This is a genomic window from Arthrobacter sp. M2012083 (assembly GCF_000281065.1).
Classification (GTDB): Bacteria; Actinomycetota; Actinomycetes; order Actinomycetales; family Micrococcaceae; genus Arthrobacter.
In genome coordinates this window covers 1-49,848 of record NZ_AKKK01000065.1, presented here as the reverse complement: position 1 = coordinate 49,848, position 49,848 = coordinate 1, and the positions used below count along the sequence as shown (strand labels likewise).

The window sequence follows — 49,848 nt, the reverse complement described above, 5'->3', positions numbered from 1 at the left end:
TTTCGATGAAACGCCGCAGCCTCGTCGGGAAGAGCCGGGCTTTGGAGTCCATGCCCAGAAGCTCGCCACTGGCCGGCGCGGTATAGCGCCGGCGGAGCCAGACAGTGAGCTCCTGGTCCGGGGCGGCTTGCCCTAGGGTTGCTACTTGCCCCAGGGTTAGAAGTTCCCTTCCCCATTCGGCGGGGACGATTCCGTAACCCTTGAGCCGGGCCGGTTCGCTGTCGCCTTGGAACAGGGTGCGGTCGGTCATCACGAGGTCCAGGTTGATCCCTGAAATCCCGCCAGGTGTACCGGTAACGCGCTCGACCACAGTGTCGGCCATGACCTGACCACGGGTACCGGTGCCACCGCTGCAACGGGCCGCATCAGCCGCCCGGCACAGGGCAGCATAAACCGCGACCCCTTGGGCGACCGGCAGCAGCGCGGTCAGGTACGTCATGGTGTCCGGCGCCGGACGCAGGCTCACCGTCCGCTCGGCGGCGGCACGGCTCGCACGCCCGGCCACCGACCGCGGATCCCGCCGATACGCGGCAGCCTTCACCGCCGCAACAATCGCCCGATCGCCCTTCCCGTCAAAAGTCCCGGTATCTGCGGCGAGCTCCTCATCCACCGCGCACCGGTCCTCAACAGACAAACACGCCGTTTCCTTCACCAGCAGCGTGGCCCGCCACTCATTCAACTGCCCCGACTTCAGGGCCGCCAACGTCCGCGGCATCTCCATCACAAGGGCTTTCGCCAAACCCAGCAACCGGGACCCACGATTCGGTGACTCCCGCCGGGCCAACGCCACCTGAGCACCCACCCCCTGACCACGCTCCAAGACAGGAACACCAGCTGCTTCCTGTTCCCGGCGCTGGGCGAGGTCGAAGCCAACGGCCGCCCGGGCCTGCAGCGCCACAATCGCAGACTTCAGGTCTTCCAATCCGCGGATTTGCTCGATCAGCCCGGCGCTATCAGTGCCCACGCGGACGGCACCCAGGAGCGAGAGGAGATCGGAAACCCGGGGCCCGCCCGGGGAGCTTCCAACCCCCGGAGCGCGAAGAAGCGCCACTGCATCAATCGCCTCGCCCTCCCGCATTTGCTCCATACCCCCACTCTTCCAGCGAGCATGAAGCACCATAAGGCGGCAATCCTCCTATGTGGAAAACCAGCCAACCCCGAATCCAGCCACCCCGAACAAAAGACGGGACCTGCCAGCGCCAGCGAACATGCTCTAGCGCCCTGCCAGCACCGCCCGGGTCCGCACTGTGATTGCAGCACCGAGGACGAGGGCAGCAGCAACAGCCGCCGCGATCGCCGTCGGGAATGACTCGGGTGCGTCGGCGCTGCGGCCCACCGTAATCCACACGAGACCCCACGCGATGGCGGCCGCCAAAGCGAGGCGCCCGTGGCCCTTGATCGCCAAGGCAATGCCCACTACGGCGACCACCACCAGAACGGCGACGGACCAGACTTCGGGACGCAGTCCAAAGCCCCCGAAGCCTGACGCTTTCAAAGCAGCAGCGATGTTGGCACACACGGCCACGCTGGTCCATCCCAAGTACAAGCCCAGGGTCCCATCAACAACAACAGCTTCAACCCAGGACCCTGTATGGCTCTGGCTGTAGCGTAGGAACGCCAGCACAAGGGTCACCAGCAACGCAAGGATCACCAGGACGCTAAGCAAGAGCCAGCCGGCCTGAACGGTCAAGATCCACGCCGCATTAAGGATCATGGACACGGCGACGATCCAACCAAGCGACCGCTGCCGGATGCTGGAACGCTGGGACGGCAGCCATTGCCATACCGTGAAAGCGGCAAGCCCGGTGTAAACCACAGACCAGATGGAGAAAGCCGGAGTCGCGGGAGCCAGAAGGGTTGAATCGGCGGCCAAAGCACCGCCGGCCGCCTGCGCAATTGGCGTCCCGCCGAAGACGCCAACGCCGATCATCGAACCAACGATGCAGACCACCAGGCTCACGGTGACCGTGATCTGCCGCAAAAGATCTGAGCTTTGGGATGCCATGTGCCGAGCCTCTTTCCGTGTGGGATGTGCGGTGTCATGCATTCACGAGGTACGTGACCTAGTATCAAAATGCTAGTGAAACGAGCTTTACGCTTATCGAAGGAATACGGGATGGACTCGGAAGGCCACGCAAAGGGCTACTGGTACGGGAAAGACCCAGGTCAGAAGGCCATTGCCATTGATGTCCTGAACGCCTTGCGGGATTACCGCGCCTCTGAGCAAGCGATGCGCCGCAGGACCCGCTCGTCCATGGGAATGGGCGAGAAGGATTTGCTGGCCCTGCGGTATCTCTTCGAAGCCGAGGCCGCGGGCAAAGTGATGAAGCCGAAGGACTTGGGCGACAAACTGGGCATAACCTCGGCGTCCATGACCACGCTGATCGACCGTTTGGTGGAGTCCGGCCACATACGCCGCGAACCCCACCCCACTGATCGTCGGGCACTGATCCTGAAGGCCACTCCGGGCTCGGACCAGGAAGTGCGGCACACTTTGGGCGGAATGCACCGCCGAATGCTTGACGCAGCGTGCGCCTTGAGCCCTGAAGAGTCGCAAGTCGTGGTGAACTTCCTGCAGCACATGCGCGAAGCACTGGACACGATCGATGAAGATCCTGCGAAACCTGAGGCCCCCGAACAAACGCCGCCTTCATGACGTGAAGCTCCACTGCAGGATAAAAATGAGCGTTACCAGGAATCCTGAGCCGTAGTTGAGCCAGATGAACCGCCGCCATGCCACATTGGTGCGTGCCGCCGTCGTATCCGTGACGTTCCAATACGGTGCGCAGTTGACGATGTACGGGATGGCGATGATCGCTGCCAGCGGCCCGGGCCATGGCGTGGCGAGCATCGCGAGACCGGCAACAAGCCAGAGCCCGACGGCGAGCCTCACCGTCCGGCGGGCACCGATAACGGTCGCTATGGAGCCAATGCCGGCTTGCCGGTCGGGTTCGATGTCCTGGACGGCGCCGAAGGCGTGTGCGGCCATTCCCCACAGGAAAAACGCGGCCAGCAGGATCAGCAACCCTGGAGTCACGCTAGCGCCGGCCAGCGCCAACCCGACGACGGCGGGACTCACGAAGTGCGTGCTCGACGTCAGCGAGTCCAAGACGGGGCGTTCCTTGAAGCGAAGTCCGGCGACCGAGTAGGCCACCACTGCGAATGCGCTAACGGCCAGGCTCATCCATAAGGCGGGCCCACCTGCGAACGCCAATACCACCAGGAACGGAACGTTGGTGATCGCCGCGAGCCACAGCATGGGCCGGTGAAGGTGCGGCTGGAGGAGCGCGCCTTCGATGCCGCCCTTGCGTGGATTCTTGAGGTCCGACTCATAATCAAAGACGTCATTGATCCCGTACATGGCCAGGTTGTACGGGATCAGGAAGTAAAACGTGCCAACGACCAGAACCCAGTCGATCTCGCGGGTGGTCAGGAGCATGGCCGCGGCGAAGGGGTAGGCGGTGTTGATCCAGCTGACGGGTCGGGACGCGAGCAGCGCCTGGGGGACGAGGCCTTTGAGGGTGGATGAACTGGAACGGGAACCGGACCCTTCACGCTTCCCCGTCAGCCACATCCACAAGCCAGGCAACGCCACAACGCCCGCCAGGGGGTACGCAAAATCCTCGATGGGGGCCAGGCCAATTTTTACCCCGAGGATGTGCGAAGCGTCGTAATGGAAGAGTTCCATGCCGATCATGACGGAATCGAAAACAGCTGTGAGGACGGCCAGTGCCGTGAACGCGAGTCCTACGGCTTTCCAGTGCTTACCAGCCTCTCCACGCCGGACGCCGTGACGAGCGAAGAGCGCGCCGGCAATAGCTGCCGCGGCGATGAAGGCGAGCGCGAGCCACAGATACGTCATACGTTCTCACGCTCCCGCTGTTTCTCACTGCGAGTGGCCGGTATCCGATCAAGCAGCCGCCGCGCGCCGGTATACAGGACCATCGTGCACAGCACCAGGAAAATCAGGAACACGGGTTCTTCAATGGGCAGCTCCGGCGCGAGCAGCAACCCGGTGGCGATGGTGCCTTCCCCGCGCAGGAAGATCCCCAATCCGATTCCGGCCAGGTCCCAAGCAAGCAGGAAAATGACCCCGACGGCGGTCACGATTGCCGCTGCTTTTGCGTCCCGCCAGAAGAACAGGCGGAAACGGTGGTCGAGCAGGAGCATGCAGGTGATGCCCAGGAGCAACGAGACCAAGTAGAGAGCGCCCATCAGCCAATCCTGCTAGCTACAGGCCTCACAGTGGTAGGGCCGGTGCTGTGATCGCCGCGGATTCGCTTCAACACCAGCTCGGCGCTGATGAGGCACATGGGCACACCGACACCCGGTGCAGTGGTGGCGCCGGCGTAGTAGAGACCACGGACGCGTTTGGAGGCGTTCTGGGCCCGGAACATCGCGCTTTGCCGGAGCGTGTGGGCGGGGCCAAGCATGCCGCCGCGCCATGAGTTGTAGTCTCGCGCGAAGTCGGCCGGGCCGATGGTGTGCCGGACCACCACACGTTCGCGGAGATCCGGAATATTGGCCCACTGGGCGATCTGGTCGATAGCGGCGTCAGCAGTCCTTTCGATCAGCACATCGCCGTTGCCATCAGGTCCACCCGCTCCCAACGATGGGTCGGCAGGGATGGGAACCAGGACAAAAAGGTTCTCGTGGTCCTGCGGTGCTACACCGGCATCCGTTGCGCTGGGTTTGCAGACGTAAATGGATGCAGGATCCGGAATGCTCGGTTCGTCTCCGAAAATCGAGGCGAAGTTTGCCTCCCAATCCCGGGTGAAGAACAAGGAGTGGTGGGGAAGAGCCGGCAGCGAACCCTTCACCCCCAACATCACCAGCACTGCCCCGGGCCCACTGGTGCGGCTCTGCCAGTACTTTTTGTTGTAGCTCCGATCCCTGACGCCCAGGAGCTGGGTTTCGGTGTGGTGCAGATCAGCGCCGGAGACCACTTGGTCGGCAACGCTGTAGTGCTCTGCTCCGGAGTTATCGCGCCACTTGACCCCGGTGACTTCCCGGCTGTCCTTGCCGGTGAGGCCAGCAGGAAGGTTAAGGCCGTCATAGCGCCCCAGCTTCTTGGTGTGGGTGGCTTCGCGGGTGGTGATCTTGAGTGCTTCCGCCCCCGTGTGGATCCTGACTCCGGCGTCGACTGCCAGTGCTTCCAGGCGTTCAACGAGCGCCCGGAACCCACCCATCGGATATTGCACGCCGTCGCCTAAGTCCAAGGCGCTCATCAAGTGATACATCGCTGGAGCCGAGGAAGGGCTGGTACCCAGGAAAACAGCCGGGTAGCCAAGAACCTGGCGGAGCACTGGATGCTGGAACCGCTGGGACACGTATTTGTCGAGGGGCGTCAGGAGCAGCTGCGCGAGCTTGGGAAGGCTGCGCACAACCTGTGGTTGAAGCAGCGCCTGGAGCTTGGTGAACGGGTTGTAGAGGAAGAACCTTTCGGCCATTTCCGTCGTGTGCCGCGCCGAAGCGAGGTAGGACTTGAGCTGTTGCGAACTCCCGGGCTCCACGCGTTCGAAGGTCTCCAAAACGTTCTCGCTGCCTAGCGGGACGGTCAGCGGGTCGGGCCGCACGCCGTCGTGGTTTGGTTCGCTGAAGATGCGGTAGGCAGGGCTGAGCGTGCGGAGGTCCAACTGTTCGGCGGCGCTGGTGCCGAGCAGATTGAAGAAGTGGTCAAAGACGCCGGGCATCAGATACCAGGAGGGGCCGGTGTCCCACCGGAAGCCGTCCCGCTCGAGGCTGCCGGCACGGCCGCCCACCTGATCGCGCTGTTCGAGGAGCTGGACCTCGTGTCCTTCGTGGGCGAGGAGTGCGGCAGTGGCAAGCCCAGCGATGCCACCGCCGATCACTACTGTCCGGGTCATCGGTGCAACTCCATCCAGGTTGAGGCAACGGCGCGGGCGGCGAGCCCGGCTTTCACGGGATCCGGTACACGGACCCGGGAGCGGTAGAGTTCGTCCACCGTGGTCTGTTCGATCCTGTCGGTGAGCGCTTGGAACAGTGCAAGCGCGCTCCGGACAGCGGCCCTGGCGTCGCGCGGCAGCATGGGAATGACGGCGTTGGCGTCGGCCAGCTGTGCCCTAATGGTGCTGACCCAGCCCATGCGGTCGCGGTCCTCGAGATGGTCCGAGGTGCCAAGGTAGCTGCGCCCCAGCCGGGTGGTGTCGTCCGCGAGATCCCGGAGGAAGTTGATGTTCTGGAAAGCAGCGCCCAACCTGCTGGCGCCGTGCTCCAAAGCCGCAGCGTCGCCGTCGTCGATGATCTCATCCCGCATGAAGACGCGCAGGCACATCAGCCCCACCACCTCGGCGGAACCGTGGACGTAGCCGTCGTGGGCATCGGCGTCGAAACGAAGGGGTGTCGGCTGTTCGGTGGCCGAGGCGGTGCGCTCAAGTAAGTCAGTGCGCTCGCCGAGGTCCATGCGCATGGAGTCAAAGAACGGGTCGATGAGCGAGTGGTCGATTCCGGCGGTTCGCGCTGTCTGGGCGAATGCGTGGATGATGAGGTCGCTGCTGTAGCCGAGTTTGACCGCCCGGTGCGTCTCATCGATGAAGTGGGTGAGGGCGTCGCACTGCTCCCGGTAGCTCAGGCCGGCCTCGGCCGTCACACCGTCAACGAGTTCGTCGGCCACCCGCACCAGGGCGTAGATGTTGCGGACGTGCTGGCGGTGCCTGGATCCCAGTAGCCTGCACGCCAAGCCGAACGAGGTGGAGTACGCGGAGATGACCTGGTTGGCGGCGCGCTCCGCCGTCCGGGTGAAATGCGTCAACGAGGCATCCGTGGCGACGCTCATGATTGCCGCCCTTCAAGCTGTCCCGCGAGGTCAAGCAGGACGTTGCGTACGCTTGCCGGGATGGTGGTGGTCAGCTGACTGTTGAATGCATGCATTTGTTCCTCGATGAGACCTTGGACGAATGCCTCGGCGCCGCAATCGCTGAGGTGCCGGCGAACGTGCTCGCCTTCGCCGACGCTGAGTTCGGGCATGCCGAAGAAGGGCTCGATGTCCGGCCATGCGTGCGTGGTCCGTGCATGGGCGATGATGGCGGTTTCCTTGCCCTCGCGGAGGTCCGAAAAGGGATCCTTGCCGTGGCGGCGAGGATCCCCGAAAGTTGACAGGAGGTCGTCCTGGAGTTGGAAGGCGAGCCCAAGATGCCTGCCGGCTGTTGCGAGCGAATTTTCGACGGCGAAGTCGGCGCCGGCCAGCGTGGCGGCGGCGCGCAGCGGGAGCTCGAAGGTGTAGGTGGCCGTTTTGTAGCCGCACATCACCAGGATGGTCTGGAGGTCCGGGGCTATGACGCCGTCACCGAGGCCCACATCCAGCTGTTCGCCGGCTACCGTCTCGTTGATGGTGTGTTCCAGGAGGTCCAGGAGCCGCAGGCGAAGCTGATGCGGTAGATCCGCGCGGGCGAAGGACTGGTGAGTAGCCGCGAGGAGCATGTCGCCCATGAGTATCCCGCCGGTTTGGGCCCAGTGGAGGCTGCTCCCGGAGCGGGTTCCACGGACACCGTCAGTGCCGTCAGCGCTGACTCGTCCGTCCGTGCGTACGGTTGCCGAGGCTTCCGCGAGGAGGGAACCGATCAGGTTGGGATGCCCGCGTCGGACGAGGTCGCCGTCGATCACGTCATCATGCAGCAGGAAGGCGTAGTGCAGGAGTTCAATGGCGGCGGCGATACTTATAGCGGTCTCGCGCTGACGTGAGTCTGCAGAGTCGTACTGTTGATGACGCTGGGAGAGTGCGTCGTACGTTTCCATGAGCAACAAGGGCCGGACGAACTTGCCGCCCAAGACGTTCCGGCCAGCGAGCGCCCACAGTCTGGCGAAGTCCGGGCCATAGGCGGTAGCCGCGCTGGCCCGCTTGCCGATGAGTCCGCTCAGCTCGTTTTCGATCGCGGTGCAGAGATCGGTGCGCCCACGCACGCCACTCGAGGTGATGGTCATGCTTCAGCTCCAGCTTGCAGTGACAACACGTTCGCTTTGAGGAGCTCCGGAAATTGAAGCCCGAGCCAGGGGCTGAAAGCGGACGGCGTGTGTTCCAAAGCATCGGCCAGGAGCGCGGGTGAGATCCAGGCCCAGTCTGCAACCTCGGCGGGATTCGGCTTCAACACCCCGTTGATGCGGGCTATGTAGACAGGGCAAATTTCGTTTTCCACTATGCCCGTTGGATCTACTGCCCTATATCGGAAGTGGGGGAGGACCAGTTCGATCCTGGTGGCGTCCACCCCGAGTTCGAACCGGGCGCGCCTCAGGACAGCGTCCTCGAACTCTTCACCAGGTCCGGGGTGCCCGCAGAAGCTGTTGGTCCACACTCCGGGCCACGTTTTCTTCTCGGGTGAACGGCGGGTGAGGAGGACCTCCCCTGCGTCATTGAGCAGGTAGCAGGAAAAGGCGAGGTGGAGGGGCGTATCCAGTGTGTGAACTCCTGCCTTGGGAGCCTCGCCAATAGGCGCCCCGGCGTCGTCAAGGAGGACCACCATCTCTGTCGCGTTCATGTTGCGCCTTCCTCCACACCCTGTTTCTGCCGAAACCTGAATATTGCTAGACAAGCTAGAAGAAAGGCTACCATGTAGGAAGTTAGGTGTAACATACCAAACATGTCCAGTCCTGAAGAGATACCTGAAGAAGCCGGGACCCCGGTTTCCGCTGGCATCTATGATTTGGACGCCAACGATCCTCATCAGGAACTGGTGGATCGCTCCGACCTCTCCGAAGCGGATGTCCAGCAAATCAGCGACGTTATGGCAGCGCTTGGAAGATTGCGCGACGCCGAACAACGGCTCTCCGACGCCTCGCTTCGCTACATGAAACTCAACCAATCCGACATGCGCGCACTGCACTACCTGATCGTCTGTGCCAACCATGGCGTGATAGCCACACCAGGTGCAATAGCCTCCCGGCTCAATATCTCGACGGCGTCAACCACCAAGCTGCTGGACCGGCTGGAACGCGCCGGCCACGTCACGCGACGCGCGCACCCTTCCGACCGCCGCGCCCTCGCCATCGCCATCACACCTGAAACGCACGAGGCCGCCATGAGGACCGTTGGGCGGCAGCAGGCCAAACGGTTCCACGCGGCGGCCAGGCTGAGCCCTCCCGAGCGGGAATCGGTGATCCGATTCCTTGATGACATGGCGCAGGAGATCGAAGTTTCAGACGAAGCGTGGGCAGGTTCGGGGACGTAGGCCTGGCATACCGGCCCGGAAAGCCGGACTAGTACAGGAAGATCGGCAGCCAGTCACGGTTGTGCGCATGCACCAGCGCGAGGAACAGCACAAAGTCGAAGAGCAGGTGCACCGACACCACATACGTGAATGACTTGGTGAGCTTGAATGTGTAGCCCTGCAGCAATGCGAACGGGAATGTCAGGAGTGGACCCCACGACTGGTAGCCGATCTCCCACAGGAATGACGAGAAAACCACTGCTTGCAGGAGGTTGGCCAGCCAGTCCGGAAAATGTTGCCGCAGCAGGGTGAAGGTGGTGCAAATGAAGAACAGTTCATCCCAGATGCCCACGGCGTTGACGCCCAGGAACAGCCGCCAGAAGATCTCGGGGTCGGAAGCATCCGGCCAGTTTTGGTAAACACCGGTCCTGATCAGGTACACCGGCAGGATGAAGTATCCGAGCGCCACCACGCCTATCAGGTACAGCTTCGCTGCCAACGGCCACTTACGGCCGGTGTTCACGGGAAACTTGATGATGTCCTCGCGGTAGGCGAACCGGGACACCACCCATGGCACCAGCACCGCCAATGCAAGGGCGCCGCCCATGAGGGCCATGTGCTCTGTGCTGAGGTCGGCGTTGAGCGGTACCAAGCTGAAGATGGTCATACCGGCCGCGATCAACGCGAGGTGTCGCATCAGCCGGTGGTCGATGAAAGCCGCGGTGGCCACGCTCGCCCCCAGCAGGCCATAGCCAAGCAGCTCGTTGCCCATGGCAAAGAGCGGCACGCCGGACAAGGAAAGCAACGCCGCCGGCAACAGCTTCCAACTGAGTGCGGTGCGGGGTGATTCCGTTGAAATGGATGTCACCCCTCCAGCATGTCAGGGCTTGCCGTCCAATAACACGTTTTCCCTCGTCAGGAGTCTCCTCGGTGTCTCAGATGCTCTGATTCCTCTGTAAGATTCGTGACAAGGCCCACATATTTATTGGTGGACCAAGTCATGGCTGGCTTAGCCAGTGGGGGACACACAAAGGAATAATTAATGGCTCAAGACGCGGGCTCTTTTAAACCGGAAAGCGGCAGCTCACCGAAGGATGACGCTGCTGCGGCCGATGACGCTGTTAAGGCGCCGGCAAGCGAAGACATGACCATGCGCGAACAAGTGCTGGACATCATTGAATCCATCCTTGCGGACAGCGACGCCCGGAGCGAAGGAGCGAGGAACAACCTCCGCGCCTTGGTTGAGGCACGTCCCGGGAATCCCGAGCGTGCCTTGTTGGAGCACTTGCTCGAGACCCGCAAGACACCAGCTTCAGCGGCCAAGGTCCCCGTTCAGCGTGAAGTTGCCAGCCTGCACTTGGAGTCCTCGGATACAGCCAGGACAGTATCGGTACCCGTCAGCCACGAAGTCCGTGAAGGCATCCAGTCGATCCTGGCGGACAAACTCTTGCTGACAGCCTTCCAGCCCGTCCATGCACTGCCCGGCGGCGAGGTGGTGGGCGTAGAGGCGCTCACCAGATTCGTCGGAGAGGATGGCGCCGGAGCCGATGTCTGGTTCAACGAGGCTGCGGCAGCCGGACTGGGAACGGAACTCGAAATTGCCGCGCTGCACTGCGCCCTGACGGCAGCGCACGACGTCCCGGACAACATGTCCGTGGCGCTTAACCTCACCCCCGCAACGTCCAGCGACCCCCGCGTGCGGAACCTTCTGGCTGCGGCGGCACTCGCTCCGGACAGGATCATTGTTGAATTGACGGGCAGCTTGGAATCCGTGGAAGGGCAAACCGGGGACCACGGCCTGGGGCCACTGCGAACCCTGGGCCTGCGGCTGGCCATCAGTGCGTCCGGAGCCGCCCTGGTTTCCATGGAGCGGATTGAACAGTTGCGCCCCGACATCATCAAGCTGGACCGCCATCTGATTGAGGGAATAGAAAGCAGCGACGGTCAGAAAATCCGGGCCAGGGCCATTGTGGAGCTTGCCCGGGAGATCGGCGCGGACATCATTGCGGAAGGCATCGAAACCGCAGCCGAGCTTGATGAAGTCACCGCGCTGAAGGTCACAGCAGCGCAAGGCTACCTGCTGGGTCGACCCTCCGTTCACCCCCTGGACTGGTCCGCATGGAGCATACGCGCGCAGACCGAAGCCCAGCCCGCAGGCTAGGCAACTGCCGGGCATTTGGGTGACTCGCGTAAAGTAGCATGCGGGGGTTTTTCGGTCCCATGAAAATTGGGGATTGCTGAGGCAAGGACCCACCTAGCCAGGAAGTTCTTCGTTGATGGACAGTTTTTTCAGTATGCTCGCGGAAATTCGCGGTAAAACAATCCCAACGAGGTTGGCGGCACGCATGAACTCCCCGCGCGGCTTGCTGGGGGGCTTCGTGGTGATCCACCTGGTGTTCCTGGTCTTCGGGGCCGTTCTCTCGTTGCGCGGCGAAGCCTTCAGCGACACCTTTATCTACCGTGAGTGGGCGCTTGCCGGATTCAACGACGCAAACCTCACAGGGGGACCCAGCCCGTGGGTTTACCCCATCCTGGCGCTGATCCCCATGGGTTTGGCAGCTGTAGCCGGTCCCGGACCTTTCTTCTTCCTGTGGGTCCTGCTCACCACATTGCTGAACGGCTGGGCGGTGCTCAAACTCACCGACCGCGGCCGCCGGCAGGAAGCAATCCCGGCTGCCTGGTGGTGGCTGGTATTCGTCTTCCTCATGGGTTGGTTGGGCTTCGCCCGTGTTGACGGACTGACTGCTCCCATAGTTCTCGTGGCCCTTGTTTATGGTGTTACACGGCCCTTCGTTGCATCGGTCCTCCTGAGCGTCGCCACCTGGGTGAAAGTATGGCCCGCGGCTGTGATGCTGGCCTTATTCGCCGTGGTCAGGAAACGCTTGCATGTTGTGGCGGCAGGAATTGCGACGACGGCGGTTGTGGTGGCGCTGGCTGCGGCAGTTGGTGCCGTTCCCAAGTTGCTGAACTTCCTGACACAACAGGGAGACCGCGGCATGCAGCTCGAAGCGACCTTCACCACCCCTTGGTTGTGGTTGTCTGTCCTCGGCGTCGGGGATTCCCGCATGTACATGAACACTGACATCAACTCCATGCAGGTGGACGGGCCCGGCACCGCGTTCATGTCCGTGCTGATGCAGCCCCTCCTCCTGCTGGCAGCGGCCGCCGTTGCCGGTTTGACCTTCTGGGCCCTGCACCAAGGCAAGCTCAACGGCGGAGTGGACCGGACGGAACTCCTGCTTTCCGGAGCCCTCACACTGGTGACCGCCTTCATCGTTTTCAACAAGGTGGGTTCACCGCAGTTCATGGTGTGGCTCGCACCGGCGGTTGCTGTGGGGCTGGCGCACAACTGGAAAGAGTGGCGCGTTCCGGCCACCATGCTGATAGTGATCGCCGTTGCTACCTACTTCATTTACCCGCTCTTCTACGATGCACTGAGCCACAACAATCCTTGGATGGCTCTGGTCCTGACTATCCGCAACGTCCTGCTGGTGGTTCTCTTCTTCTGGTCGGCGCGTCGCCTGTATTCACTGGGCCGTAAGCCATCCGTGGTCACCGCGCCAGCGGGCAAGGAGCACTAAGATTTCTGCGACGTTCTTCGACCAGCTGGTCCGTTTCCGCAGCCGTGTCCTGCCTCCCGCCGCTGTAGCGTGGTTCGCCCGGCCCTCCAGCGTGTGGTGGGGATTTGCCGCGGTGCACTTCTACTTCCTGTGCTGGATGGCTTCCTTCTTCCTCAGCGGCAATACCTTCAGCGACACCGAGCAATACCGCCAATGGGCGATGGATGGCTACAACCCGGAGAACCTTAACGGGAAGATCAGCCCGTGGGTTTATCCCGTGCTGGCCCAGATTCCCATTTTCCTGGCGGGGATTGCCGGTCCGGACCTCTACTTGCTGATGTGGACCCTGCTGATCACGGCCCTCAACGCCCTGGGGCTTTGGTACCTGACGCGTGGCCCACGACGGGTCACAGGGATCGCGCCCGCATGGTGGTGGCTGTTCTTTACCGTATTCATGGGGTATCTCAGCTTTGCCCGCGTTGAAGGCATCACCACATCCATTGTTTTGATTGCCTTGATCTGCGCTGCCCAGAGGCCAGTTGTTGCGTCCGTCCTGTTGAGCATCGCAACTTGGATCAAGGTGTGGCCCGCAGCGGTGCTGGTACCGATCATCATCGCTTCCCGCAACCGGCTGCAGATGATCGCTGCCGGGGTGGGCGTCACCGCCGTCGTAGGTTTTGGAACCTACCTCGCGGGTGGCTTCAGCCATATCCTGGACTTCCTGATCAACCAGGGCGAGCGGGGCATGCAGTTGGAAGCCACTTTCTCCACGCCCTGGGTGTGGCTCAGTGTTTTCAACATCGCCGGATCCAAGATGGCCGACAACACTGCCATCAACTCCACGGAGGTCTACGGACCCGGCGCCGAGGTAGCGGCGTTCCTCATGCAGCCGCTGCTGATAGTTGCAGCGATCGCCGCCGCCGTCCTCCTGATTCGTGCACTCAATCGCGGAGCGGAGCGCGAGGAGCTGTTCCTCGAAGGATCGTTGATGATGACAACGGCGTTCATCGTGTTCAACAAGGTGGGCTCGCCGCAGTTCATCATCTGGCTGGCACCTGTAATCATTGCGGGCTTGACGCACGACTGGAACCGTTGGAAGGTGCCCGCCGCCCTTCTGATGGGGATTGCCATGACCACGTTCGTGATTTATCCGCTGTTTTATACCCCGCTCATCCACGCGCACCCGATCATGGCTGCTGTGCTCACCACCCGGAATGTCTTGCTGGTGGTACTGCTGTGGTGGTCGGTGCAGCGGACGGTTGAACTGGGGCGGCGGGTGAACCGGGATGGTGCTCCGGTGGTCCCGAAAGCGCATTAGCGGATAGTCGGAGGGCGGTGGAGCAGGCGACGGTCAGTCTGCCCCACCCAACGCGATAGCTTGCCTTGGACCAGCAGCCTGCGCGTGTGGATGTCCAGGAACACCAGGTAGAACGCGAACAGAAGCGCGATGGCGAAGGCCAACGAGGACAAGTCCACAGAGACCTCCACGAAGGACCAGACTGATAATTGGTCCTGCGCTCCGAAGACCACAAAGAACGTCACGCCGACGTACAGGCACCTCATCTGCCAGTCGTCCCTGATCCCCGTCACGGCCAGGAAGGGGACGAACCAGAGGATGTACCAAGGCTGGATGATGGGGGAGAGCAGCACGATCGCCGCGAAGGCGAGGGCCATGCGCCGCACCACGCGGGAGTGGTCTCCGCGGAACATCAGGACGAGGACCAGAGCCACAGCGCCCCACTTCATGCCCGCTCGAAGGACGTCCGCCATTGCATTGCCAGGCAGGCCCAAGGCGTTGCCGAGGAACTCGATTTGCTGGCCCAGGAATCCCGACGGCGAGTAGCCGGTGAACCCGGGAGTGGGGTCCGTGATGGCCCACGCCCAGCCCAGGCCCAGGCCGTATGGGATGCCGCTGATCACCAAAACAGCGAAACTGATGCTGGCGGTCGCGGCCCAGATTCCAAACTTGCGCGGCCAGGACGCCCCGGCGCCCGCCCACATCAGTCCGATGAAGGGCAGCAACAACACGGTGGCCGGTTTGATGCCGATGGAAAGTGTGACCAACAGGATGCCCAGTAGCGGACGCTTGGTGGCTGCGAAGTAGGTTCCCGCCACGGCAAAGCCCACCATGATGGCGTCGTTGTGGGCGCTGGCGACAAAGCTGATGAGGAAGAGCGGGTTGGCCACCGCGATCCAGAGCGCCCGGGCCCCATTGATCCCGTGAAGCTCCGCGAGTTTGGGAACATACACAACGCACAACAGCACCCCGCCGGCGGCAAGGAGCCGAAAGAGCAGGACTGAGACGTCCGGCTGGGCGCCCGTAATGGCAACCACGGCGTGGGCCATCCACAAGAAGTATGGCCCGTACGGAGTGCGGGCTTCCGCCCAAGCCGGGTCCGCGCCCAAGGCGAACCAGTTGTTCAAAGCCGAGATGCCGACGTCGTAAGGGTCTTGGCCTTCCATCATCAGACGGCCTTGGCCTATATACGCGTAGACGTCACGCGAATAGACAGGGACAGCGAACAGCAAAGGAAGGGACCACGCTCCGATCGCCGCAACGATCGGTTTGAGCGAATTCCCTTCCCAACTGCCCATTCGTTGGCCCAACCTCAGCCAGGACCGCACCAATAACATGGCGCCCACGGTCAGGAGGACGGCGGAGACGGTCACGCCCCAGCCTTCAGTGCGGAGTGCAATGACTATGGGGTGGCGGATCATGGGAGATCCATTGGCGATCCACCCGATGCCAATGGACCCTGCAAACATGAACAAGGATCCGAGGAAGCCCTGCAGGATGGCGGGATACGCTACTGGCTTTGTCCCGGGAGCTGCAGCCTTCGGGGCTTTCGTGGTGATGGGCTTTGTGATCGCTGAAGTCCCGGGATGCGGACTGGGGGTACTGCCTGCCGTCATGACTGGTCGGTTCCCCCACTCACGGTATGGCGCTCCTAAAAATAAACGCGGATTGATGCCGAAGAGCTTGTACTTGCGGCAAGTGAAATTTTAGCGTCGATCCGGCCAACACCACCACAGGCGCGGCAAAGGGTGACGGACTCCATAGCGACGCCGCCTGATAGTCGCTGGGTTATGCCTGATCGGGGGTGTGTCCCGAGCCCTTGCCTATATATGCCCCTGGAGGCATGCCGGCGCCGAAGACAGGCCCGGGCTCAGGTCTTTTGGGTTGGTGCCCGTCCTCGCCATTTCGCTGCGTCAGGCGACGAACCACCCATGGAAAGAGATGTTCCCGCGCCCAGATGATGTCCCCCACCCGCGCCTCACGCCAGTTCCGCTCCGGTAGGGGTTTGGGCGTCAACGGCTCCAAGGAGTGCGGAACGTTGAGGGTGTCCAGCACCATAGTGGCGATGGTGTGTTGACCGAGTGGAGAGAAATGTAGCCTGTCCGGATCCCACATCCGGGGATCCGTTAGCTGGCGGAGTGCCCAGAGGTCCGCGATCACGGCATCATGGCGGGTGGCGACTACCCGGATGTTCTCGTTGTAGATGGCCACCTTGCCTCGGGTGCGGCCCAGCACAGGCGTCGCGCCCCAGTCCGGGCCGGTAAAGAGCACGATGGTGGCACCGGTGGATGCCAGTCTTTCCACACCCGCGTCCAGCTCAAGGCCAAGCTTGTCCGGATCGCTCCTATGGAAGAGCAGGTCATTGCCGCCGGCGTTGAGGGTGATCAGATCAGGTTGAAGCTCGATAGCAGGGCCTACCTGCTCTTCGAGAATCTGGTGAAGCAGCCGTCCGCTGATGGCAAGGTTCGCATAGGCGAAATCCTCGTGACCGGTGCTCAATTCTTCCGCGACCCGGTCCGCCCAGCCGCGGAGGCCTCCGGGGCTGCGCGGTTCAGGATCGCCCAAACCTTCCGTGAACGAGTCGCCCAGCGCCACATAACGGCTCCACGGGTGCAGGCCAGCCCCGAAGCTACCGGAACCACCCTGCGCCAAACCGCTGGCACCGGGAGCGTTCATGCCTCCATAGTGCGCCGAATTCCGGATTTTTTGTACAGCTACTGCCATCTGGAGGCTATTTTCCTTATGTCGTGGCAAAGTGCACACACTTGCGTGAAATAAGTCACTTTAAAGAATCACAATGCTAAGATATCTTCCACCAAGGAAATGAGTACTTATGCGCTTCGCTGGTTCCCCGGCGACACACCCTGCTTCGACTGAGAAGCCCAACTTTAAGGACGTCCTATGGACACGATGAGCAAACCCGGAATGCAGGATGAGATCAAACCGAACTGGTGGGTACTTTGCCTCGCATTTGCCGCTGTGGTGCTCGATGGCTACGACACGGTCGCACTCGGAGTGTCCATTCCGTCGATATCCAAGGAATGGGGAGTTGGGCCCGCCCATTTCACCCCGGCCCTCGCGTTTACGAGTGCCGGGGTGGCTCTCGGTTACATGGCGGTAGGACGCTTAGTAGCAAAACTGGGCACAAGGAATGTCATCTTCTCCGCCGTTCTACTCTTCACGATTGGTTCGCTGCTGACGGCATGGTCAGGTTCAATGGTGGAGCTGACGGTCCTTCGTTTCGTGACAGGGCTGGGGTTAGGGGCCGTGCTCCCTGCGGCTGTCTCACATGCGACTGCCGTCAATCCGTCACGTTTGCGCCAATCGATTGCAGTAGTCGTGATGACAGGTATTTCATTCGGGGCCCTCATCGCTGGACTCGGCGGGGGCATCATTACAAATGCGCTCGGGTGGGAATGGGTTTTCATTCTCGGAGCCATCGCCTCCGGTGTGCTCTTGCCGTTCCTATGGGTCGGCCTATCAGGCAAACACGCGTCGATCACTCCCTTGGATCCTTCGGAGGCCAAGCGCCACGCCGCGGTTTCCCGCCTTTTCGATGGACCCGTACGGAGCAGAACGCTTCTCCTGTGGTCATTCTCATTCCTTATCTTCGCCGTTTACTACGTATTCTCATCGTGGCTGCCGACCCTGCTTACGAGCTACGGTTTCGGCCTTGATCTGGCGCCCTTGGGATCGGCGGCGTTGGGCGTAGGAAGCATCGTTGGAGCCTGTGTGCTGATTCTGGGATCACGTCGACGCCGGATGACTTCGGTTTTGGCCTGCACGTCAGCAGCCGCGGTCGGGTTCCTCGTCGTTTCCGCATTCCTCGGTCCGGACAAGGCGCTGTTGCTGATTGTCTTCGGGGGCGTCGGTCTTGGGCTCCAAGCCGGCATGATCGGCCAGGCGGCTGTGGCAGTGACTCTGTACCCTCAAGCAACTGTGACCGCGGGGGTAGGGTGGGCAGCGTCATTGGGGCGACTCGGATCCGTGGTGGGTCCGATATTCGGCGGCATTCTGATCGGCCTTGGCGGGGATACCGGCACCATTGTTCTCTCTGTGTGTGTACCTGTGACTGTGGCCTTGGTGTTGATACTGGTCCTAGGGCGGATTACAGCCGAAAAGACTACAGGTCCCGAATCGTCCCGGCTCGACAAGCAACCCCTCGCTGCCCCGCCCAAGGGCTAGTCCCACGGCTTTGGCCAGCGCGCGTTCGATGTCACCCCATCGCCTACGATGGCAAAACCGGCGAAGGAGGAAACGTATGGGCGCCATGGATGAGCTGATCAATTCCAGTGTTGTAGCTGAACTGCGATCCATACTCACGAGTGCCGAACCCAACATTGCGCTGCCAACATTGGAGCGCTCACGTGGCTCGTTTGACGGGCAACGCCTCCGGCAGCGGGTTGATATCGTCAGGGACGCGCTCCTTGATGATTTGCCGGCCGGTTACCCCGCGGTCCAGGGGATCATGCTCGATGCGCTCGATGACCCTCGGTTTACGGGTTGGATGGTGTGGCCGGCTACCGAGGTGGTGACCGGCAGGGCACTGCAATCGGGGTCGCTCGCGGACTTTGACGCCGCTCTTACGGTCCTGTCCCGCCTGACCGGGAGGCTAACGGGAGAGTTCGCCATCCGTGACCTCATAGCTGCCCGGCCGGAACGAGCTATCGCCACCATGCAAACGTGGACGAATCACGACGACGAAAACGTCCGCCGGCTCGCTACCGAGGGCTCTCGCGCTTACTTGCCGTGGGCCAAAAGGGTTCCTTGGCTGGTGGCCAACCCAGCAGCAACGCAGGGGATCCTCGATGCCACCTATCAAGATCGTGTCGAATACGTTCGACGTTCAGCGGCGAACCATCTCAATGATCTGAGCCGGATCGATCCGCAGCTGGTGATAGCTACTGCGCGCCGATGGTCGGAAAAACCCGACGACACCACGCCCAAGGTGATCCGCCATGGACTCAGGACGCTCGTCAAGCAAGGTAATCCGGACGCGCTCGCCCTCCTGGGCTTCTCGGGCGGCCAGCTCGTGGTTATGGAGCCTCGAATCCTTCACACTTCAGTGGCATGGGGCGGAACTGTGGAATTTTCAGCCGAGGTGGTGAATGAAGGCCCCCGGCCCGCTAAAGCAGCCATCGACTATTCCATCGGTTTCCAGCGGGCCAATGGCACGGTAAGCGCTAAAACTTTCAAGCTGACGTCCCGCCGTATTGGGCCAGGTGAGACAGCCACTGTCACAAAAGCACATTCCTTCCGCCCAATCACAACCCGTTCCTATTACCCGGGGGAGCACTATGTAGTAGTCCAGGCAAACGGCGTCGCGTCGGTGCCGGCGAATTTCGTCCTCGACAAGAGGGAGCTTGGCTAAAAGCACGCCCCGCCGGGTCCCCGGATGTGCATCAGATCCCCATCAGCCGTTGCATCTGCTCGCCCGCATCACTCCCCGGCGCCGGCGTGTAAACGACGATGTGAAGGTCGGGCCGGTCGGAGGGTGAGACCTGGTGGTGCTCCATGTGCAGGACGCCAACTGCGGGGTGGTGGAACTGCCGCTCGCGGGATTCGAAGCCGAGGATGTCGTACCGGTCCCAGCTTTCCTGGAACTCCGGGCTCGCGTCCTTGAGCCGGCCTACTTGATACTCCACATCGGGGTCGCCCAGGCGCTGCCCGGTTTCGGCCCTGAACTCAGCCAGGAAGCGCTTGCTGGTGACGTCCCAGTCGGGCAGCAGGTCACGGATGTAGGGGTCGGTGAAGACGAGCCACAGAAGGTTCCGGTCCGAGGCGTCGAACGTCCCGATGTTGGGATAGAGCGCTTCGTAAGCGCGATTCCATCCGGCGATTCCCCAGTCCGGGGACAAGGCGTAAGAAGGGTTGGGGTCCAGGGCGTCCAGCAGGCGCTGCACATGCGCGGGCGCATCGGCCGCCACTGGTCCTTTGGGGAGCGCCGACGAGTATCCGCCCAAGGAGAGCACGTAGCTCAGGCCGGTGTCGGAAAGATGCAGCGTTCGGGCCACGGCTTCCAGGACTTGGCGTGAGGGGCTGATGTCACGGCCCTGCTCCAGCCAGGTGTACCAAGTGACGCTGACCCCGGAGAGGAACGCGATCTCTTCCCGACGGAGGCCGCGCTCGCGGGAACGACCCACGGGGGGCAGTCCATAGTCCGAACGAAGGGCCTGGTTTCGGCGGGTCCTCAGGAAGAGCCCCAGTTCTTTGCGTCTCTCATCTTTCACGAACTCAACACTATTACTCTGGTACTTTCACTACTAGTAGCAGCACCGTCTTCCGCCAACCGTAGAAGAACAGCAGGATGGTATCCATGCCTGCACTACGCTCAAGAACAGTTACCCATGGCCGCAACATGGCCGGCGCCCGCGCACTGCTGCGCGCCTCCGGCGTTGCCAACACGGACATCGGCAAACCGATCATCGCCGTTGCCAACTCCTTCACCGAATTCGTCCCCGGCCACACCCACCTTGCCCCCGTGGGCCGGATCGTCTCCGACGCGATCCTCGCCGCCGGCGCCGTGCCGCGCGAGTTCAACACCATCGCCGTGGACGACGGCATCGCCATGGGCCACTCCGGCATGCTCTACTCGCTGCCGTCCCGCGACCTGATCGCCGACTCCGTCGAGTACATGGTCAACGCACACTGCGCAGACGCGTTGGTCTGCATCTCCAACTGCGACAAAATCACCCCGGGCATGCTTATGGCCGCGCTGCGCCTGAACATCCCCGTAGTGTTCGTCTCCGGCGGTCCCATGGAAGCCGGCCGCGTGACCCTGACCGACGGCTCCGTACGGTCCCTGGACCTGGTGAACGCGATTGCCGACGCTGTTGATGAATCCATTTCCGATGAAGACATCAACCTCATCGAAGAGAACGCCTGCCCCACCTGCGGTTCGTGCTCTGGCATGTTTACCGCCAACTCGATGAACTGCCTTGCCGAGGCAATCGGCCTTGCCCTCCCGGGCAACGGCTCTGTGCTCGCGACGCACACCGCACGTAAGGCGCTCTATGAGAAGGCCGGCGCCACCGTCGTCGAGCTCGTCAAGCGCTATTACGACGGCGACGACGACTCCGTGCTGCCGCGCTCCATCGCAACTGCCGAGGCTTTCGACAACGCCATGGCCCTGGACATCTCCATGGGCGGCTCCACCAACACCATCCTGCACCTGCTGGCCGCGGCCCAGGAGGCGGGCGTGGACTATGGCCTGGCCGAGATGGACGCCAAGTCCCGTCAGGTGCCCTGCTTGGCCAAGGTGGCCCCGAACGTCGCCGGGGACAAGACCTATTACATGGAAGATGTGCACCGTGCCGGGGGCATCCCCGCACTGCTGGGTGAACTGAACCGCGGCGGCCTCCTTCACAAGAACGTCCACTCCGTACATTCCAACGATTTGGATGGCTGGCTGGACGACTGGGACATCCGCGGCGGCAAGGCCACCGAGGAGGCGGAGGCACTATGGCACGCCGCTCCAGGCGGCGTCCGCTCCTCCACAGCTTTCTCGCAGTCGAACCAGTGGACCTCCCTGGACACCGACGCTGAGGATGGCTGCATCCGTTCCGTGGAGCACGCTTACTCCAAGGATGGCGGCCTGGCTGTGCTGCGGGGCAATGTGGCTGTGGACGGCGCGGTGGTGAAGACCGCAGGTGTGGACGAGTCCATCTGGACCTTCGAAGGCCCAGCCGTTGTGTGTGAGTCGCAGGACGAAGCCGTGGAAAAGATCCTGAACAAGACCATCAAGGAAGGCGACGTGGTGGTCATCCGCTACGAAGGGCCCAGAGGCGGGCCGGGTATGCAGGAAATGCTCTACCCCACCTCGTTCCTGAAGGGCCGCGGCCTGGGAAAGAAGTGCGCCCTGATCACGGACGGCCGCTTCTCCGGCGGTACCTCCGGCCTGTCGATCGGGCACATCTCTCCGGAGGCTGCCTCCGGCGGTGCCATCGCCCTGGTGGAGAACGGCGACATTATCAGCATCGATATCACCCAGCGTTCCCTCCAGTTGCAGGTCTCGGACGAGATCCTTGCCGAACGACGCGAAAAACTGGAGGTCAACGGCGGCTACAAGCCGAAGGACCGCGAACGCCACGTGTCTCCCGCGCTCCGTGCTTACGCGGCCATGGCCCTGTCAGCAGACAAGGGCGCCGTCCGCGACGTTTCGCTGGTGGAAAACCTCTAGGCTTCCTCCAGCGCCCGAGCGCACGCCCTCAAGCTTGGCGGGGTCCTCCACCCGGATTCCCGCCAAGCCCAGCAGTTCCGCACAAGTTGAGTCACAAGGCCACCCAGGAGAAAACCACTGAGCCCATCAGGGCGATGATCGTTCCGAGTGCCGAAACGACCGGGCATGCTGTCCCTTCAAAGGGCGGCGTCGACCCCCAGGTCCTCAAGAGCCCATGACAAGATCCGCAGCTCGAAGGGGTGCCCTTCCTGGATTTCGAAGATGTAGGCATCGAGTTCAAAGATGGAGGCATTTCCGCCGTGGGCCCAGTACTTGATCCAGAGGGCTTCAAGGTCAATGGTCCGGCTTCGTATGAGCTTTCGCGCTGTTCGACGTGGATCTTCCATGGCAGATTTCCCGCTCCAAGCGGCGGGTCGCTCTCGAGGGAACTAATCAGGTTACTTATTTTCGAACTGTACCCCTTGCTCTGTTTCCGGGGCAATGGGTGACGGGAAGCCGAAGTGTTCCTACGATTAGGCTCATGGAACCCACCGGAAACGCCGAACACATCAGAAGCCTGCATGAGCTGGTGGTCGGTAGTTCCGACATCCACGGAATTCTCAACGGCGTGACCAGCTTCGCCTGCGATGCGATGAGCAAGGTGGCCGGTGAAAACATCGACTGCGCCCTGACATTGCGCAGACGCAAACGAACCGCTACTGTCGCAGGCAGCAGTGAGAGGGCCGTGCACCTGGACAAAATTGAACAGGAACTTCGGCAGGGCCCTTGCCTTGAAGCCTTGGATCTTGGCCGAATGGTGCTGCTGGCAGACGTTGCCACTGACACCAAATGGCCGTTATACAGCAAGGCTTTGGCGGCCGAAGGAGTCCACAGCGCCTTGGGCGTGCCCATGGACCTGGGAGAGACATCTGAAGCGGTCATCAACTTTTTCGCTCCCACGGCGGGAACCTTCACGGATACAGTGATTGCTGAAGCCGCAGCCTTCGCTGATGTCGCCGGCAGTACGTTGCGTTTGGCCATCAGGATCGAAACCGTGGAGCAGCTCAATGCGGACCTGAAAACGGCGATGTCCTCCAGGACAGTCATCGACCTTGCCTGCGGCGTCATCATGGCCCAGAATCGTTGCAGTCAGGACGAGGCGTTCAGTGTGTTGACCAAGGCTTCAAGCCATCGAAACCAAAAACTTTATGCAGTCGCCTCGGAAATTATCGCCAACCTCAGCGGCAGCAGTGACAACCAGCTGCGCTTTGACGACTGAGCCATCGGACTGGTGCCGTAGGGGCCCCGGCTCAGAAAAGTGTCGCTGAAATATTTCTCGAAACGCCGCGTCACGTTTCCGCAGCTCAAAGCACATATCCAATGCCCATGTCGTTTGAACCGCATACAGCGCCGTTGCCCTTTTCGGCTGCGTTGCGGTTCATCGACGCAGTTAGCAGTGATGGGTGTGGCGGGTTCTGGGGCCCGCCCGGGGCGCCATCATTGCGTAAACCGGGCTAGTGCGGTCGGCCGTCTGAGTCGCGACCGACCGCACGATCCGGGGGTCATGAGTCCCACCAGAAGTCCACAGGCAGTTCGTCCGGACTCTGGTGGATTCCGGAGAAGTGAACCTAGACTGACCGCATGGCGCAGACCCGGACTCGCACCGCCCGCGTCGTTTCCCTTGCGATTGCTGCAGCCGCCTTGTTGGCAGGCTGCATGGGAAGCGGCACCAGTCCTTTCGTGGGTGTCTGGGGTGACACCAGCGACCCCAAGCAACCCTCCCTTGAGCTGAAAGCGGATGGGAGTGCGGCCGGAACTGATGGCTGCAACAGGCTTATGGGATCTTGGAAAGAGGACGGCAAAACCATCGCGTTCGGGGGGTTCGCCTCTACCCGCATGGCCTGCGAGGGCGTCGATACGTGGCTGTCGAACGCCTCCACGGCAAGGATCCAGGAAGACGGAAAGCTAGCGGTATTCGGCCAGGGCGGGGATGAGATCGGCACGCTGGCTGCCGGCAAGTAGCTACTTCGTCGGCGGCACCGAGAGGTACCAAGGTAAGTCCTTCCTGGGATAGTGCACACGCTACACAGAGTCAGGCTGCGTGTCTGCAGATTCCGGATCGGGCGTTTCCGAAGTCAAGGGGTTCTCGATCTCATCGGTCATCATGCGTGCGACGAAGAGCGCCACGAAGGCCATGATGGGGCACGCCAAACCACCAATGAAGAAAATGAGCCAGATGGGGACAACCTCGGCGATCGGTCCGGCGAGAGCCATGGATACCGGCATGAGGGCCAGCGAAACGAAGAAGTCCAAGCTGGAAATCCGCCCCAGCAGGTGCCGTGGCACCCGCCGTTGCAGCAGTGTGCCCCAGATGACAGTTCCGATCCCCTCTGTAACTCCGAAAATGAGCATGGCAACGCCGAGCATCCAGAAGCTGTCCATGAAACCAATGGCGGCAACCGGCAGGCTCCCCAATCCCCATGTCAACACCATGACGGTCAGGTAGCGGCGGGGAAGGCGCAAGGAAGCCGTTGCCAGTGCAGCCACGGCACTGCCGACGCCCATGATGGCCAGGAGAAAGCCGAACATCCTCGAGTCGCCGCCCAGCTGGTCCTGAACAACGAACGGCAGCAACACCTCAATGGGTCCGATGAGGAACAGGACGGAAAGGCAAGCCCAAATCAGGGTCCAGAGAAGCCACGGTGTGCGGATGGTGTAGCTGAATCCTTCCCGCAGGTCTTTGAAGAGGGACGATTTTGCAGGTGCCCCGCCCGGCCCGGGGGTGTTCGGACCCAGCGTCCGGCGGCTCAGGAAGTTCACGATCCCGAACGCCAACAAATGGCAGACAGCAACGCCTGCGACGGCGTGCGCCGGGGACAACGCCGCTACAAGGATTCCCGCAAGGGCAGGACCGGCCGCCTGCTGCAATACCGGGCGCACAGTGCCCTCCAAGCCATTCGCTGCCAGGAGGTCGTCCGCGGGCAGGATGCGCGGAAGGATGGCCGAATATGCAGGAAAGAAGAACGCCTGGCCCACTCCCAGGACGAAGGCGCCGATAGCGAGGTGCCACAGTTGAAGGACATTGAACATGGCAAGTCCTGTAATCGTGGCAATGACTGCCAGGTTGGCGCCTTCCACGGCGATGATCAGGAGCCTTTGCGGGAGCCTGTCTGCAGCGATTCCGCCAGCCAGCACGAAACCAACCAGTCCGATGCTGGCCGCGGTGGCAACCAAGGACAGTTCCAGCGGGCCCCCACCAAGGTGGATCACTTCATAGACCATCGCCACTGCCCACATGCCGGATCCGAAAATGGAGATGGACAGCGCAGAAATCAGCACCCGGAATTCCCGGTGCGCAAAGGGACGCAGCGCTCTCAACGCGGCCATTTCACTAGCCTAGACCTGCGCACTGACGCTGTGGAAGGCGCGTTGGAGCCGTGGCCGGCATCCGGTTGATGGGCCCCGGTGACCGGGACGACGTTCGGGACGAAACTAAGTTATGAAGCGCCCGACGGCGGGGCGTCGTCGTCGAAGTCCGGGCCTTCCGCGGCGTCCTGGCTGTGGATGCCGGTATCGTGCGAAACCCAGCCTTCCGTTTCACCCTCCGCCGGAGCGTCGGTGTGGTGCCGCAGGACATGCTCGGTCTTGTCTGTCGCCTTCATTACGGATACTCCCTGTCCTGGCTTGGACTGCTTCCGTGAATGCATCCCAGTCTACGCCGCAGTACCCCCGTTTTGGGGTCAGCTCTGCGCGGAAAACTGTCCACATAAGGCCTTTAGCGGGTCTGGCAGGGCGGGGGTGTGGCATAGGCTGAAGCCAGCAGTTCCCCGTGAAACGACTAACTGCCAAGGAGAGGTGAAGATGCCCAAGCGCCCCAACCCGGCGGTGAAGATCGCCCAAGAAACAGCCCACAACGCAGTGTTTGACGCCGAAGGCAACGCCAAGCCCGGAGTCCACAATGTGCTGTTGAAGGCTGTCGAAGTCCAGCGACCCCTGGTCCTGGCCAACCTTCGCAGGCTCCAACGCAGGCACCCCAACGATTCACCGGCGCAGCTTGCCGCCAAACTCGAGCGCCACTACCTGCTGGTCATATCCGGCGGAGGTGCAGCAGTGGGCGCCACCGCCGTCGTGCCTGGAATTGGAACCGCGGCGTCGCTGGGACTTTCCGCGCTCGCAACGGTGGGCTTTTTGGAGACCACCGCACTGTATGCGTCGTCCCTGGCGGAGCTCCACGGTATCCGGCTCACTGACCCTGTCCGTGCCCAAACCATGGTTATGGCCATCATGCTGGGCGAGGAAGGCACATCCATGCTGGGCGCCCTGAGCGGACAATCGCTAGGACGCGGCAAGGGCGTGACCAACGCATGGGGCCGCACTCTTACCAAGAAGATTCCCGGAAATGGCTTCGGTGTCATCCGCGACTCCATCCAGCGCGCCTTCCTGAAGAACCTCCTGAAACGCCAAGGCACTGCGTTCCTCGGCCGTGCCCTGCCGTTCGGCGTCGGCGCTGTGGTGGGTGGTGCGGGCAACCTGATGATGGGCCGTGCCGTGGTGTCCACCGCAAAGGAAGCATTCGGCCCGCTGCCGGACACTATCCCTGGCGAATTGCTCCCGAACGCATCAAAGGATGTCTTGAACAACACGACGCTGGAAGGCGGTACCGGTGGATCTGAACGCTGACCTGGGGGAATCCTTCGGCTCCTGGACCATGGGAGACGACGCCTCGATGTTCCGCATCGTGAGCAGCGCCAACGTGGCCTGTGGCTTCCACGCCGGTGATCCCCTCACCATGCTGGACAGCTGCCGTGCGGCGTTCGAGCTGGACGTCCGCGTCGGCGCCCATGTGGGGTACAGGGACTTGGCGGGTTTCGGCCGCCGCTCCCTGGACATGACCTTTGACGAGTTGTTCGGTGACGTTCTGTACCAACTTGGCGCCCTCGACGGCATGGCCCACGCGGTGGGAGCTTCGGTGGATTACGTGAAGCCTCACGGTGCGCTCTATAACAGGATCGTTCGGGACGCTGAGCAGGCCGAAGCCGTAGTGGCTGCCGTCCACGCTTATGACCCCGGGCTTCCGGTCTTGGGCTTGCCGGGCTCGGCATGGCTGACGCTTGCCGAGGAATCCGGGCACCCGGTGTTCCGTGAAGCATTCGTGGACCGGTCCTACCTGCCCGACGGAACACTGGTGCCGCGCACCCAGGAAGGTGCCGTGCTTCATGATCCCGACGCCGTGGTGGCCCAGGCCGTGCGTCTCGCAACGCGCAAGGAAGTGCTGGCCATCGACGGAACCGTGGTGCCTGTGCTGGCCGATTCGCTGTGCATCCACGGCGACACGCCCGGTGCGGTGAATATGGCTGCCGCAGTCCGGGAGGGCCTCGAGCAGGCCGGCGTTCAGATTGAGGCGTTCGCCTAAATCCGAGTCTGGGGAGGACCGATGGGTGCGGTAGTGGTGGAGCCGGGATCGGCCACGTATGTTCTCGGCCCGGAGCAAGTACTGGACCGCGCGTCCATGCACATGGCTAATGCCCTACTGGGTAACCCGGACTCTGCGGCCGGACTTGAGGTGCTGTTGGGCGGGCTGAAGTTGAGGTTCGTCACGGGGTCGGCCGTGGCAGTCACCGGGGCCGAGGGCATGGTGACTCTCAACGGTAAAGAACTGCCCCTCAACAAGGCTGTGCGGGTGGCGCCCGGCGCAGTGCTTGAGTTCGGCCCTGCCCTGTTTGGTCTGCGATATTACGTGGGGATCCAAGGTGGAATTTCGGCCCAGGCGGAGTCGCTGCGAGCTGGTGCGGCGCTGACACTTGGTCGGCCGCACGGGCACCGTTTTCCCGAGGTGACGTACCCTGCCCGGCGTGCTTTGGACCCCGAACGTCCTGTGGTTGCGAGGGTTTCGCGCGGATCGTGGGCCCGGTATTACGACGCCGGCACGTGGCTTCGCTTGACCAGCGAACCCTGGATTCTCTCGCCGGATTCGGATCGGGTAGGCGCGCGTTTGGCGGGACGGCCGCTCGATGTTGCAGCGGCCTGTGAGGATGCCACCGGTGAAGCACCCCAACCCCAGCCGCTGGTATCAGGCTCTGTCCTGTTACCGGCGTCGGGCCTTCCTGTTATCGCGCTGGCCGGCCATCCGGATACTGCTGAGTCACCGGTGATCGCTGTGGTCCGGGACGAGGACCTGGACTTGATCGGGCAAGCCAGGCCTGGTCAGATGGTGCACCTGCTGGGCTGAACGGGATGGACCTGATTGGCGCCAGTGCTTGGTACCCAGGGGTACTCCGGCGGCAGCCCCTCAGTAACATCTTCAGCATGGACACGCCTCCCTTAAAGCTTCTGCGCCAGCATGACCAGGATGCCGCTGGGTCCGCGAAGATACGTCAGCTTGTAAACGTCCTGATAGTTCGCCACACCGCGCAGCGGATGGCATCCGTGCTTTGCCGCGATCTCAAGGGCCTGGTCGATGTCGTCAACTGAGAAGGCGACTCGGTGCATTCCGATCTCATGGGGAAGTGTTGGGTTCGTCTCGATTGCGTCCGGGTGAAGGTATTCGAAGAGCTCAAGTTGACCGTTGCCATCCGGAGTTTGGAGCACCGCAATTTTGGCGTGGTTGCCATCCAGGCCAACGGCAGTATCCGCCCACTCGCCACTGACCGTGTCCCTGCCCAGTACCGTGAGGCCGAGATCCGTGAAGAAGGCGATTGATTCCTCAAGATCGCGAACAGCTATACCGACGTTCTCAAGTTTGATAGGCATGCGTTGAAGCTACCAAGGCCCATCGGATAGCTCTAGTGCTGCCCATTACCCAAACAGCAGGTGCGCCACTGTGAAAATCGCCAATCCAGCCAAGGCACCCACCACTGTTCCGTTGATGCGGATGTACTGGAGGTCTTTGCCCACCTGCAGCTCGATCTTCTGGGACGTTTCCTCGGCATCCCAGCGGGCCACGGTGTCTGAGATGACCCCGGCGATGTCCGAACGGTACGTATTCACCAGATAGCCCGCAGCATCACCGATCCAGGTGTTGACCTTACCGGCCAGTTCTTCGTCGTTGACCAAGCGAGTGCCGAAGTCCCGGACGGCGCTCTTGAAACGCTGGCTCAGTTCGCTGTCGGGATCGTCGACGGCGTTCAGCAGCGCAGTCTTGACCGTCCCCCACGTGCGTGACGCCAGTTCGCGGACCTCGGGATCTCCGAGGATCTGGGCCTTGATGGATTCCGCGCGCTCGATCATGGCGGGGTCGTGCTGCAAGTCCTGGGCCAGATCAGTCAGGTAGGCGTCGATCGACTGCCGCACCTGGTGGTTCTGGTCCGCCTGTACTGCACGGACGAACTTGGACAGTTCCACGTAGACGCGGTCACCCACCAAGCCGTCAACGAATGTCGGCACCCAGAGTGGCGAGCGATCCGAAACGAGCCTGTTCACCGTTGCATGGTTGGCGTCCACCCAGTCGGCTGCCCGGTCAACCAACAGGTCAACCAAGGTGTGGTGGTGGCCGTCGGCGAAGATCCGTTCGGCCATCCTGCCCACCGGTGGCCCCCAAGGCGGGGTGAGGAGGTGCTTGCGGACCATGCCCTCGATCACTGTCTGGACGTCGTCGTCGTTCAGTACTGTGAAGGCGCCTCTAATCACCGCGCCGCCTTCTTTGGCCACGCGCTCGGCACCGCCTGGCGCTGACAGCCAGTGACCGGCCTTGCGGGCAATATCAATGCTTGCCAGCTTTTCCTGCACAACTTCTTGGGACAGGAAGTTGCTCTCAACGAAGTCGCTGAGTGATTCCCCGATCTGGTCCTTACGACGCGGAATGATGGCCGTGTGAGGGATCTTCAGGCCCATGGGGTATTTGAACAGCGCGGTAACAGCGAACCAGTCTGCCAGCGCACCCACCATGCCGCCTTCGGCCGCAGCCCGGACGTATTCGAGCCACGGGTACTGTTTCTGGAACGCGAACGCCACGGTGAAGATCACCGCCATCGCGATCAGCAGCGCCAAGGCCAACCGTTTCATGCGGAGCAATGCGGCCGCTTTCTCCATATCTCCCGCGGAGGGAGCGACGACGGCGGATGCCCCTCGTGCGGGTGCGGCGCCGGCAGTGGGAGCGGGGTTGGTGACGTCTTCGGTTGGGATTTGTTCAGAGTTCACCTGCATTAGCCCAGCGTAGCCCCCGAGCGTCCAGCGGCGTGGGCTAACGTGTCTGCATGACTAGCGACGACTTCGCCCCGAGCCGACCCAAGGTCTACGCCCACCGCGGCGCCAGTGCCGCCTTCGCCGAACACACCCGGGCTGCCTATCTGAAGGCCCTTGCCGATGGCGCCGACGGTGTTGAATGCGATGTCCACCTGACCCGGGACCAGCAGGTGGTGCTGCTGCACGATGCGAACCTGGACCGGACATCCACGGGCACGGGCCCGGTTGGTGAGCACACTCTTGAACAGCTCCGGGCCTTGGACTTCTCGTCGTGGAAGGGCGCCCGCATACCGGAGGCCTACGGGGGAGTAGCTGACCAGTTCCTTACCTTGCCGGAGCTGCTGGATATTCTCCGCGCGGCCGGGCGCGACATTGGGTTGGCCATCGAGCTCAAGCACCCCAGCCCCTACGGACTGAAGCTGGAGGACCGTGTCCTTGCCCTGCTCGAGGAGGAGGGCTGGACGCCTGAGGAATCCCGGTTGGAGAACATCCGAATCTCCTTCATGAGCTTCGACACCGACTCCGTTCAGCGTTTGCTGCAGAGCGTTCCCAAGGAGTACATCTGCCAATTGGTGGACGACTTCACCGTGAAAGAGATCCGGCAAGAGCTCGGCCTCGGTTTCCTTACCGGCGGCGCAGTAGCGAACGTTATGCGGGCAACTCAACTCGAGGCCGAACGCGTCCTGGATGCAGGCGAAGTAGCTATTGCCGGCCCGGGCATCGATTACGTGAGGGAGCACGCACGGAACGTTCAGCGCTGGTTGGAGTCAGGCCGCATCTTCCGGGTGTGGACTGTTGACTCGGAGAAGGATGTGGCCCTATGCCAAGGTCTCGGTATCCACGAAATCACCACCAACAAGCCGGCCCAGGTGCTCGCGCAATTGATGGTATCCAACTAGGTCAAGTGCTACTTAGCGGGGTCTCGCTTTGGGGGGCACCGCGCTTGTGATTGAGTGGTCTCATGTCTTTTCGCTGGTCAGCACAAGCAACCCAAACCACCTCAGCAGTAGCTTTGAGCGCACTGCTCCTGGCCAGCGCCTCCAAACACTTCCGTACTCCCAAGTTCTATTACCCGGTTGTTCCGGAATACTTGTGCCGCAAGGATGAGCCCGGGAGCCGTGCGAACGGTCCGCTGGCCGTGATGTCCCGCGAGGAATGGATTGCATCGTCGGGCCTGCTGGAGGCGGCCGCCGCCGTCGGACTCTTGATCCCCGCCACCCGTAGGGTTGCCGCGGATGCCACTACGGCGATGTTTACTGCATTCCTCGCAGGGCATATAGATGCACTTCGACGTGCCTATGGTCCCGACGGCACAGCGGCCGAACGTCGCATCCACACAGTTCGCCTGCCCCTTCAGGTTCCGCTCGTTCTGTGGTCCTGGAGCCTGCGGAAATGAGCACCAGTTCGGCCTCGATGAAACTCAGAGAGTCTCCTGCGTTCAAGATCGCCCTGTCCCTCAGCATTGCAACGGGACTGTATGGCGTGTCGTTCGGTGCATTGGCCGTGGCGTCCGGGTTCGACTTCTGGCAGACGATGGTGCTGAGCTTGCTGCTGTTCAGCGGAGGTTCGCAGTTTGCCTTCATCGGCGTAGTCGCTGGCGGCGGCTCGGGGGTGGCAGCCATGACGGCCAGCGCGTTGCTGGGTTTGCGCAATGGCATCTACGGTATGCAGATCAACGCCATGCTTCGCCCCGGGGGGTGGAAACGTTACGTTTCCGCGCACGTAACCATCGATGAATCAACGGCGACGGCGTCCGGCCAGTCTGATCCCGACGAGCAACGCCGCGGGTTCTGGACAGCCGGCATTGGAATATTCATCTTATGGAATATCTTCACGGCCATTGGTGCATTAGCAGGCGACGCCATGGGCGATCCCAAACAGTGGGGCTTGGATGGGGCTGCCGTTGCCGCGTTCCTGGCGCTGTTGTGGCCGAGGCTGAAAGGCCGGGAACCTTGGGCGATCGCCGCAGCCTGTGCGCTCGCCACCATCCTGGCCGTGCCGTTCGTTCCCTCCGGAGTTCCCATCCTGGTGGCGGCAGTCGTGGCCGGCGTCATCGGCTGGTTCAGCCATGCACGCATGGATGAGGGACTTGAACCGGACGTGGATCCGTATGCAGAGAAGCACCAGCGTGAACACGGAGGCAAGAAATGAACCTCTGGCTTTGGATCCTCATTGCCTGTGCGCTGGCGTATTTGACCAAGCTGGTGGGCTACTTCGTCCCCGCCAAACTGCTTGAAAACCCGCGCATCATGCACATTGCCGGAACCATGACCATTGGCCTGCTGGCGTCCTTGACGGTTGTGAATGCTGTGGCCTCAGGGCAAGGCCTGGTTCTCGATGCCCGCATTGGCGCCTTGGTGGCCGCTGCCGTCGCGCTTTGGCTCCGGGCACCGTTCCTCGTGGTGGTGATTTCAGGCGCAGCAGCCGCAGCATTGCTGCGGGTGCTGGGTTGGGGTTAGACAGCCTCGGTGAAGGTAACGCCCGGGATACCCGACTGCTCGGGGAGCGGTCGCGAGGGGCGTTCGGTCCGGATGGCATCCTCAATCAACGCCACGGGACGCTTCCACGCTTCGGATCCGGGTTCCATGGTGTCCACTGCGCCGATCAGCATTGCCAGCAGCCTGACCATGTCCTCGATGGTGATATCGCGCCGCAGCGTGCCTTGGCTCTGGCCGCGTTTGAGCAGGAACTCCATGGATCCGATGAGGCCGCCCGTGATGCCCATGAGGAGGCCGCGTCGGCCCGCGACCGCGTCAAGGAGGTTCGCGTCATCGCTGGCAACCTTCATCACGGCGTCAATGACGTTGATGAGACCCTCGGCGGCGTCCATGCCGTCAGCCGCGGCGGCGGCAACCGGGTCCACATGGAGGCGCAGCTGGCGCGACAGTGCCGCAAGCACCAACTGTTCTTTGTCCGAGAAGTTGCGGAACAGCGTTGCGGGGCCAACTCCAGCGGTGGCTGCGATGGTCTGAAGGGGTACGTCTGGGCCGTGTTCCCGGAAGCACTGCCTGGCGGCGGTGATGATTTTGTCCACATTACGTGCGGCGTCTGCCCTGAGGGGCTTGCGTTCAGAGGGCTGTTCCATGCTTGTCAGGGTAGCAATGGAGGCCTCCCGGCCCCTTGTTACGCCGGAGTAGGTTGTTATGTGACAAACCGGCACGTGAAACACTGGATTTCATGTTGCTTGCATTTTCTGTCGCCCCTTCGGGCCAGCCCGCTTCCGCCACTGACGGCGGACCCACCCCCGACGCCTCCGTGCACGACGCCGTCGCTGCCGCCGTCAAGATCGTCCGCGAGTCCGGACTGCCCAACCAGACGGATTCAATGTTCACCACCATCGAAGGCGAATGGGATGAGGTTTTCGATGTCGTGAAGCGCGCCACGGAGGCTGTTGGCCGCTACGGCAGCCGCGTCTCGCTGGTGATCAAGGCTGACATCCGTCCCGGATACAGTGGAGAGCTGACCGGCAAGGTGGAGCGCTTGGAAGAAGCCATTTCCGCCACGGACTAGATCCTTTCCCCAAGCTGCGGTGAGTGCCAGACTGGGGCCCATGACTGAACACGGAGCCGAGCCCGGTTGGGTTGACGTCGAGCATTACCTGACTGACGTCGTTGTGCGTCCTGATCCTGCCCATCAACGTGCCGTGACTTCCGCCGCTGAGGCAGGAATGCCTGCCATTGAAGTAGCCCCCAACGCGGGCAAGTTATTGCGGATGCTGGTTCAAATGTCGGGGGCCCGGCGGGTCCTCGAGATTGGAACCCTTGCGGGTTTCAGCAGCATGTGGATGGCCCAGGGGCTGCCCGACGACGGCAGGATAGTGACGTGCGAATTCCTCCAGAAGCACGCCGACGTGGCGCGCGCCAATTTGGATGCTGCCGGAGTGGGACACAAGGTGGACATTCGCGTGGGTGCTGCGTTGGATACCCTGCCGGCCTTGGCCGGCCAGGAATCGTTCGACTTCGTGTTCATCGACGCCGACAAGGAAAATGACGCCAACTACCTCGACTGGGCCATCCGTCTCGGTCACCCGGGAACGGTGATCGTGGTGGATAACGTGGTTTGGGATGGGGCCATCCTGGAGCCGGAACGGGACGAGGTCAACGCACCAGGAATTGTGGCCATGCTGGAGAGAATGGGGCAGGATCCGCGACTCGATGCCACCGCCATCCAAACTGTGGGTAGCAAGGGTTGGGACGGTTTTGCGATAGCCCGGGTGCGGTAAGTGGATTTCACGATTCGGCCGGCAACGGTGGATGACGCCGAGGCCATGGCACTCATGCATGTTCAGTCGTGGAGGGAGAGCTACGGGCATCTGCTGCCTCCGGAGTTCTTCGAGAAACAGGAAGCGGCGTTGCCCGAGCGCATCGAACGGTACCGGGCGTTCATCGCTGCAGGCCACACCCGGATGCTGGCCCACGATCCGTACGGCCAACTGGTTGGCCTCGGCGCAGCTGGTCCCGGACAGGACGAGGACGGTCCCTGCGAACGGGAGCTCTACATGCTCTACACCTTGGAACGCATCCATGGCCGTGGTGTTGGGCAGGCGTTGGTGGAGGCGCTGATCGGCGATGGGGCGGCGTACTTGTGGGTGCTGGACGACAATCCCCGGGCCCAGGCTTTCTATCGCCGCAACGGTTTTGTGCCGGACGGCAAACGCCAGCTCTGCGACCCATCCTGGTACTCGCTGCCCGAACACCGGATGGTGCGCCCCGCCGTCGGGCCTTAGCGGAATCCCAACGCTCGCGAGCTGTTCCCACAGCTGACTCATGTCGATATGGTGATGACGGGCGGTGTCGGTGACAACCGTCCGGTTTGGAATCAGGCGTCGATAACCGGAGCCTGGGTACGCCATTCGATTCTCGGGAGGAAGCATGACCATTCCAGAGCAGGATCCACGCGAACAGGAAGGCCCGGCAGACGGTGGCGCGGCTGGCGTCCCGGGGGCCCACGACGGCGGCGCTGATGGTGGTGCCGACGGTGGCGCCGAAGGCCCGGCAGACGGTGGCGCGGCTGGCGTCCCGGGGGCCCACGACGGCGGCGCTGATGGTGGTGCCGACGGTGGCGCCGAAGGCCCGGCAGACGGTGGCGCGGCTGGCGTTCCGGGGGCCCACGACGGCGGCGCTGATGGTGGTGCCGACGGTGGCGCCGATGGCGGCGCCGGGTAACAAGGCAGCTAGGTTTGAGCTCTACGACTACTGATTTCCAGGACCCCGGCGCTGTGAAGGACGCCGGGGTCCTGGAAAAACGCCTGATCGACATCGGCCAGGAGAGGTTCGCCAGCGAGGTCTGGGGGCGAACTGCGCTACTCTCCCGTGGCGTCAGCGATTTCTCCGATTTGTTCTCGGCCAACGCAGTTGACGAGCTGATTTCGCGCCGGGGCCTGCGGACACCCTTCCTGCGCGTCGCCAAGGGTGGCTCCACTCTCCCTGAATCCTCGTACACCTCTCCGGCAGGCGTTGGTGCCACCATCTCGGACCAGCTGGACGACACTCAGCTATGGCGCAAGTTCGGCGATGGAGCCACCCTCGTCCTGCAGGCGCTGCATCGCACGTGGGAGCCTGTGTCGAGCTTCAGCACAAAGCTGGGCACCGAGCTCGGACATCCTGTGCAGGCGAACGCATACGTCACCCCGCCTCAGAACCGTGGCTTCGACGATCACTACGACGTCCACGACGTTTTCGTCCTACAAATCGAGGGGACCAAACGCTGGATCATCCATGAGCCGGTACACGTGGACCCCCTGCGAAGCCAGCCTTGGACCGATCGCCGCTCCGCCGTCGCCGAGGCCGCCCAGGGTGAGGCTTATATTGACACCGTTTTGGAGCCTGGCGATGTCCTCTACTTACCGCGCGGTTGGTTGCATGCCGCCCAGGCGCAGGGGAAGGTCTCGATCCATCTCACTCTGGGAATACACAGCTGGACCCGCCACGCGCTGGCAGAACACTTGGCGGAGGCCGCACTTGCGGCGCTATGCGACGATCCCGAGATGCGCCGATCCTTGCCAGTGGGCGTGGGTGGTCCCGAAGGGGAGATTGCCGCGGTTCGTGAACGCCTCGCCGCCGCCGTCCTGGAGGCAGATAGCACATCCCTTTTCCAGCGCGCACGGCGGGGACAGGGTCGCCCGGCCCCGCTCGGTCCGGTGGCCCAGCTCGCGGCCGTCGAGGGCCTCGGCCCGGAGACGCTGGTGCGGCTTCGGGGTGCACTTGAAGCCCGGTTTGAGGGCTCACGCTTGACTACCCGCGTCGGTTGGCTCGACTTCCCCGAGATCGATCTGCCCTCCGTGCGGCGCCTGCTGGACGGCGATGCTCACCTCGCCGGTGATCTCGGCGTTGTCCTTGTGGAAAGGCTGTTGCGCGCAGGAGTTCTCGTCCCCGTTGAACAGTGATATCGCCGTGAACAATGGCATCGGCTTGAACTGCGACCCCGAACCGTGACATCCCCAATTGCCGCAACGGCTCGTTTCTTTTGCGCGGAAAGTGCCCGGGTGCGGGGCGACTCGATGGCAGGCACGGCGTCACCCTGCTTGGTTTGGGTGCTCGTAGAGTATCGGGGAGCATGGCCACCCGATGGTTTCGAGGGCATTGGTATCGAAGCCGGAACCAAGGCCCTCGTAGTCGCTGCCGCACGGGCGGCGAATGCACGGATTCTCCTGGTGCGTCGGCCGGGCCCCCGCCGACGCCTTGGTCCGAGCAGTTGGGCCGTGCTCCGCCATCAAAGCTCCGGCGCCTATCAACAGCTGTGGGGAACATGGGAACGGGATCAGGACCTTGCAGGGATAGTTTCAGCCTTGGCATCTCCCGGAAAGCCCGGTCTTCCGCCGGTTATCCTGGTCTGCGCTCATGGGCAGCATGACGCCTGCTGCGCAGTGCGGGGCCGGCCCGCGGGCCGTGCGCTCAGTGAGCGATGGCCGGAATTGGTGTGGGAGTGTTCCCACGTTGGCGGTGACAGGTTCGCGGCCAACGCCGTCATCGCTCCCGACGGCGTGTATTACGGAGGACTCGACGCCGGGTCCTCCGTCACCACTGTCGAGGATCACCTCACAGACCGCATCCGAGCAGAGTATTTGCGCGGATACACGGACCTCCTCCCACCGCAGCAGGCGGCCATCGCGGCCGTGCTCGAACGGTTCGGCCCTGCCGGTCGGCATGATTATCTAGTCACAGAGTCGCTGCGCGAGGGCGATCACTGGCGCATCCACCTCACCGGCAAGCCGCCCCACCCGGCGCATGTCGATGTGGAATTGCAGGCCCGCCGCACGCCGCTGCGTCAGCTCACCTGCCGGGCGCCTACGGAGGGCTCGGTGATAGTCTACGAACCCACTTCCATCCGCAGAACCTGACATGTGCGGACCGTGGCACGGGTTACCACGTTTTAGCGCGGCTCTGGTTCTTCAGGCTGGTCCATATCCAGCGGTGAACCCTCCAGCGGTGAATCGAGGAGGCTCGGTGGCTTGGGGACGCGGGCGAGTAGCAGGCAGACCACCGTCAGCCATGCGACTGCGACCGTCAAAACCTCCGCCCACACCGATGCTCCGAGTTCCATGTAGAGATCATAGGGCCCCTGAAGGCAAAACGGTAAGTAGCCTTACTTTCGATGTGACCGTTCGGAGTAATGTGGCGCTCCACTAGGCTTGAGGCATGACTCAGGCAGGGCGGAAGTAGTGGCAAAACGCGGCAAGGTAACCAGGTCCCAGAGGTCGACGGCGGGAGTCGTCGAGGTGCCAACCGGCACCCGCCCTGACGGTCCGGTCGCGGGCGTCTACTACATCGATACGGGCGACTGCGAGTTGCTGCAGGACCAGGACAACTCCAATGGTTGGCTTCTGAGAATCAACGGCGTCATGAGCTCGCACATTGACCTGGCTGACCCGCTGTTCCTGGATTTTGAGTACATGCGTTGGATCGCTGCCCTGGTTGAATCGCGGTGGCCGCGAGAGCAGAAGCCCAAGCTGCGTGGCCTTCATCTGGGTGGGGGAGCTTGCTCCATGGCCCGCTACTTCCACGCGGCCTACCCTGAAGCGCGGCAGGTAGTGGTTGAACTCGACGGCAAGCTGGCTGACTACGTGCGCGGCTGGTTCGATCTACCCAAGGCGCCCTTGCTGCGGATCCGCGTGGGCGAAGCCCGGCAAGTCACTGAAACCCTTACTCCGGACAGCCGCGATCTCATCATTCGCGACGTCTTCGCCGGAGCCTTCACGCCCCGCGCCCTGACCACCCGGGAGTTCACAGCGCACGCGGACTCGGTTCTCGCCCCCGACGGATTGTATGTAGTGAACTCGGGCGATGCTCCGGACCTCAAGAACGCCCGGGCTGATGCCGCCACCATCGCGGACACCTTCGAGCACACCATGATCATTGCCGATCCAGCCATGCTGAAGGGGCGCCGGTACGGCAATATGATCATGGCGGGCAGCCATGCGCCGTTCGGCGACGACCCCACCTTGGCCCGCAAGCTACTCGGTGGGGGAGTGCCGGCACACATTTGGGATGACGCCAAAGTGCGCGCTTTCGCCAAGGGAATCCCGGTGCGGCATGACCCGCCGGCTGAGCCCTTGGTTGAAGCCTCAGTTCCGGCTGAGTGAGCTGTTCCACGCCTCCCACAGGTGGGCGTAGCGGTCGCCGTTGGCCAGTAGTTCCTGGTGGGAACCCGACTCGACGATCCGCCCGTGTTCCATGACCACCACGGTGTCCGCCGACGCTGCCTGGGATAATCGGTGCGCGATCACCACGGACGTTCGGCCAGCCAAGGCAGCTTCCGCAGCCTGATCGAGCATGGTGGCAGACCCGGTTCCCGCTTCTGCAGTGGCTTCGTCGAGCACCGCAATGGGCGGGTCCTTCAGCATCAGCCGAGTCAAGGCCAGCTGTTGGGCCTGCTCTGGTGTGAGCTGATGCCCGCCAGCGCCTACGGAAGTCTCCAAACCGTCGTCGAGCGTTTCAACCCAAGCAGCCCCAACAGCATGCAGGGCGCGTGTGAGTTCCTCGGCAGAAGCGCCGGGCTTGGCGAGCCTGAGGTCTTCGGCGAGCGTGCCCGAGAAAACGTGCACTTCCTGGCTGACCATGCCTATACGCTGATGCAGGTCCGCCGGGGCAGCGGCGGCGGAGTCCAGACCGCCCACCCAGGCTGTCCCGCTGCCAGGGCGCTCCAAACCCATGATGATTTTGGCCAATGTGGTCTTGCCCGCGCCCGAAGTGCCGACAATCGCCACCCGCTCGCCCGAGCCGACCGTGAGGGAAACCCGCGTGAGGGCCGGCCTCTGGCCCGGATAGGCAAACGTGACGTCGTCCAAGACGATGCCGGCATCAGAGCCAGTTACAGGGGCCTGAGCCGTGACTGGCGCCGCGGACATCGTTAGCCCGAACATGCGCCCCAAGCCGGCTGCGGCTTTTTGAAGCTCATCGAACTGCCCCAGGACCAGGCCGATCGGATCGAACAGCCGGTAGAAGTACAGGGCGGCCGCCGTCGCGGCGCCGATGGTGACAGCACCCTCGGCGTGGAGCCAGAATCCCACCACCAGAACCGCGGACAGGCCGATCAGTTCCGCAAGGTTGAGGCGGTTGTAGAACCGGGTCAGATAACCCACCCCGCGCAGCGAGTGGCCGATGTTCTCGTGCGAGGCTGCTGCCACAAGATCCGCATGGCGTGACCCGAGGCCCAGGGCCACAACCGACGGGGAGCCATGGACGGTCTCGATGATCTGCTCGGTTCGGCTGGCCTCGGTGATCCTGACCGTCCGGTAGATGGGCGCGGTTCGCCTGAGGAACCAGCGCAGGGTGAAGACCTGCAAAGGGGCAGCAACCAGCACGGCCACCGCGAAGCGCCAGTCGATGACGCCCAAGCCCAACAGGGTCACCCCGATAGTGAAAGCTGCGCTGGTGAACGCTGGCAGCACCCCGGAAATTGCCTCACTGACTGCTTCAACATCGCCGGAAACCCGGGCCACAACGTCGCCGATGCCCGCCTTTTCCAGTTGTGCCAGGGGTTTCCGGACAGCTGCCGCGAACACTTCCTCGCGCAACCCGGCCAGCGCTTCCTCGCAGATCCGGGCCAGCAGGTTCTGCCCCACGATGCCCAGCAGGGCACCCAGGCCACCGGCGGCCAATAGCCCAAGTGCCAGCCACAGCAGGGACAGGACGTCCCCTCCGGATGCTGCGATGTTGACCATGACGCCCAGAAGTGCTGGCGCTGCCAAGCCGCAGCAGGATGCCGCCAGTAACACCAAGATGGTCAGGGTGAGCCTGCCGGGGCGTTGCGCCAACAGGCGCCACATTGCTTTCCGGGTCTCGCGAGGGGTGGCAATAGGCAGGATTTCCGAGTTCACGAGCCCACCACTTCACGGTAGCCAGCCGACTTGGCGAGAAGTTCCCGGTGCGTACCGGTTTCCGGTGCCCCATCGGCTCCGCCCACCACCACCCGATCGCAGATGGCCAGCAGCGTGGGGCTTGTGGTCACGAGAACCAGGGCCTTGTCCGGGAAGTTTCGCAGACCGTCCGCGATGACGGCTTCGGTGGCGGTGTCGACGGCGGTGGTGGGGTCGTGCAGGACCAACACGGGTTGCTGCTGGTGCAGCGAGCGGCCAAGAACCAGCCGTTGGCGCTGGCCACCTGAAAGGCTCTGGCCATGCCCGGTGAGGACGGTCTCGGTGCCTTCCGGCAGTTGTGACACGAAATCCCCGACGGCGGCAGCGGCCATGGCCCGTTCCGTCAGTTCAGCGTGGGATACTGCCATGTTGTCGCGGACACTGCCGCTGAAGAGGACCCCGTCGTGGTTGTCGGCGAAGACCCTTGAACGGACGTGTAGGGGATCGAGGTCTGCGGCGTCGTGGCCATCGATGGACAAGAGGCCGCGGGGTGCGGGCGTGCGGCAGCCCAACGTGTCCACCAACTGTCGCGCATGTGTGCTGTCCGGAAGGACGACACCCACAATTTCGCCGGCGGAGGCCGTAAAGGGCGGGAAGGCAACGTGCGCCGCGCCCGGCCGGAGCTCCAGCAGCGGTGCTGGTTCGCCCGGTGAAGCGGGTGTCGAAACCGGGCCCATTGCCGTCGTCGAACGTTCTTCGGCTCCGGGTGCCGGCACCGCCTCGGGTTCTTCCAGCAGGACTGCGATGCGGGCCGCTGAGGCGCGCTTGCGCGCGAGTTCGACGCTTAAGAAACCGAGCCAGGTCATGGGCCCCTGAACAAACTGCGCCACACCAACAACGGCCACCAGCTGCCCCACTGTGATGCTGCCTTGGAGCGCAAACCACGCAGCGAAGAAGGCGATACCGGCCAGGAATGCTGCGGACAGTGCTGTGCTCGCGCCCGTGTAAGCGGACTTGGCGCGAATGGCCTTCAGGGCGGAAGCCAGTGATGCCCGGCTTTCGGCGCGATAGCGCGCGATGGCAGCGTCCTCTGCACCTAGCCCTTTCAACGGGCGGGAGCCGGTCATGAAATCCGTGGCCAGGGCGCCGGCGCGAGCTGCGGTGGACTGCTCCACGTCGCTCCGGTTTTCGAGCGGTTTGGTGAGCCGGTGCATTACCAGCAGCATGACCGGCGTCGCCAGGAGAACGGCAAGCCCCAAAGGCACTGATATGAGGAGGAGTGTGACGGCCGATGTGAGCACACCGGCCGCTGCGGCAAGGCCGCCGCTGATCAGCCAGGACAGCCCGGCAACCCTGTCGGCGTCGGAAGAAGCGATGGCTACGATTTCGCCAGGTGCGCGTCGGGCGGCCATACCGCGGGGATGAAGTGTCCGTTCCACCACCAATTGGCGGAGATCATGCGAGCCGTAATTAAAGGAGCGCTCGGTGGCCAGGGTGCCGAAGCGCCACGACAAAGCCAGCACGACGAACACCACAGCCAAGGCGCCGAGCCACCACAAGAGGGCGCCGGCGTCGTTCGGTTCGATGGCGTTGTCCACCGCGGCGCCGATGGTTGCCGGCACCAAAGCCTCGCTGACCTGATGCAGGGCGAGTCCGGTGCAGCCCGCCAACAGCAGCTTCCAACGGCCGTTGGCGAACAAGGTGAAGCTGAAGAGCCGGGAGACCGGAGTGGATGGCATGCTTACCATAGTAAGGCTTGCCTAAGTTCGAGAACGCCGTATGACCCGCCGCCTCGGCGCTATCACCTCTGGGTTACTCAGCGCCGAGCAGCTCCTCCCGCCGCTGCTCCGTCTCCTCCCGCAAGGCCTGCACGACGGCGGCTACCGCGGGGCGGCGCATGGAGTCAGGGCGGAGGACCATCCAGTAGGGGAGAAGCTCGGCGAAGTCGGACGGTAGGAGGCGCACCAGGTCAGCATGCCTGTCGGCCATGAAGCAGGGGAGGAAGCCCACGCCGGCACCGGCTCGAGTAGCTTCCACATGCACGAACACGTTGGTTGAACTCAGCCCGTCACGCATGGTGGGGACCAGCCTGCGGGGAGCGTCCAGGTCGTCCACTTGCAGCATGGAGTCAACAAAATAGACCAGTTGGTGCTGCGTCAGCTCCTCAATGCTGGAAGGCGTCCCGTGATCCGCCAAGTAGGCGCGGGAGGCGTACATCCCCAGCCGATACTCGCCCAGTTGGATCGCCTCCGCCCGGTGAACCTGCGGCGTCCCTACCACCACTTCGATGTCCAGCCCCGAGCGCTGTTGCAACGCCCTTCGCGTCACGGTCACGATCTCAACGCTGAGTCCGGGATGTTCGCGTCGCAAGCGGGCAACTGCTGGTGCGGCGATATATGCGCTGAAACCATCAGTCGCGGTCATGCGTACGACGCCGGTGATGGGGTCGGGGGCGCGGTCGCTCGGTCCCAGGGCACTCACCGCAGCTTCAATGCGCTCAGCGACGAGTACCGCTTCCGCGCCCAGCTCCGTCACTTCCCAACCGCCGGCCGCACGTGCCAGGACCCTGCCGCCCAGCGCCTTCTCCAACGCCGCTATCCTGCGGGAAACCGTGGTGTGGTTGAGCCCCAAGGCTTGGGCCGCCGTCGTGAATTTTCCTGAACGTGAGACGGCCAGGAAGATGAGGAGGTCGTCGGGGTTCGGGTTCATATCTGCAATTCTGCACACCCAAGGTGCCTTATTGGGCATTGAGGCATAACGAATCTGCAGCAATACTCAGTGGAGCATTTCGTGTTGTGGATCACATCACGTTCACATGGGTCAAAGAGGACACTGAGGAGATGGATATGAGCGTAGAGCAGCGCTCCGCATCAAGAGCAGGGAAAGGCGCCGGTGAAGGTTCCGGACTCAAGAAGATCGTCGCGGCGTCGATGGTGGGCACCGTGGTGGAGTGGTACGAGTTCTTCCTGTACGCCACGGCCGCAACGTTGGTTTTCGGCAAGTACTTCTTCCCGAGCACAGGCAATGAACTGGACGGCATCATCCAGGCGTTCATTACCTACGCGGTAGGCTTCGTGGCCCGTCCGCTCGGCGGCATCGTCTTCGGCCAGATCGGCGACAAGCTGGGCCGCAAGCCCACCCTGCAGCTGACCATCGTGATTGTGGGCGTTTCCACCTTCCTGATGGGCTGCCTCCCGGGCTTTATGGAGATCGGCTACTGGGCACCGGCCATGCTGGTGGCGCTCCGCTTCATCCAGGGCTTCGCGCTCGGCGGTGAATGGGGTGGTGCTGTATTGCTGGTGGCAGAGCACAGCCCCAACAAGTCCCGCGGTTTCTGGTCTTCGTGGCCCCAAGCAGCAGTGCCGGTAGGTAACCTCCTGGCCACCGCCGTCCTGTTCACCATGTCCACAGTGCTCAGCAGCGAAGCCTTCCTCGGCTGGGGCTGGCGCGTAGCGTTCTGGCTGTCCGCAGTGATCGTGTTCGTCGGCTACTACATCCGCACCCACGTCACCGAAGCCCCCATCTTCCTCGAAGCCAAGGCGCAGATGGAAGAATCAAAGGCCATCAGCTACGGCGTTGGCGAAGTCATCCGCAAGTACCCCAAGGGCATCCTTCAGGCCATGGGACTCCGCTTCGCAGAGAACATCATGTACTACCTCGTGGTGAGCTTCGCGATCGTGTACCTCAAGAGCGTCCACAAGTACGACACGTCCTCGCTCCTCCTGGCACTCCTGATCGCCCACGTCATCCACTTCCTGGTCATCCCGCAGATCGGCCGCCTGGTGGACTCATGGGGACGCAAGCCTGTGTACCTGGTGGGAGCCATCGCCGGCGCAACCTGGCCGTTCTTCGCCTTCCCCATGTTCGACACCAAGAACGCCGTCATCATCGTCCTCGCCGTGACCATCGGCCTCTGCCTCCACGCGTTCATGTACGCAGGCCAGCCAGCCATCATGTCCGAACTCTTCCCCACCCGGATGCGCTACTCCGGTGTTTCGCTAGGCTCGCAGGTCACGTCGATTTTCGCCGGCTCGCTCGCACCGTTGCTGGCAACCCAGTGGCTCAAGGACACCGGCTCCTGGGTTCCCACAGCGATCTACCTCGTGGTTGCTTGCGCCATCACCGTCGTCGCAGTTGTTTCGCTGAAGGAGACCAAGGGCATCGCCCTGCAGGAAGTGGACCAGGCCGACGCCATCCGTCACGGACTGGCCACTTCATCTACTTCGAAAGGCTAGCTCCATGGATAACTCCCTGAACGGACGCAAGGCACTGGTCACGGGCGGGGCGAGCGGAATCGGCGCAGCCTGCGCGCGGGCGCTCGCCGCCCGTGGAGCGAAGGTAGTAGTGGCCGACGTCGATGCCTCCGGAGCTGCGGCCCTCGCCGATGAGTTGGGCGGCACAGCCTGGACGGTGGATCTCTTGGACGTGGACGCCCTGGCCGCCCTCAGCCTCGACTGCGACATCCTGGTCAACAACGCCGGCATCCAAAAGGTTGCGCCGATCGAGGAGTTCGAACCTGCGGAGTTCCGCCGGATCCTGGCCCTGATGCTGGAGGCACCGTTCCTCCTCATCAGGGCCGCGCTCCCGCACATGTACGCCAACGGGTTCGGCAGGATCATTAATATCTCGTCGGTCCACGGGCTGCGGGCCTCGGCGTACAAGAGTGCTTACGTGTCCGCCAAACATGGGCTTGAGGGGCTGAGCAAAGTCACCGCTTTGGAGGGCGGCGAACGCGGAGTGACGTCCAATTGCATCAACCCTGGTTACGTACGGACACCCTTGGTGGAGAAGCAGATCGCCGATCAAGCCCGGCTCCACGGCATCCCCGAAGCCGAAGTCCTGGCAAAGGTGATGCTGACAGAGTCCGCTGTGAAACGGCTAGTGGAGGTGGAGGAAGTTGCCTCGCTGGCAGCGTGGATGGCCTCTGACGACGCCGGCATGGTCACCGGTGCGAGCTACACCATGGACGGTGGGTGGTCGGCCCGGTAGCCCCCCGCCCCGGCGCCCCGGCGAGCTGACAGTTGATGCCCATGTTCCGCGTGAACATGGGCATTAACTGTCACTTCGGCAGGGGAGATCAGGCCGTCTCGTCCACCAGCTCTGCCCGGCGCAGGCCACCCCCGCGGACCCACAGCTTGTAAGCCACGAAGAGCAGCACCAGCCATGTGCCGCCTACGTAGAGCGCAACCCGCGTGTCCTCGAAGACGCCCAGGATCACGATCACCATGGCCATGAACGCCATGGTCAGGATGGACGCAACAGGCCACAACGGCGAACCGAATTCCGACGCCGGCAGTCCCTTGCGTTTGATCTCCCGTTTCATGGCGACGTGCGAAGCAAGAATCATCACCCAGACCCACACTGTGGCGAAGGTAGCGATGGAGGCGATGAGCACGAACACGTCCTCCGGAATGACCGCATTCAGCACGACGCCCACCAGCAGGATGCTGCCCATCATCACCACGGTCATCCAGGGAACACCGTGCCGGGAGATCTTGCTGAAGCTCTTGGGTGCGTGTCCCTGCTGGGCCAGGCCAAAGAGGATGCGTCCGGCCCCGAAAATGTCGCTGTTGATCGCCGAGAGAGCGGCTGTGATGACCACGGCGTTGAGAATGTGAGGTGCGGCAGGAATGCCCAGGCCATCGAAGATCTGCACGAACGGACTGCCGCTGCTTCCGATTTCGTTCCACGGGAAGATGCTCATCAGCACGCCCAGGGTCAGTACGTAGAACAACAAAACGCGGACGGGCACAGTATTAACTGCCTGCGGGATGACCTTCTTGGGGTTTGTGGCTTCGCCCGCCGTGATACCGATCGTTTCGATCCCGCCAAAGGCAAACATCACGACGGCGAACGCGGCCAGGAGCCCCTCGAAACCGTTCGGGAACAAACCACCGTGATTCACAAGGTTCCCAAGTCCCGGTGCCACGCCACCGCCGTCGCCCGTTTGGAAGCCGAACACGACGATCGCTGCGCCGCCCACGATCATGGCGATGATCGCCACCACCTTGATGAGCGAGAACCAGAACTCAAGTTCGCCAAACACTTTCACGCTGAGCAGGTTCATGGCGCCCAGGAACAGGATGATCGCGAGCACCCAGATCCATCTGTCCACCTGTGGGAACCAGAAGCCCATATAGATACTGAAGGCGGTGACATCGGCTATGGCCACGATCGCCATCTCGAACACGTACGTCCACCCGGTCACGAACCCGGCGAACGGGCCCAGGTACTTGCTTGCGTACTGGCCGAACGAGCCGGAAACAGGGTGTCGGACGGCCATCTCACCGAGGGCGCGCATCACCATGAACACGGCCGCACCGCCGATGATGTAGGCCAGCAGGACGGCAGGACCGGCTTTCTGGATGGCGGAGGCGGAGCCGTAGAAGAGGCCGGTGCCGATCGCAGAGCCGAGCGCCATGAAGCGTATGTGACGGACGTTGAGGCCTCGGCTGAGCGCCGTACCTGCGGCTTGGAGGACAGAGCTCTCCGCAGCCAGCTTGGTTTGTTGCATAGTAAAACCTTCTCGTCTTTGGGAGGGGATCGCTATCCAGCAGATCACTTTTGGGCGGCTTGTGATCGGACTCACGAGGCTTTGGTGTCTTTGATCGCAGACAGCGGGCTGACGGTGGACACTCGCCGGGGGCACAACGCGTGAGTGTCCGGTATTCCGGACGCTGTTGCACGGTCCGTGCTGGTGATTGGCCGGCGAAGGGTGCACGCTAGAGTACGGGATACCGGACAGTAACGGTTCGACGATCCCGAAACCCGAGCAGCGAGGAACCATGACAAGCACGCCAACCGCATCAGGCAAAGCCACGTCCAAAGTCCCGGCCGCCGAAAATACGCTGCGCATCCTCAAGCTGTTGGCCTCGCGCCGTGGTCCCATGGCGGCGTCGAACATCGCAACAGCGCTCGGCCTGCCGCGATCCAGTGTGTACCACCTGCTCGGCGTGATGGAGGCGAACGGCTTTGTCCTCCACCTGCACGAGGAACAGCGTTACGGGCTTGGCATCAGCGCGTTCGAGCTCAGCTCCGCATATTCCCGGCAGGAGCCGTTGTCCCGGCTTGGCCGCCCCATGCTCGCTTCGCTGGTGGACGCGATCGGTGAGAGCGCGCACTTGGCGGTGCTGCATGGGCGCGACGTTCTCTACATCGTGGAGGAACGCGCCAAGAACCGCCCGAGCCTGGTGACCGACGTCGGCGTCCGCCTGCCCAGCCATCTCACTGCCTCGGGCCGCGCGATCCTTGCCGCGCTACCAAAATCGCAAGTTCGCGCGCTGTATCCGAATGCCGCGGCCTTCACTTCACGGCACGAAGTCGAGTTTCCCATCATGAAGTACTCCGCGTTGTCATCCCATCTGGATCAGGTTCGGCAACGCGGCTACGCCACGGAAAACGGCGAAATCACACCGGGTTTCGGTTCCATCGCTGCCGCTGTGACGGATCATGTGGGATGGCCGACGGCGGCAGTCGCCGTCACGTTCTTGGAGGACAAAGTGCCTGCTGAGCAATGGCCGGTCCTGGCCGCCCGCATCCGTAAGGCAGCGGACGAACTGTCCGTGCGGATCCACGGGCGTCCGGCCGGCTAATCCGTTCCCAAGGCATCGCGCTCGACGAGTTTCCGGAACGTCTCCAGCTCGCCCCGGAAGCTGCCGCGGTAGGAGCCCATGGCGAACAGCCGCCCGAAGATTCCGGCGATAAACCCCCGGGTCACGAACTCTTGATGGATGCGCGTGCCCTCTCCTTCGCTGGCAAACCGCACATCTGACTCGCCTTTGAGGATGGCATTGCCGAAGCGGGTGCGGATGTGCCAAGGCCGCTCAACCTCAAGGATTTCGGTGGGGCTGGCCATCCGCCCGAACCACAGGGTGTAGCGGCTGCCGGGCTCGTCGATCGAACCAACGAGGTCGCCCGCCCGGGTGACCCCGCCGATCCACTCCGGGTACCGGTCAAGATCCGTCCAGGTCGCGAAAACGTGTTCGGGTGGTGCTGCGACGAAGGTCGATACACGGAACGTTGCCATGGGTCCAGCATGCGCTCATTGTCGCGTAAATGCGAGGGGTTGGATGGGTCTGTAATCCCGGACAGCACCACTCCGAAAGCTGTTCCGGCCGCTTGATAAAGGGGCTTTAGTAGAAGCAGAAGATCTTTCCACCACACACTTCCCACAGACGAAGGAGCCACCATGGCACCCGCCGATTTCACTACAGGAGCCCGCCCGGTTAAGGCTGCGCGGGGTACGGAGTTGACTGCCAAGTCGTGGCAGACGGAAGCGCCGTTGCGTATGTTGATGAACAACCTTGACCCGGAGGTTGCTGAGCGTCCGGATGATTTGGTGGTTTATGGTGGCACGGGCCGTGCTGCGCGTTCTTGGGCCGCGTTCGATGCGATCACCCGGACGCTGGAAACCATGGAGAAGGACGAGACTCTCCTGGTGCAGTCGGGTAAGCCGGTGGGTGTGTTCCGCACGAATGAGTGGGCTCCGCGGGTGTTGTTGGCGAACTCGAACCTGGTGGGGGATTGGGCGACGTGGCCTGAGTTCCGCCGCCTGGAGGCTGAGGGCCTGATGATGTACGGCCAGATGACGGCGGGGTCCTGGATTTACATCGGTACCCAGGGCATCTTGCAGGGCACGTATGAGACCTTCGCTGCGGTGGGGAACAAGCTGGCTGCGGAGGGCCGTCACCCGGCGCCGGCAGCTGAGGGGTCCACGGAGGGCCCGTTGGCTGGGACGCTGACGTTGACCGGTGGTTGTGGTGGCATGGGCGGCGCACAGCCTCTGGCGGTGACGTTGAATGACGGTGCGTGCTTGATTGTCGATGTTGATGAGTCCCGTTTGCGTCGGCGTGTGGGTAAGCGGTACCTGGACGAGGTCGAAACGGATTTGGATGCCGCGATCGCGAAGGTCCAGGCCGCGAAGGATGAGCGCCGTGGCTGGTCCGTCGGTTATGTGGGCAACGCCGCTGAGGTCTTCCCGGAACTGCTGGCCCGTCATAAGGCCGGGGAGGTCACCTTTGATGTGGTCACGGACCAGACCAGTGCGCATGATCCCCTGTCTTACCTTCCTGAGGGCATCACCGTGGCGGAGTGGCATGTTGAGGCTGAGGCGGATCCGGAAGGGTTCACGAAGAAGGCTCAGGCGTCCATGGCCCGTCAGGTCCAGGCGATGGTGGAGTTCCAGGATGCCGGGG

General features: G+C 62.7%; 52 protein-coding genes. 28 read left to right on the top strand and 24 right to left on the bottom strand.

Annotation, left to right across the window (positions count from 1 at the left end):
• Both A477_RS0120815 and A477_RS0120810 read right to left on the bottom strand, forming a co-directional pair.
• A partial coding sequence (locus A477_RS0120815) for a 13E12 repeat family protein (protein ID WP_020372862.1) occupies positions 1–1,087 on the bottom strand: 1,087 nt, incomplete at its 3' end.
• 126 nt (positions 1,088–1,213) lie between these two features.
• The gene (locus A477_RS0120810; protein WP_017200783.1) at positions 1,214–2,005 is read right to left on the bottom strand and encodes a TspO-related membrane protein; all 792 of its coding nucleotides are present in this window, start codon (positions 2,003–2,005) and stop codon (positions 1,214–1,216) included.
• A 111-nt stretch (positions 2,006–2,116) separates the two neighbouring features.
• Between A477_RS0120810 and A477_RS0120805 the strand changes: the two genes are divergently transcribed.
• Entirely contained in the window at positions 2,117–2,656 is a 540-nt protein-coding gene (locus A477_RS0120805; RefSeq protein ID WP_017200782.1) for a MarR family winged helix-turn-helix transcriptional regulator, read from the top strand.
• On the opposite strand, the gene A477_RS0120800 is transcribed toward A477_RS0120805, so the two are convergent.
• Genes A477_RS0120800 through idi form a run of 6 tightly spaced genes read right to left on the bottom strand, consistent with a single transcriptional unit; the run spans position 2,651 to position 8,492 of the window.
• Entirely contained in the window at positions 2,651–3,862 is a 1,212-nt protein-coding gene (locus A477_RS0120800) for a prenyltransferase (RefSeq protein WP_017200781.1), read from the bottom strand. The two genes, A477_RS0120805 and A477_RS0120800, sit on opposite strands and share 6 nt — an antisense overlap.
• Positions 3,859–4,215, bottom strand: a complete 357-nt coding sequence (locus A477_RS22655; protein ID WP_017200780.1) for a lycopene cyclase domain-containing protein — start codon at positions 4,213–4,215, stop codon at positions 3,859–3,861. Before A477_RS22655 ends, A477_RS0120800 begins: the two co-directional genes overlap by 4 nt.
• The gene (gene crtI, locus A477_RS0120790) at positions 4,215–5,867 is read right to left on the bottom strand and encodes a phytoene desaturase family protein (RefSeq protein WP_017200779.1); all 1,653 of its coding nucleotides are present in this window, start codon (positions 5,865–5,867) and stop codon (positions 4,215–4,217) included. Before crtI ends, A477_RS22655 begins: the two co-directional genes overlap by 1 nt.
• Positions 5,864–6,796, bottom strand: coding sequence for a phytoene/squalene synthase family protein (locus A477_RS0120785; protein WP_017200778.1), 933 nt, complete (start codon positions 6,794–6,796; stop codon positions 5,864–5,866). Before A477_RS0120785 ends, crtI begins: the two co-directional genes overlap by 4 nt.
• Positions 6,793–7,941 (bottom strand): polyprenyl synthetase family protein, encoded by a 1,149-nt coding sequence (locus A477_RS0120780; protein WP_017200777.1) that lies wholly within the window; start codon positions 7,939–7,941, stop codon positions 6,793–6,795. Before A477_RS0120780 ends, A477_RS0120785 begins: the two co-directional genes overlap by 4 nt.
• Positions 7,938–8,492, bottom strand: coding sequence for an isopentenyl-diphosphate Delta-isomerase (gene idi / locus A477_RS0120775; protein ID WP_017200776.1), 555 nt, complete (start codon positions 8,490–8,492; stop codon positions 7,938–7,940). The genes A477_RS0120780 and idi overlap by 4 nt, the downstream gene beginning before the upstream one ends.
• 102 nt (positions 8,493–8,594) lie before the next feature.
• Between idi and A477_RS0120770 the strand changes: the two genes are divergently transcribed.
• Positions 8,595–9,182, top strand: a complete 588-nt coding sequence (locus A477_RS0120770) for a MarR family winged helix-turn-helix transcriptional regulator (protein WP_017200775.1) — start codon at positions 8,595–8,597, stop codon at positions 9,180–9,182.
• A gap of 28 nt (positions 9,183–9,210) precedes the next feature.
• On the opposite strand, the gene A477_RS0120765 is transcribed toward A477_RS0120770, so the two are convergent.
• Positions 9,211–10,029, bottom strand: a complete 819-nt coding sequence (locus A477_RS0120765) for a CPBP family intramembrane glutamic endopeptidase (protein WP_017200774.1) — start codon at positions 10,027–10,029, stop codon at positions 9,211–9,213.
• Positions 10,030–10,203: 174 nt separating this feature from the next.
• On the opposite strand from A477_RS0120765, the gene A477_RS0120760 reads away from it, so the two are divergent.
• From A477_RS0120760 to A477_RS0120750, 3 genes are all read left to right on the top strand, one after another.
• Positions 10,204–11,322 carry an EAL domain-containing protein gene (locus A477_RS0120760; RefSeq protein WP_017200773.1) on the top strand — a complete coding sequence of 373 codons (1,119 nt, stop codon included), beginning with the start codon at positions 10,204–10,206 and terminating at the stop codon, positions 11,320–11,322.
• A gap of 115 nt (positions 11,323–11,437) precedes the next feature.
• Positions 11,438–12,742, top strand: coding sequence for a glycosyltransferase family 87 protein (locus tag A477_RS0120755; RefSeq protein WP_017200772.1), 1,305 nt, complete (start codon positions 11,438–11,440; stop codon positions 12,740–12,742).
• 136 nt (positions 12,743–12,878) lie between these two features.
• Positions 12,879–14,039 (top strand): glycosyltransferase 87 family protein, encoded by a 1,161-nt coding sequence (locus A477_RS0120750; RefSeq protein ID WP_353579781.1) that lies wholly within the window; start codon positions 12,879–12,881, stop codon positions 14,037–14,039.
• Here the strand turns inward: A477_RS0120750 and mptB are convergent.
• Together mptB and A477_RS0120740 are read right to left on the bottom strand one after the other, a co-directional pair.
• The gene (gene mptB, locus A477_RS0120745) at positions 14,036–15,634 is read right to left on the bottom strand and encodes a polyprenol phosphomannose-dependent alpha 1,6 mannosyltransferase MptB (protein ID WP_017200770.1); all 1,599 of its coding nucleotides are present in this window, start codon (positions 15,632–15,634) and stop codon (positions 14,036–14,038) included. The two genes, A477_RS0120750 and mptB, sit on opposite strands and share 4 nt — an antisense overlap.
• Positions 15,635–15,806: 172 nt before the next feature.
• Positions 15,807–16,694 carry a GDSL-type esterase/lipase family protein gene (locus A477_RS0120740; RefSeq protein ID WP_044569397.1) on the bottom strand — a complete coding sequence of 296 codons (888 nt, stop codon included), beginning with the start codon at positions 16,692–16,694 and terminating at the stop codon, positions 15,807–15,809.
• 225 nt (positions 16,695–16,919) lie between these two features.
• Between A477_RS0120740 and A477_RS22650 the strand changes: the two genes are divergently transcribed.
• Positions 16,920–18,203, top strand: coding sequence for an MFS transporter (locus A477_RS22650; protein ID WP_017200768.1), 1,284 nt, complete (start codon positions 16,920–16,922; stop codon positions 18,201–18,203).
• Between the two features lie 76 nt (positions 18,204–18,279).
• Positions 18,280–19,389, top strand: coding sequence for a DNA alkylation repair protein (locus A477_RS0120730; protein ID WP_017200767.1), 1,110 nt, complete (start codon positions 18,280–18,282; stop codon positions 19,387–19,389).
• Between the two features lie 31 nt (positions 19,390–19,420).
• On the opposite strand, the gene A477_RS0120725 is transcribed toward A477_RS0120730, so the two are convergent.
• Positions 19,421–20,248, bottom strand: a complete 828-nt coding sequence (locus A477_RS0120725; protein WP_017200766.1) for a helix-turn-helix transcriptional regulator — start codon at positions 20,246–20,248, stop codon at positions 19,421–19,423.
• 86 nt (positions 20,249–20,334) lie between these two features.
• Here A477_RS0120725 and ilvD point away from each other — a divergent pair, with 86 nt between their 5' ends.
• Positions 20,335–22,197 carry a dihydroxy-acid dehydratase gene (gene ilvD, locus A477_RS0120720; protein WP_026005813.1) on the top strand — a complete coding sequence of 621 codons (1,863 nt, stop codon included), beginning with the start codon at positions 20,335–20,337 and terminating at the stop codon, positions 22,195–22,197.
• Positions 22,198–22,373: 176 nt separating this feature from the next.
• Here the strand turns inward: ilvD and A477_RS0120715 are convergent, their stop codons facing one another.
• Complete coding sequence (locus A477_RS0120715; protein WP_017200764.1) at positions 22,374–22,583, bottom strand: hypothetical protein; 210 nt, start codon at positions 22,581–22,583, stop codon at positions 22,374–22,376.
• A gap of 134 nt (positions 22,584–22,717) precedes the next feature.
• On the opposite strand from A477_RS0120715, the gene A477_RS0120710 reads away from it, so the two are divergent.
• Both A477_RS0120710 and A477_RS0120705 read left to right on the top strand, forming a co-directional pair.
• Positions 22,718–23,455, top strand: coding sequence for a GAF and ANTAR domain-containing protein (locus tag A477_RS0120710; RefSeq protein ID WP_026005812.1), 738 nt, complete (start codon positions 22,718–22,720; stop codon positions 23,453–23,455).
• Positions 23,456–23,817: 362 nt separating this feature from the next.
• A complete protein-coding gene (locus tag A477_RS0120705; RefSeq protein WP_017200762.1) occupies positions 23,818–24,198 on the top strand; it encodes an META domain-containing protein in 381 nt (126 codons plus the stop codon).
• 60 nt (positions 24,199–24,258) lie between these two features.
• Here A477_RS0120705 and A477_RS0120700 read toward each other — a convergent pair whose 3' ends face one another.
• Both A477_RS0120700 and A477_RS23580 read right to left on the bottom strand, forming a co-directional pair.
• Positions 24,259–25,563, bottom strand: coding sequence for an MFS transporter (locus A477_RS0120700; protein ID WP_017200761.1), 1,305 nt, complete (start codon positions 25,561–25,563; stop codon positions 24,259–24,261).
• Positions 25,564–25,673: 110 nt separating this feature from the next.
• Positions 25,674–25,838 (bottom strand): hypothetical protein, encoded by a 165-nt coding sequence (locus A477_RS23580; protein WP_017200760.1) that lies wholly within the window; start codon positions 25,836–25,838, stop codon positions 25,674–25,676.
• Between the two features lie 199 nt (positions 25,839–26,037).
• Here A477_RS23580 and A477_RS0120690 point away from each other — a divergent pair, with 199 nt between their 5' ends.
• From A477_RS0120690 to A477_RS0120680, 3 genes are read left to right on the top strand one after another with little or no spacing between them, the layout of a single operon-like run.
• Positions 26,038–26,856: a hypothetical protein gene (locus A477_RS0120690; protein WP_017200759.1), complete on the top strand. Its 819-nt coding sequence runs from the start codon at positions 26,038–26,040 to the stop codon at positions 26,854–26,856.
• The gene (locus A477_RS0120685) at positions 26,840–27,589 is read left to right on the top strand and encodes a LamB/YcsF family protein (RefSeq protein ID WP_017200758.1); all 750 of its coding nucleotides are present in this window, start codon (positions 26,840–26,842) and stop codon (positions 27,587–27,589) included. The genes A477_RS0120690 and A477_RS0120685 overlap by 17 nt, the downstream gene beginning before the upstream one ends.
• Positions 27,590–27,610: 21 nt before the next feature.
• Positions 27,611–28,405 carry a 5-oxoprolinase subunit C family protein gene (locus A477_RS0120680; RefSeq protein ID WP_017200757.1) on the top strand — a complete coding sequence of 265 codons (795 nt, stop codon included), beginning with the start codon at positions 27,611–27,613 and terminating at the stop codon, positions 28,403–28,405.
• A 92-nt stretch (positions 28,406–28,497) separates the two neighbouring features.
• Here A477_RS0120680 and A477_RS0120675 read toward each other — a convergent pair whose 3' ends face one another.
• A complete protein-coding gene (locus A477_RS0120675) occupies positions 28,498–28,926 on the bottom strand; it encodes a VOC family protein (protein WP_017200756.1) in 429 nt (142 codons plus the stop codon).
• 45 nt (positions 28,927–28,971) lie between these two features.
• Positions 28,972–30,318 (bottom strand): DUF445 domain-containing protein, encoded by a 1,347-nt coding sequence (locus A477_RS0120670; RefSeq protein ID WP_017200755.1) that lies wholly within the window; start codon positions 30,316–30,318, stop codon positions 28,972–28,974.
• A 50-nt stretch (positions 30,319–30,368) separates the two neighbouring features.
• Here A477_RS0120670 and A477_RS0120665 point away from each other — a divergent pair, with 50 nt between their 5' ends.
• From A477_RS0120665 to A477_RS0120650, 4 genes are all read left to right on the top strand, one after another.
• Positions 30,369–31,256 carry a glycerophosphodiester phosphodiesterase gene (locus A477_RS0120665; protein WP_017200754.1) on the top strand — a complete coding sequence of 296 codons (888 nt, stop codon included), beginning with the start codon at positions 30,369–30,371 and terminating at the stop codon, positions 31,254–31,256.
• Positions 31,257–31,318: 62 nt separating this feature from the next.
• Entirely contained in the window at positions 31,319–31,753 is a 435-nt protein-coding gene (locus A477_RS0120660; protein ID WP_017200753.1) for a DoxX family protein, read from the top strand.
• Entirely contained in the window at positions 31,750–32,508 is a 759-nt protein-coding gene (locus A477_RS0120655) for an AzlC family ABC transporter permease (RefSeq protein ID WP_017200752.1), read from the top strand. Before A477_RS0120660 ends, A477_RS0120655 begins: the two co-directional genes overlap by 4 nt.
• The gene (locus A477_RS0120650) at positions 32,505–32,816 is read left to right on the top strand and encodes an AzlD domain-containing protein (protein WP_017200751.1); all 312 of its coding nucleotides are present in this window, start codon (positions 32,505–32,507) and stop codon (positions 32,814–32,816) included. The genes A477_RS0120655 and A477_RS0120650 overlap by 4 nt, the downstream gene beginning before the upstream one ends.
• Here A477_RS0120650 and A477_RS0120645 read toward each other — a convergent pair.
• Positions 32,813–33,442, bottom strand: a complete 630-nt coding sequence (locus A477_RS0120645; RefSeq protein WP_017200750.1) for a TetR/AcrR family transcriptional regulator — start codon at positions 33,440–33,442, stop codon at positions 32,813–32,815. The genes A477_RS0120650 and A477_RS0120645 overlap by 4 nt on opposite strands.
• Positions 33,443–33,534: 92 nt before the next feature.
• On the opposite strand from A477_RS0120645, the gene A477_RS0120640 reads away from it, so the two are divergent.
• The 6 genes from A477_RS0120640 to A477_RS0120615 all read left to right on the top strand — a co-directional run bounded on the left by A477_RS0120640 (position 33,535) and on the right by A477_RS0120615 (position 37,696).
• Positions 33,535–33,867, top strand: coding sequence for a thiamine-binding protein (locus tag A477_RS0120640; RefSeq protein WP_017200749.1), 333 nt, complete (start codon positions 33,535–33,537; stop codon positions 33,865–33,867).
• Between the two features lie 40 nt (positions 33,868–33,907).
• Complete coding sequence (locus A477_RS0120635) at positions 33,908–34,579, top strand: O-methyltransferase (protein ID WP_017200748.1); 672 nt, start codon at positions 33,908–33,910, stop codon at positions 34,577–34,579.
• Positions 34,580–35,083 (top strand): GNAT family N-acetyltransferase, encoded by a 504-nt coding sequence (locus A477_RS0120630; protein WP_017200747.1) that lies wholly within the window; start codon positions 34,580–34,582, stop codon positions 35,081–35,083.
• A 145-nt stretch (positions 35,084–35,228) separates the two neighbouring features.
• Entirely contained in the window at positions 35,229–35,522 is a 294-nt protein-coding gene (locus A477_RS0120625; RefSeq protein ID WP_017200746.1) for a hypothetical protein, read from the top strand.
• A 53-nt stretch (positions 35,523–35,575) separates the two neighbouring features.
• Positions 35,576–36,742 carry a JmjC domain-containing protein gene (locus tag A477_RS0120620; RefSeq protein WP_017200745.1) on the top strand — a complete coding sequence of 389 codons (1,167 nt, stop codon included), beginning with the start codon at positions 35,576–35,578 and terminating at the stop codon, positions 36,740–36,742.
• Between the two features lie 114 nt (positions 36,743–36,856).
• Positions 36,857–37,696, top strand: a complete 840-nt coding sequence (locus A477_RS0120615) for a sucrase ferredoxin (RefSeq protein WP_020372861.1) — start codon at positions 36,857–36,859, stop codon at positions 37,694–37,696.
• Between the two features lie 32 nt (positions 37,697–37,728).
• On the opposite strand, the gene A477_RS23575 is transcribed toward A477_RS0120615, so the two are convergent.
• On the bottom strand, positions 37,729–37,899 hold the full coding sequence (locus tag A477_RS23575) for a hypothetical protein (RefSeq protein WP_017200743.1): 171 nt from the start codon (positions 37,897–37,899) through the stop codon (positions 37,729–37,731).
• 118 nt (positions 37,900–38,017) lie between these two features.
• Between A477_RS23575 and A477_RS0120605 the strand changes: the two genes are divergently transcribed.
• The gene (locus A477_RS0120605; protein ID WP_017200742.1) at positions 38,018–38,938 is read left to right on the top strand and encodes a spermidine synthase; all 921 of its coding nucleotides are present in this window, start codon (positions 38,018–38,020) and stop codon (positions 38,936–38,938) included.
• Here A477_RS0120605 and A477_RS0120600 read toward each other — a convergent pair.
• From A477_RS0120600 to A477_RS0120590, 3 genes are all read right to left on the bottom strand, one after another.
• Entirely contained in the window at positions 38,921–40,624 is a 1,704-nt protein-coding gene (locus A477_RS0120600) for an ABC transporter transmembrane domain-containing protein (RefSeq protein ID WP_017200741.1), read from the bottom strand. The genes A477_RS0120605 and A477_RS0120600 overlap by 18 nt on opposite strands.
• Positions 40,625–40,671: 47 nt before the next feature.
• Positions 40,672–42,393, bottom strand: a complete 1,722-nt coding sequence (locus A477_RS0120595; RefSeq protein ID WP_237715853.1) for an ABC transporter ATP-binding protein — start codon at positions 42,391–42,393, stop codon at positions 40,672–40,674.
• A gap of 73 nt (positions 42,394–42,466) precedes the next feature.
• Positions 42,467–43,363 carry a LysR family transcriptional regulator gene (locus A477_RS0120590; protein ID WP_026005808.1) on the bottom strand — a complete coding sequence of 299 codons (897 nt, stop codon included), beginning with the start codon at positions 43,361–43,363 and terminating at the stop codon, positions 42,467–42,469.
• A 137-nt stretch (positions 43,364–43,500) separates the two neighbouring features.
• On the opposite strand from A477_RS0120590, the gene A477_RS0120585 reads away from it, so the two are divergent.
• Together A477_RS0120585 and A477_RS0120580 are read left to right on the top strand one after the other, a co-directional pair.
• Positions 43,501–44,889, top strand: coding sequence for an MFS transporter (locus A477_RS0120585; RefSeq protein WP_026005807.1), 1,389 nt, complete (start codon positions 43,501–43,503; stop codon positions 44,887–44,889).
• Positions 44,890–44,893: 4 nt separating this feature from the next.
• The gene (locus A477_RS0120580) at positions 44,894–45,643 is read left to right on the top strand and encodes a 3-hydroxybutyrate dehydrogenase (protein ID WP_017200737.1); all 750 of its coding nucleotides are present in this window, start codon (positions 44,894–44,896) and stop codon (positions 45,641–45,643) included.
• Between the two features lie 88 nt (positions 45,644–45,731).
• On the opposite strand, the gene A477_RS0120575 is transcribed toward A477_RS0120580, so the two are convergent.
• Positions 45,732–47,168 (bottom strand): amino acid permease, encoded by a 1,437-nt coding sequence (locus tag A477_RS0120575; RefSeq protein WP_017200736.1) that lies wholly within the window; start codon positions 47,166–47,168, stop codon positions 45,732–45,734.
• A gap of 271 nt (positions 47,169–47,439) precedes the next feature.
• On the opposite strand from A477_RS0120575, the gene A477_RS0120570 reads away from it, so the two are divergent.
• Positions 47,440–48,246: an IclR family transcriptional regulator gene (locus A477_RS0120570; RefSeq protein ID WP_017200735.1), complete on the top strand. Its 807-nt coding sequence runs from the start codon at positions 47,440–47,442 to the stop codon at positions 48,244–48,246.
• On the opposite strand, the gene A477_RS0120565 is transcribed toward A477_RS0120570, so the two are convergent.
• Positions 48,243–48,680, bottom strand: coding sequence for an SRPBCC family protein (locus tag A477_RS0120565; RefSeq protein ID WP_017200734.1), 438 nt, complete (start codon positions 48,678–48,680; stop codon positions 48,243–48,245). The two genes, A477_RS0120570 and A477_RS0120565, sit on opposite strands and share 4 nt — an antisense overlap.
• A 162-nt stretch (positions 48,681–48,842) precedes the next feature.
• Here A477_RS0120565 and hutU point away from each other — a divergent pair.
• A partial coding sequence (gene hutU, locus A477_RS0120560; RefSeq protein WP_017200733.1) for a urocanate hydratase occupies positions 48,843–49,848 on the top strand: 1,006 nt, incomplete at its 3' end.

Excerpts from the sequence above, each read along its gene's own strand:
- A477_RS0120810 (WP_017200783.1), bottom strand. The coding sequence starts at position 2,005 with ATGGCATCCCAAAGCTCAGATCTTTTGCGGCAGATCACGGTCACCGTG.
- A477_RS0120805 (WP_017200782.1), top strand. The coding sequence starts at position 2,117 with ATGGACTCGGAAGGCCACGCAAAGGGCTACTGGTACGGGAAAGACCCA.
- A477_RS0120800 (WP_017200781.1), bottom strand. The coding sequence starts at position 3,862 with ATGACGTATCTGTGGCTCGCGCTCGCCTTCATCGCCGCGGCAGCTATT.
- A477_RS22655 (WP_017200780.1), bottom strand. The coding sequence starts at position 4,215 with ATGGGCGCTCTCTACTTGGTCTCGTTGCTCCTGGGCATCACCTGCATG.
- crtI (WP_017200779.1), bottom strand. The coding sequence starts at position 5,867 with ATGACCCGGACAGTAGTGATCGGCGGTGGCATCGCTGGGCTTGCCACT.
- A477_RS0120785 (WP_017200778.1), bottom strand. The coding sequence starts at position 6,796 with ATGAGCGTCGCCACGGATGCCTCGTTGACGCATTTCACCCGGACGGCG.
- A477_RS0120780 (WP_017200777.1), bottom strand. The coding sequence starts at position 7,941 with ATGACCATCACCTCGAGTGGCGTGCGTGGGCGCACCGATCTCTGCACC.
- idi (WP_017200776.1), bottom strand. The coding sequence starts at position 8,492 with ATGAACGCGACAGAGATGGTGGTCCTCCTTGACGACGCCGGGGCGCCT.
- A477_RS0120770 (WP_017200775.1), top strand. The coding sequence starts at position 8,595 with ATGTCCAGTCCTGAAGAGATACCTGAAGAAGCCGGGACCCCGGTTTCC.
- A477_RS0120760 (WP_017200773.1), top strand. The coding sequence starts at position 10,204 with ATGGCTCAAGACGCGGGCTCTTTTAAACCGGAAAGCGGCAGCTCACCG.
- A477_RS0120755 (WP_017200772.1), top strand. The coding sequence starts at position 11,438 with ATGGACAGTTTTTTCAGTATGCTCGCGGAAATTCGCGGTAAAACAATC.
- A477_RS0120750 (WP_353579781.1), top strand. The coding sequence starts at position 12,879 with ATGGCTTCCTTCTTCCTCAGCGGCAATACCTTCAGCGACACCGAGCAA.
- mptB (WP_017200770.1), bottom strand. The coding sequence starts at position 15,634 with ATGACGGCAGGCAGTACCCCCAGTCCGCATCCCGGGACTTCAGCGATC.
- A477_RS0120740 (WP_044569397.1), bottom strand. The coding sequence starts at position 16,694 with ATGAACGCTCCCGGTGCCAGCGGTTTGGCGCAGGGTGGTTCCGGTAGC.
- A477_RS22650 (WP_017200768.1), top strand. The coding sequence starts at position 16,920 with ATGGACACGATGAGCAAACCCGGAATGCAGGATGAGATCAAACCGAAC.
- A477_RS0120730 (WP_017200767.1), top strand. The coding sequence starts at position 18,280 with ATGGGCGCCATGGATGAGCTGATCAATTCCAGTGTTGTAGCTGAACTG.
- ilvD (WP_026005813.1), top strand. The coding sequence starts at position 20,335 with ATGCCTGCACTACGCTCAAGAACAGTTACCCATGGCCGCAACATGGCC.
- A477_RS0120715 (WP_017200764.1), bottom strand. The coding sequence starts at position 22,583 with ATGGAAGATCCACGTCGAACAGCGCGAAAGCTCATACGAAGCCGGACC.
- A477_RS0120710 (WP_026005812.1), top strand. The coding sequence starts at position 22,718 with ATGGAACCCACCGGAAACGCCGAACACATCAGAAGCCTGCATGAGCTG.
- A477_RS0120705 (WP_017200762.1), top strand. The coding sequence starts at position 23,818 with ATGGCGCAGACCCGGACTCGCACCGCCCGCGTCGTTTCCCTTGCGATT.
- A477_RS0120700 (WP_017200761.1), bottom strand. The coding sequence starts at position 25,563 with ATGGCCGCGTTGAGAGCGCTGCGTCCCTTTGCGCACCGGGAATTCCGG.
- A477_RS23580 (WP_017200760.1), bottom strand. The coding sequence starts at position 25,838 with ATGAAGGCGACAGACAAGACCGAGCATGTCCTGCGGCACCACACCGAC.
- A477_RS0120690 (WP_017200759.1), top strand. The coding sequence starts at position 26,038 with ATGCCCAAGCGCCCCAACCCGGCGGTGAAGATCGCCCAAGAAACAGCC.
- A477_RS0120680 (WP_017200757.1), top strand. The coding sequence starts at position 27,611 with ATGGGTGCGGTAGTGGTGGAGCCGGGATCGGCCACGTATGTTCTCGGC.
- A477_RS0120675 (WP_017200756.1), bottom strand. The coding sequence starts at position 28,926 with ATGCCTATCAAACTTGAGAACGTCGGTATAGCTGTTCGCGATCTTGAG.
- A477_RS0120670 (WP_017200755.1), bottom strand. The coding sequence starts at position 30,318 with ATGCAGGTGAACTCTGAACAAATCCCAACCGAAGACGTCACCAACCCC.
- A477_RS0120665 (WP_017200754.1), top strand. The coding sequence starts at position 30,369 with ATGACTAGCGACGACTTCGCCCCGAGCCGACCCAAGGTCTACGCCCAC.
- A477_RS0120660 (WP_017200753.1), top strand. The coding sequence starts at position 31,319 with ATGTCTTTTCGCTGGTCAGCACAAGCAACCCAAACCACCTCAGCAGTA.
- A477_RS0120655 (WP_017200752.1), top strand. The coding sequence starts at position 31,750 with ATGAGCACCAGTTCGGCCTCGATGAAACTCAGAGAGTCTCCTGCGTTC.
- A477_RS0120650 (WP_017200751.1), top strand. The coding sequence starts at position 32,505 with ATGAACCTCTGGCTTTGGATCCTCATTGCCTGTGCGCTGGCGTATTTG.
- A477_RS0120645 (WP_017200750.1), bottom strand. The coding sequence starts at position 33,442 with ATGGAACAGCCCTCTGAACGCAAGCCCCTCAGGGCAGACGCCGCACGT.
- A477_RS0120640 (WP_017200749.1), top strand. The coding sequence starts at position 33,535 with ATGTTGCTTGCATTTTCTGTCGCCCCTTCGGGCCAGCCCGCTTCCGCC.
- A477_RS0120635 (WP_017200748.1), top strand. The coding sequence starts at position 33,908 with ATGACTGAACACGGAGCCGAGCCCGGTTGGGTTGACGTCGAGCATTAC.
- A477_RS0120625 (WP_017200746.1), top strand. The coding sequence starts at position 35,229 with ATGACCATTCCAGAGCAGGATCCACGCGAACAGGAAGGCCCGGCAGAC.
- A477_RS0120615 (WP_020372861.1), top strand. The coding sequence starts at position 36,857 with ATGGCAGGCACGGCGTCACCCTGCTTGGTTTGGGTGCTCGTAGAGTAT.
- A477_RS23575 (WP_017200743.1), bottom strand. The coding sequence starts at position 37,899 with ATGGAACTCGGAGCATCGGTGTGGGCGGAGGTTTTGACGGTCGCAGTC.
- A477_RS0120600 (WP_017200741.1), bottom strand. The coding sequence starts at position 40,624 with ATGTGGCGCCTGTTGGCGCAACGCCCCGGCAGGCTCACCCTGACCATC.
- A477_RS0120595 (WP_237715853.1), bottom strand. The coding sequence starts at position 42,393 with ATGCCATCCACTCCGGTCTCCCGGCTCTTCAGCTTCACCTTGTTCGCC.
- A477_RS0120590 (WP_026005808.1), bottom strand. The coding sequence starts at position 43,363 with ATGAACCCGAACCCCGACGACCTCCTCATCTTCCTGGCCGTCTCACGT.
- A477_RS0120585 (WP_026005807.1), top strand. The coding sequence starts at position 43,501 with ATGAGCGTAGAGCAGCGCTCCGCATCAAGAGCAGGGAAAGGCGCCGGT.
- A477_RS0120580 (WP_017200737.1), top strand. The coding sequence starts at position 44,894 with ATGGATAACTCCCTGAACGGACGCAAGGCACTGGTCACGGGCGGGGCG.
- A477_RS0120575 (WP_017200736.1), bottom strand. The coding sequence starts at position 47,168 with ATGCAACAAACCAAGCTGGCTGCGGAGAGCTCTGTCCTCCAAGCCGCA.
- A477_RS0120570 (WP_017200735.1), top strand. The coding sequence starts at position 47,440 with ATGACAAGCACGCCAACCGCATCAGGCAAAGCCACGTCCAAAGTCCCG.
- A477_RS0120565 (WP_017200734.1), bottom strand. The coding sequence starts at position 48,680 with ATGGCAACGTTCCGTGTATCGACCTTCGTCGCAGCACCACCCGAACAC.